Source organism: Streptomyces sp. NPDC014801 (assembly GCF_043082085.1).
Taxonomy (GTDB): domain Bacteria; phylum Actinomycetota; class Actinomycetes; order Streptomycetales; family Streptomycetaceae; genus Streptomyces.
Genome location: NZ_JBIBXG010000016.1, coordinates 1 through 56798, shown reverse-complemented (window position 1 = coordinate 56798; position 56798 = coordinate 1). Strand labels below are relative to the sequence as shown.

The 56798-nt window shown below is 70.4% G+C and carries 51 protein-coding genes and 1 pseudogene (1 of these 52 running past the window's edge); 34 read left to right on the top strand and 18 right to left on the bottom strand.

Annotated elements, in window-relative coordinates; translation table 11 throughout:
• Positions 1–389 carry the 3' portion of a TetR/AcrR family transcriptional regulator gene (locus tag ACF1AL_RS33920; RefSeq protein ID WP_391777885.1) on the top strand. The gene continues 211 nt to the left of window position 1, outside the view, so 389 of the gene's 600 nt are visible here — the last part of the coding sequence; its start codon lies off the left edge, out of view; the stop codon is at positions 387–389.
• An 824-nt stretch (positions 390–1213) separates the two neighbouring features.
• Here ACF1AL_RS33920 and ACF1AL_RS33915 read toward each other — a convergent pair.
• A complete protein-coding gene (locus ACF1AL_RS33915) occupies positions 1214–1450 on the bottom strand; it encodes a hypothetical protein (RefSeq protein ID WP_391777886.1) in 237 nt (78 codons plus the stop codon).
• 213 nt (positions 1451–1663) lie between these two features.
• On the opposite strand from ACF1AL_RS33915, the gene ACF1AL_RS33910 reads away from it, so the two are divergent.
• Positions 1664–2707 carry a M4 family metallopeptidase gene (locus tag ACF1AL_RS33910; RefSeq protein ID WP_391777887.1) on the top strand — a complete coding sequence of 348 codons (1044 nt, stop codon included), beginning with the start codon at positions 1664–1666 and terminating at the stop codon, positions 2705–2707.
• 208 nt (positions 2708–2915) lie between these two features.
• On the opposite strand, the gene ACF1AL_RS33905 is transcribed toward ACF1AL_RS33910, so the two are convergent.
• A complete protein-coding gene (locus tag ACF1AL_RS33905; RefSeq protein WP_391777888.1) occupies positions 2916–3401 on the bottom strand; it encodes a hypothetical protein in 486 nt (161 codons plus the stop codon).
• 241 nt (positions 3402–3642) lie between these two features.
• Here ACF1AL_RS33905 and ACF1AL_RS33900 point away from each other — a divergent pair, with 241 nt between their 5' ends.
• On the top strand, positions 3643–5964 hold the full coding sequence (locus ACF1AL_RS33900; protein WP_391777889.1) for an LPXTG cell wall anchor domain-containing protein: 2322 nt from the start codon (positions 3643–3645) through the stop codon (positions 5962–5964).
• 169 nt (positions 5965–6133) lie between these two features.
• Complete coding sequence (locus ACF1AL_RS33895) at positions 6134–6763, top strand: SMI1/KNR4 family protein (protein ID WP_391828540.1); 630 nt, start codon at positions 6134–6136, stop codon at positions 6761–6763.
• A gap of 39 nt (positions 6764–6802) precedes the next feature.
• On the opposite strand, the gene ACF1AL_RS33890 is transcribed toward ACF1AL_RS33895, so the two are convergent.
• Positions 6803–7393 carry an SMI1/KNR4 family protein gene (locus tag ACF1AL_RS33890; protein ID WP_391777890.1) on the bottom strand — a complete coding sequence of 197 codons (591 nt, stop codon included), beginning with the start codon at positions 7391–7393 and terminating at the stop codon, positions 6803–6805.
• 476 nt (positions 7394–7869) lie between these two features.
• Here ACF1AL_RS33890 and ACF1AL_RS33885 point away from each other — a divergent pair, with 476 nt between their 5' ends.
• The 6 genes from ACF1AL_RS33885 to ACF1AL_RS33860 all read left to right on the top strand — a co-directional run bounded on the left by ACF1AL_RS33885 (position 7870) and on the right by ACF1AL_RS33860 (position 12833).
• Positions 7870–8808, top strand: coding sequence for an ATP-binding cassette domain-containing protein (locus ACF1AL_RS33885; RefSeq protein ID WP_386583870.1), 939 nt, complete (start codon positions 7870–7872; stop codon positions 8806–8808).
• Complete coding sequence (locus ACF1AL_RS33880; protein WP_391777891.1) at positions 8805–9656, top strand: ABC transporter permease; 852 nt, start codon at positions 8805–8807, stop codon at positions 9654–9656. The genes ACF1AL_RS33885 and ACF1AL_RS33880 overlap by 4 nt, the downstream gene beginning before the upstream one ends.
• A gap of 59 nt (positions 9657–9715) precedes the next feature.
• Complete coding sequence (locus tag ACF1AL_RS33875; protein WP_391777892.1) at positions 9716–10984, top strand: sensor histidine kinase; 1269 nt, start codon at positions 9716–9718, stop codon at positions 10982–10984.
• Complete coding sequence (locus ACF1AL_RS33870) at positions 10981–11649, top strand: response regulator (protein WP_384210222.1); 669 nt, start codon at positions 10981–10983, stop codon at positions 11647–11649. The genes ACF1AL_RS33875 and ACF1AL_RS33870 overlap by 4 nt, the downstream gene beginning before the upstream one ends.
• Before the next feature lie 161 nt (positions 11650–11810).
• Entirely contained in the window at positions 11811–12278 is a 468-nt protein-coding gene (locus tag ACF1AL_RS33865; RefSeq protein ID WP_391777893.1) for an alpha/beta hydrolase, read from the top strand.
• A gap of 384 nt (positions 12279–12662) precedes the next feature.
• A complete protein-coding gene (locus ACF1AL_RS33860) occupies positions 12663–12833 on the top strand; it encodes a hydrophobic protein (protein ID WP_366841395.1) in 171 nt (56 codons plus the stop codon).
• A 351-nt stretch (positions 12834–13184) separates the two neighbouring features.
• On the opposite strand, the gene ACF1AL_RS33855 is transcribed toward ACF1AL_RS33860, so the two are convergent.
• From ACF1AL_RS33855 to ACF1AL_RS33845, 3 genes and pseudogenes are all read right to left on the bottom strand, one after another.
• Entirely contained in the window at positions 13185–13613 is a 429-nt protein-coding gene (locus ACF1AL_RS33855) for a DUF427 domain-containing protein (RefSeq protein ID WP_391777946.1), read from the bottom strand.
• Positions 13614–13697: 84 nt separating this feature from the next.
• Positions 13698–13982, bottom strand: a pseudogene (locus ACF1AL_RS33850) (UBP-type zinc finger domain-containing protein); the annotation flags it as partial.
• A 202-nt stretch (positions 13983–14184) separates the two neighbouring features.
• The gene (locus ACF1AL_RS33845; protein ID WP_391777894.1) at positions 14185–15390 is read right to left on the bottom strand and encodes a cysteine desulfurase-like protein; all 1206 of its coding nucleotides are present in this window, start codon (positions 15388–15390) and stop codon (positions 14185–14187) included.
• Between the two features lie 417 nt (positions 15391–15807).
• Here ACF1AL_RS33845 and ACF1AL_RS33840 point away from each other — a divergent pair, with 417 nt between their 5' ends.
• Positions 15808–16011, top strand: a complete 204-nt coding sequence (locus tag ACF1AL_RS33840) for a cold-shock protein (protein WP_030601877.1) — start codon at positions 15808–15810, stop codon at positions 16009–16011.
• 319 nt (positions 16012–16330) lie between these two features.
• Here ACF1AL_RS33840 and ACF1AL_RS33835 read toward each other — a convergent pair whose 3' ends face one another.
• The 4 genes from ACF1AL_RS33835 to ACF1AL_RS33820 form a co-directional block, all read right to left on the bottom strand.
• Complete coding sequence (locus tag ACF1AL_RS33835; RefSeq protein ID WP_391777895.1) at positions 16331–16936, bottom strand: GAF and ANTAR domain-containing protein; 606 nt, start codon at positions 16934–16936, stop codon at positions 16331–16333.
• Between the two features lie 416 nt (positions 16937–17352).
• Positions 17353–17793: a VOC family protein gene (locus ACF1AL_RS33830; protein WP_391777896.1), complete on the bottom strand. Its 441-nt coding sequence runs from the start codon at positions 17791–17793 to the stop codon at positions 17353–17355.
• Positions 17794–17915: 122 nt separating this feature from the next.
• A complete protein-coding gene (locus ACF1AL_RS33825) occupies positions 17916–18200 on the bottom strand; it encodes a hypothetical protein (RefSeq protein WP_391777897.1) in 285 nt (94 codons plus the stop codon).
• On the bottom strand, positions 18187–19128 hold the full coding sequence (locus ACF1AL_RS33820; RefSeq protein WP_391777898.1) for a hypothetical protein: 942 nt from the start codon (positions 19126–19128) through the stop codon (positions 18187–18189). The genes ACF1AL_RS33825 and ACF1AL_RS33820 overlap by 14 nt, the downstream gene beginning before the upstream one ends.
• Positions 19129–19500: 372 nt before the next feature.
• Here ACF1AL_RS33820 and mscL point away from each other — a divergent pair, with 372 nt between their 5' ends.
• Together mscL and ACF1AL_RS33810 are read left to right on the top strand one after the other, a co-directional pair.
• A complete protein-coding gene (gene mscL / locus ACF1AL_RS33815; protein ID WP_366841403.1) occupies positions 19501–19944 on the top strand; it encodes a large conductance mechanosensitive channel protein MscL in 444 nt (147 codons plus the stop codon).
• Positions 19945–20129: 185 nt separating this feature from the next.
• A complete protein-coding gene (locus ACF1AL_RS33810) occupies positions 20130–21071 on the top strand; it encodes a tetratricopeptide repeat protein (RefSeq protein ID WP_391777899.1) in 942 nt (313 codons plus the stop codon).
• Between the two features lie 37 nt (positions 21072–21108).
• On the opposite strand, the gene ACF1AL_RS33805 is transcribed toward ACF1AL_RS33810, so the two are convergent.
• The gene (locus ACF1AL_RS33805) at positions 21109–22509 is read right to left on the bottom strand and encodes a helix-turn-helix domain-containing protein (RefSeq protein ID WP_391777900.1); all 1401 of its coding nucleotides are present in this window, start codon (positions 22507–22509) and stop codon (positions 21109–21111) included.
• 272 nt (positions 22510–22781) lie between these two features.
• On the opposite strand from ACF1AL_RS33805, the gene ACF1AL_RS33800 reads away from it, so the two are divergent.
• From ACF1AL_RS33800 to ACF1AL_RS33790, 3 genes are all read left to right on the top strand, one after another.
• A complete protein-coding gene (locus tag ACF1AL_RS33800; RefSeq protein ID WP_391777901.1) occupies positions 22782–23393 on the top strand; it encodes a hypothetical protein in 612 nt (203 codons plus the stop codon).
• Positions 23394–23572: 179 nt separating this feature from the next.
• Positions 23573–24022: a hypothetical protein gene (locus ACF1AL_RS33795; protein WP_391777902.1), complete on the top strand. Its 450-nt coding sequence runs from the start codon at positions 23573–23575 to the stop codon at positions 24020–24022.
• Positions 24023–24132: 110 nt separating this feature from the next.
• Positions 24133–24735 carry an HD domain-containing protein gene (locus ACF1AL_RS33790; RefSeq protein WP_391777903.1) on the top strand — a complete coding sequence of 201 codons (603 nt, stop codon included), beginning with the start codon at positions 24133–24135 and terminating at the stop codon, positions 24733–24735.
• A 78-nt stretch (positions 24736–24813) separates the two neighbouring features.
• Here ACF1AL_RS33790 and ACF1AL_RS33785 read toward each other — a convergent pair whose 3' ends face one another.
• Both ACF1AL_RS33785 and ACF1AL_RS33780 read right to left on the bottom strand, forming a co-directional pair.
• Entirely contained in the window at positions 24814–25458 is a 645-nt protein-coding gene (locus tag ACF1AL_RS33785; RefSeq protein ID WP_391777904.1) for a hypothetical protein, read from the bottom strand.
• Between the two features lie 98 nt (positions 25459–25556).
• A complete protein-coding gene (locus ACF1AL_RS33780; protein ID WP_391706977.1) occupies positions 25557–25961 on the bottom strand; it encodes a hypothetical protein in 405 nt (134 codons plus the stop codon).
• A gap of 266 nt (positions 25962–26227) precedes the next feature.
• Here ACF1AL_RS33780 and ACF1AL_RS33775 point away from each other — a divergent pair, with 266 nt between their 5' ends.
• The 7 genes from ACF1AL_RS33775 to ACF1AL_RS33745 all read left to right on the top strand — a co-directional run bounded on the left by ACF1AL_RS33775 (position 26228) and on the right by ACF1AL_RS33745 (position 33980).
• Positions 26228–27514, top strand: coding sequence for a flavin-containing monooxygenase (locus ACF1AL_RS33775; protein ID WP_391777905.1), 1287 nt, complete (start codon positions 26228–26230; stop codon positions 27512–27514).
• Positions 27515–27527: 13 nt separating this feature from the next.
• Positions 27528–27998 carry a RidA family protein gene (locus tag ACF1AL_RS33770; RefSeq protein ID WP_386912622.1) on the top strand — a complete coding sequence of 157 codons (471 nt, stop codon included), beginning with the start codon at positions 27528–27530 and terminating at the stop codon, positions 27996–27998.
• Positions 27995–28669 (top strand): DUF1028 domain-containing protein, encoded by a 675-nt coding sequence (locus tag ACF1AL_RS33765; RefSeq protein WP_391777906.1) that lies wholly within the window; start codon positions 27995–27997, stop codon positions 28667–28669. The genes ACF1AL_RS33770 and ACF1AL_RS33765 overlap by 4 nt, the downstream gene beginning before the upstream one ends.
• The gene (locus tag ACF1AL_RS33760) at positions 28669–29814 is read left to right on the top strand and encodes a M20 family metallopeptidase (RefSeq protein ID WP_391777907.1); all 1146 of its coding nucleotides are present in this window, start codon (positions 28669–28671) and stop codon (positions 29812–29814) included. Before ACF1AL_RS33765 ends, ACF1AL_RS33760 begins: the two co-directional genes overlap by 1 nt.
• A 340-nt stretch (positions 29815–30154) precedes the next feature.
• Positions 30155–31597: an aspartate ammonia-lyase gene (locus tag ACF1AL_RS33755; protein WP_391706990.1), complete on the top strand. Its 1443-nt coding sequence runs from the start codon at positions 30155–30157 to the stop codon at positions 31595–31597.
• Positions 31598–31642: 45 nt separating this feature from the next.
• Positions 31643–33013 (top strand): MFS transporter, encoded by a 1371-nt coding sequence (locus ACF1AL_RS33750; RefSeq protein WP_391706993.1) that lies wholly within the window; start codon positions 31643–31645, stop codon positions 33011–33013.
• Positions 33014–33053: 40 nt separating this feature from the next.
• Complete coding sequence (locus ACF1AL_RS33745) at positions 33054–33980, top strand: LysR family transcriptional regulator (RefSeq protein ID WP_391777908.1); 927 nt, start codon at positions 33054–33056, stop codon at positions 33978–33980.
• Between the two features lie 48 nt (positions 33981–34028).
• Here ACF1AL_RS33745 and ACF1AL_RS33740 read toward each other — a convergent pair whose 3' ends face one another.
• Positions 34029–34646: a TetR/AcrR family transcriptional regulator gene (locus ACF1AL_RS33740; protein ID WP_384210298.1), complete on the bottom strand. Its 618-nt coding sequence runs from the start codon at positions 34644–34646 to the stop codon at positions 34029–34031.
• Positions 34647–34884: 238 nt separating this feature from the next.
• On the opposite strand from ACF1AL_RS33740, the gene ACF1AL_RS33735 reads away from it, so the two are divergent.
• From ACF1AL_RS33735 to ACF1AL_RS33725, 3 genes are all read left to right on the top strand, one after another.
• Positions 34885–36357 carry an aldehyde dehydrogenase gene (locus tag ACF1AL_RS33735; protein ID WP_391777909.1) on the top strand — a complete coding sequence of 491 codons (1473 nt, stop codon included), beginning with the start codon at positions 34885–34887 and terminating at the stop codon, positions 36355–36357.
• A gap of 52 nt (positions 36358–36409) precedes the next feature.
• On the top strand, positions 36410–37777 hold the full coding sequence (locus ACF1AL_RS33730; protein ID WP_391777910.1) for an aspartate aminotransferase family protein: 1368 nt from the start codon (positions 36410–36412) through the stop codon (positions 37775–37777).
• A gap of 133 nt (positions 37778–37910) precedes the next feature.
• Entirely contained in the window at positions 37911–39425 is a 1515-nt protein-coding gene (locus ACF1AL_RS33725) for an APC family permease (RefSeq protein ID WP_391777911.1), read from the top strand.
• Between the two features lie 375 nt (positions 39426–39800).
• Here the strand turns inward: ACF1AL_RS33725 and ACF1AL_RS33720 are convergent, their stop codons facing one another.
• The gene (locus ACF1AL_RS33720) at positions 39801–40898 is read right to left on the bottom strand and encodes a LacI family DNA-binding transcriptional regulator (RefSeq protein WP_384214564.1); all 1098 of its coding nucleotides are present in this window, start codon (positions 40896–40898) and stop codon (positions 39801–39803) included.
• Positions 40899–41131: 233 nt separating this feature from the next.
• Between ACF1AL_RS33720 and ACF1AL_RS33715 the strand changes: the two genes are divergently transcribed.
• From ACF1AL_RS33715 to ACF1AL_RS33690, 6 genes are all read left to right on the top strand, one after another.
• A complete protein-coding gene (locus tag ACF1AL_RS33715) occupies positions 41132–42313 on the top strand; it encodes an ABC transporter ATP-binding protein (protein WP_391707011.1) in 1182 nt (393 codons plus the stop codon).
• A 20-nt stretch (positions 42314–42333) separates the two neighbouring features.
• Positions 42334–43605, top strand: a complete 1272-nt coding sequence (locus ACF1AL_RS33710; protein ID WP_391777912.1) for a spermidine/putrescine ABC transporter substrate-binding protein — start codon at positions 42334–42336, stop codon at positions 43603–43605.
• Between the two features lie 44 nt (positions 43606–43649).
• Complete coding sequence (locus tag ACF1AL_RS33705; protein ID WP_366841426.1) at positions 43650–44477, top strand: ABC transporter permease; 828 nt, start codon at positions 43650–43652, stop codon at positions 44475–44477.
• Positions 44474–45319 (top strand): ABC transporter permease, encoded by an 846-nt coding sequence (locus tag ACF1AL_RS33700; RefSeq protein ID WP_391777913.1) that lies wholly within the window; start codon positions 44474–44476, stop codon positions 45317–45319. Before ACF1AL_RS33705 ends, ACF1AL_RS33700 begins: the two co-directional genes overlap by 4 nt.
• Before the next feature lie 86 nt (positions 45320–45405).
• Positions 45406–46407 carry an SIS domain-containing protein gene (locus ACF1AL_RS33695; protein ID WP_391777914.1) on the top strand — a complete coding sequence of 334 codons (1002 nt, stop codon included), beginning with the start codon at positions 45406–45408 and terminating at the stop codon, positions 46405–46407.
• A gap of 116 nt (positions 46408–46523) precedes the next feature.
• A complete protein-coding gene (locus ACF1AL_RS33690; protein ID WP_391780763.1) occupies positions 46524–47474 on the top strand; it encodes a PfkB family carbohydrate kinase in 951 nt (316 codons plus the stop codon).
• Between the two features lie 127 nt (positions 47475–47601).
• Here the strand turns inward: ACF1AL_RS33690 and ACF1AL_RS33685 are convergent, their stop codons facing one another.
• The 3 genes from ACF1AL_RS33685 to ACF1AL_RS33675 form a co-directional block, all read right to left on the bottom strand.
• Complete coding sequence (locus ACF1AL_RS33685; protein WP_366841430.1) at positions 47602–48108, bottom strand: hypothetical protein; 507 nt, start codon at positions 48106–48108, stop codon at positions 47602–47604.
• Positions 48109–48117: 9 nt separating this feature from the next.
• Positions 48118–54291, bottom strand: a complete 6174-nt coding sequence (locus tag ACF1AL_RS33680; RefSeq protein WP_391780890.1) for a DNRLRE domain-containing protein — start codon at positions 54289–54291, stop codon at positions 48118–48120.
• Between the two features lie 583 nt (positions 54292–54874).
• Entirely contained in the window at positions 54875–55039 is a 165-nt protein-coding gene (locus ACF1AL_RS33675) for a hypothetical protein (RefSeq protein ID WP_391780764.1), read from the bottom strand.
• 151 nt (positions 55040–55190) lie between these two features.
• Between ACF1AL_RS33675 and ACF1AL_RS33670 the strand changes: the two genes are divergently transcribed.
• Positions 55191–56306 carry a hypothetical protein gene (locus ACF1AL_RS33670; RefSeq protein ID WP_391780765.1) on the top strand — a complete coding sequence of 372 codons (1116 nt, stop codon included), beginning with the start codon at positions 55191–55193 and terminating at the stop codon, positions 56304–56306.
• Between the two features lie 274 nt (positions 56307–56580).
• The coding region (locus tag ACF1AL_RS33665; protein ID WP_391828538.1) for an alcohol dehydrogenase catalytic domain-containing protein at positions 56581–56798 on the top strand (218 nt) is incomplete at its 3' end.

Genomic DNA, 56798 nt, shown 5'->3' with positions numbered 1-56798 from the left:
TCAGGGCGCAGCTGTCGGCCGCCCAGGAGGGCGCTCTCAACCCGGGCGACAAGTTGCGCGCGGTGGGCCGCGCCATCGCCGAGGGCATTCGCACGGAGGGATTCCGCGGCTGCGCCTTCCTCAACGCCGCGGCGGAGTATCCCGATCCGGCACACCCGATCCACCAGGTCGTTCTCGCGCACCGGCAGTGGTTCCTCGACACCGTCACGAACCTGCTGGCACAGGTCGGAGACGCGCCGGCCGAGGCGGCGGGACGGCATTTCGTCATGCTCCGGGACGGAGCGATGGCCGCAGGATGCCTCTCCGATCCCCGACTGATCACCGAGACGTTCCTGGAAGGCGTCGAGGGAATCTTGCAGGCGCGTTCCGCAGCACCTGCGACGGGCTGAGTCAGGCTGCGGGAGGCGCGCACGGACTGCCTCACCTCGCTACAGACCGAGCGGAGGACCCCACCAGCTGGCCTTCCCGTCGTTCCGCCGCCTGGAGCCGGGCTACCGCGCGGGCCAGGGGACGCGCTTCTGCCGGCCGGTCGGGCGGACATCGACAAGCTCGAAGCCATCCTCGTGGCGCACGAGATGTTGGACCTGGCCCAGGCCGGAGTCGCGGACGAACCCGACCCACCCTTGCGTCGTCGCGTGTCGAAGAAGCCACCCGACGATGTCCATCGTCACCCGAAGTCGTCCTCGTGGACGCACGTCCGGACGGTCAGGGCCCACGGTTCGCTGCCGTCCAGGTTCGTCCTGTCCGTCGCACGAACCAACAGGGAGACATCTGCGCCGTCGAACGCGTGGCTCGCGGATCCACCGTCGAACGCCTGCCAGGAGCCGCCGCATGACTGCCAGTCAGTCGACTTCAGCTCTGCCGGCATGTCCGCTTGCCCCAGAAGCTACTTCACTTCAACAAGCACCGGCTCGGGCAGGTCCGCCGGCAGGTCCACGGCCAGGAACAGGTCGTAGTAGTCACTCACATCAGCACCCTAGGGCCTGTCTGATGGGTCAGATGGCCCGCCCGTCGACCGGTCGTACTGACCGGTTCGGGGCGAGGTGATCTTTCTGATGAAGAGTGGTTTCGACTCGACCGGCGTCTGCTCCGGCCGAGCATCACCTTGATTTCGGCAGTCGGCAGCCGGCCGCCAGCCGCTGTGCGTCTACGGCGAGCTGACCGGCGCTCGCCCCTTGACCAATGGCGTGACCAGCCGGAACAGCGGCGTCCATCACCGGATGACCGTAATTTCCGGCAGTGGCAGCCGCCATTCACCCAGCTCGGCAACGAGTACCTGGCGGGCCAGCCGCCGAGCCCGGTGCCACCCCTCATCGACAGACAGCGCGTCCTTCGCCCATCGATCAGCACTCTCCGCACCGCTCATCTCAGTAAGAACCGCATCGATCTGGCGCAGGTCAAGCAGAACACCGCAACTGAGCTGTCCTTCGTCCACCAGCGTTTCAGCCATGCCAAAGGCGTAAGAGAGAAGTCCAGGGCTATCTCATCCGTCACTACGCCGTTCGTCGCACGCCATTACCTGCCTTACGTCGCGCGATTCGGGTCTCCAGGCATCGCACTGGTTTTGGTCGTGGACCTGTTCAAGAGCCGGGCGGTGCGCGAAGATCGCGCCCACACCGCACCGCCGCACCGCATCCACGCCATCCGTAACGGGAGGATGTACATGGCCTACCGCACACGCCGCGGTCTGCTCGCCGGGGCTACCGCCACCGTGGCCCTGCTCATGACGGCCGCCTCGGCCTCCGCGACGGGGGCCGGCCCCGCGCTCGGCCCGCAGGCCCGCGTCTTCATGGTCAACCCCGTTCAGTCGTCGGGCGACCAGACCCTCACCGACGCCAAGGACGCCGCCGACGCCGTTCCCGCCACCGCCTACGCGACCGTCGCACTGCGCAACCTGGACGGCAGCGGCGGCCTCTCCGGGCGCTGGGCCTCGATCCGCTCCGACACCGGCGCCTCAGCGCGGGTGAGCGATGCCACCTCCTACGACCGGCACGACGACCAGTTCGAGCAGGTCATGGCGTACTTCTGGGTCAACGAGGCGCAGGAGTACCTGCAAGGCCTCGGCTTCGGCAGCGAACTGCCCGGCGCCAACGACCGGGTGCAGCCGGTGCGCATCAACCAGTGGGGTGCCGACAACTCCTTCTTCACCGACAAGAAGGCGGAGATCCGTTTCGGCAAGGGCGGTGTGGACGATGCCGAGGACGCCGAGGTCATCGTGCACGAGTACGGTCACGCCGTGCACAACGCCCAGGTGCCCGGCTTCGGCACCTCCCTGGAGGCCGGCTCCATCGGTGAGGCCTTCGGTGACTATCTCGCTGTCGCCGTCGGCGAGCACGCCGCCGCACGCTACGGCTGGCCGGTGAAGACCGACCTCGCCTGCGTCGCCGACTGGGACTCCGTCATGTACAGCGAGGCTCCTCACTGTCTGCGCCGTATCGACTCGGACAAGACGTATGCGGATCGAGTCGGTGAGGTCCACGCGGACGGCGAGATCTGGTCCCGCGCGCTGTTCGACATCCGTACCGCCCTCGGCGCCCGCGTCGCCGACCGGATCATCGTCAACGCCCAGTTCGGTTTCGCCCCCGACACCAGTTTCGCGGCGGCCGCAAACACGACGGTCGCGACGGCACAGCGGATGTACGGCAAGAGCGCGGCGGACGCCGTCCGCGCCGCGTTCCGGGCCCGGAGCATCCCTGGCGTCGCCTGACACACGACGTCCCGCAGGCGGCAGAACCGATCCACCGCCTGCGGGGCACACGGCCAGGACCGGAGCCTGCCCGCCGCGCCGTCAGGTGCGGAACGGAGATCCCAGCGCGGCACGGCGCCGCTGATGCGGCGTTCGGGTCGTCATGGGCCCGGAGGACGCGAGCAGACCGGATGCCACGCAACGGGCCGGGCCGCTCCCTGTCCTGCGGTCACCGCTCACCCCGGGCCCACTCCGCGAATTCGTCCACCACGTTCCTGAGCCGCCAGTCGGCGTCCTTCGTGAACAGGCCCCGCAGCTCGGCGACAGGGACCGCGGCCGGTCGGTAGTCCTCGTCCTCGTACAGGTCCTCGTGGTCCGGGTCCTCCATCGGATCGCCGGGAACCCCTACGAAAGGGCCCTCCCACACCTCGGGGTCGTCCGGCGCGTCGGGGTTGTGCTTCCACACCGCTCCGGCGCGCACGCACACCTCGCCGAGATACCAGGCGGGGACGGTGACCTCGGGGGTCTGCCGGGCGGCTCGCACCTGTGCCGCCGTACCGAACCGGGCCCTGACCACTGCCTCCAGCCGGTCGACCGACTCCGGTGAGAAGTCCCAGACACCCGGGTGGGCGGCACTCCACGCCGGGAACGCGGCCTCCTGCTGCCGCAGCCACGCGTGAAGCCGGGGGTGATCCGTCCACTGCTGCTCGCTCATGCCGACAGCGTACGGGCCGGGCCGAGGCGCCGGCCAAGCCCCCGCCGAACCGTCCCGAGAGCGCTCTGAAGCGTAACGAAGTTGTGGAGAAAGGAAGTTGAGGTCGACGCGAGTGGGAAACCATTGGGTTTCCTGTGCGTCGGGTGACTAGCGTGTCGGTTCGACGCCGTGAGCACGGGGGCCCTGGCGTCGCACCGCTTCCTCCCCACCGGCTTTGGGCTCCCGGGGAAGACAGATTCGCGTGAAGCATCCGAACAGCAGACGCGGCCGTCGCATATGGTCGCGCGCGGCCGTCGCGCTCGCCACCGTCGGGATCCTCTCCTTCAGCGGCCTGCCGCAGCTACAGGGCACGGCGGACGCAGCCGTCCGGGCACAGCGCTGCGACGAGATGTTCGACCTGACCGGCACCACCCCGACCGACCCGGCCGACCTGCCGTGGGCGGGCGGGGACGCGGTCCGGCCCGAAGCCGACTGGGACAGCTACGGCTACCCGAACCAGCGGATGGCCATGAACGGCCTTACCCTGCCGGACGATCCGGAGCAGCGCGACAAGATCCTGGACAAACTCACCAAGCCCTACAAGTCGTACGCCGAGGGCACCAAGGAGCGCGTCTACGCCACCTACAAGAACTACCTCCAGCGCAACGGAGGCAACGACACCAAGTACGGCGGCTTCCAGAACTGGCTGCAAGAGGCCTACATCGACGTCTACGGCCGCAATCCGCGCGGCAACGCCTTCCACGCCAAGATCGTCAAGGACCTTGGGCTGACCGGGCCGGACTGGATCTGCGAGGAGACGGTCACGGTCACCGACCCGGAGACCAAGCAGTCCTACAAGCGGCGATTCGACGCCTTCAACCGCAGGACTCAGGAAGCCGTCGAGATCAAGTCCGGCGGCAATCACGACGCCAGCCAGGCCCCGAAGGACCGGGCGTTCCTGAAGGACCCCAAGTACAAGGACTTCAAGCTCCGTTACGCCTTCGGTGAGACGCAGTCCGAGGACACCCGGCGGTTCACGGCCGGGCTCAAGCAGCTCGCGGGCTCCGGCCGGGTGAGCACATACGAGCACATCGCCACCCCGACGCCGGAGTACACCCCGGGCAAGTACACCGCTCAGGACACCTCCAGGAGCATCGGCCGCGGTTCCGAGGTCGTACGGGAGTCGCCGGGAACCGCCGAGGAGATGGCGCAGCGCAACGCGCGGATGCGCGCCGGCGACCCGCAGGGCCTGCGCGGGCGCGGGCCGGGCGGCGTGGACTTCTCCACCCTCGAACTGCGCTATGTGGGCAAGCCGGTCAAGGGCCAGGGCCTGAACTACTCGTTCGGCGCGAAGAAGGTCGACGAGTCCGCCGGCCTCGGTTACGGCGGCAAGGAGAAGGCCCAGCTCATCTCGGATGGTTTCTTCACCTGGCTCGCGCTGACGCCGGACCGGTTCTGGGTCAACCTCAATCCGGACCAGCCCGACCGGATCATGGACAAGACGTTCGGCACGACCGACGCCGGACGCGTCCTGCTCCAGGCCGACCTGCAGATGAAGCACGACTTCGCGAGGGACATGGACCCCCGGAGCGGGGTCGGCAAGAAGCTCTTCGACACGCTCGCGGCGGAGAACATCCCCTGCACCCACGGCGTGCGGAACTGGATCGTGCCCAAGCCCGCCGTGGTGCGGGAACAGGACGGCGGTCTGTACATCCTGGACGCTCCGCTGCAGGTCAACTCCGTGCCGCAGGAGGTCAAGACCCCGAGCCCGAACGGCCCGTGCGACCTCACCGAGGCCCAGCACAAACGGGTGCAGCAGCTGATGGACTCGATGATCGTGCCCGACATCGAGAACAAGGTGAACACCGGCGCCGCGTACGCCGACCTGCGCCGCGTCTACACCGCTCGGGTCGCGGCCGAATGGATCCGCCGCCAGGACGCCGCGTCCCCGACGGACTACCACGCGATCATCAACAGCAACAAGGTCACGGACTGGCCGCTGCGCGGCAGCAACCGCTCCTGGACACCCGAGCAGACGTACAAGGAGTACGTGAAGTCCTTCACCGAGGGCGACTACAGCTACCCGTGCGAGAAGGCCGGCCAGCCGGCCACCTGCGTGTCGGGCGGCGTCGACTTCTCCAAGGCGCCGAAGAAGAACATCGACAAGGCCCAGTTCCGTACCCAGCACACCTACCTCCCGCGCACCACGGAGATCTCCGTAAAGGCGGTGACGGACGACGCCGAGAACAAGGGCCTGCTCGCCCTCGGCGGCAACACGGCCGCGCACACCGGGAACGGCGGGGGCAGCCCGACGCCCACGCCGACACCCACGCACAAGCCGACACCGACCCCCAGTGGCGGCTCGTCGACGCATCCGGCCACGCCCACTCCCAGCCCTGGGCACACCTCTCAGGGGGACGGTCACCAGCCGCCGGCGACACCGCCTGGCGACAACGGTGGCGGCGGGGGCGGCCTGGCGAACACCGGCACCCAGGTCGCGGTCGTCGCGGCGACAGCGGCCCTGCTGCTGGCGGCGGGCGCGGGCCTGATCTGGTGGCGCCGCAGGTCCACCGGCACGCACTGATCCGGCTGGACCGAACCGCCTAGGGGGCGGGGCCGGCCACGGTCCCGCCCCCTTCGTCACTCAAGCAGGCCATCGAGCCGGCACCACCCTCTTCCTCGATGTTGTCGATGACCCACTGGTCATGCGCCAGGAGGCTTGTGTCGGCGTGAGCTCGTAGGCTCTCGGCAACGTGATCGAAGGGATTGCCGTGCAAGATCTGACGGGTATGTCAGCGCTGACCAAAGTCCTACCTCCGGACCTCGGGGCGGATGAGGAGATCGACTGGTCTGCGGCCGAGGCTCGGTGGGACATACGGTTCCCGCGGGACTACAGGGCATTCATGGCCATCTACGGCGCCGGCTCCATAGGCTTCGTCGGCTCCTTCGCAGAGATCGGCATCCTCATGCCGTTGCCCAAGGACTACATCCAGTGGGACCCCGGAACCTTCGAGGAGGAGACGGAGAACGCCCGTGCCGCCTGGGAGATGCTGGACGGCCAAGAAGGCCTCGACATCGACCCGGGCCACATTCTCGCCTGGGGTGTCAGCAACGGCCCCGACATCTTGTGCTGGCTGACCACCGACCCTGACCCCGACAACTGGCCCGTTCTGGTCTGCGGCCGACACACCGACGAGCCCTTCACTCTCTTTCCCTGTGGCATGGTCGAATTCCTCCGCAAGCTGCTCCTGGATGAGTACGCACCCCTGAGCATCGACGTCCGCGGCGCCTCGCCGCGTTACGTGCACTGGCTTGAACAACAGAAGCGCTGGAAGGCGGGCTTGGACCGTTACTCCGGCGAACCGCGATCAACCCACCCTTAAGGTCCATCGGTGACCCGGCGCTGACCAGAAGGACAGAGCCTAGCGGCGAACAACAGGCTGTGGTGCACGACGTGGACCCCAATCCGGCGGCAGCAGTGCCCAGGAACCGTGGTCCAACCACTCACGGAATCGGACGGGCCGGGCGCCAGCGGCGTGGTCCAGGGAGAGCGGGACGATGCGATCACAAGTAGCCCGTCCGTCCCACCACACCGTGCCGGCCAGTGAGCCGGTCAGCGCCAACAGGGTGGAGAAGCCGCAGCCGTGCTCCTGGATGACGATGGCACCGGCCGTCTTCAGGCCCTCGAACCTTTCGGCCGCGTCGGCCCAGGCACGCCAGGCTGCCCGGTACGCGGCGTCGTCCTCGAACGCCTCAGCCTGTGGCTCACGTGCCATCAAGTCGTTGTCGTCTTCGGCATAGGAGTCGGGATGAGGAAAAGGAACGGTCAGCAGTTCGCGCTGCCACTCGTCATTGCCGGCCCACCACCAACCACGCCCGGTCCGCTCGAGCCGGAACAGTGCCCCGCCCGCGCTCACCTCGCGCAGATACGCCCGGTATTCCTCAGGGAAGGACACACCGAGTTCACGTTCGGCATCGGCGATCTCGACTTCAGTCAGGGGCGGCTCTGTCATGGGGCGAGCCTAGGCCCTTCTCCTCGACTTCGACGCGCCACGTGAGGTCCAGCCCGAAGCTACCGAGCCGGATCAGTGGTTCGGCCGGCGTCACGTAGTGATTCCCGCGCCAGGCGCGAAACGTGATTCCCTTCATTGCTGCCCCGGCAACAGCCGTATCGTGTGACAAGTGGCCCCCTTCGTTCAGCGCCGAACACCAGGCCATGCCCTGACATGCTCGCATGCGCCACCGGACGGCCCAGATCTTGCTTCGGAGGTTGCTGTGTCGTGCGTGGGATGCACCGTCGGTGATTGACCACCTCGGCCACGCAACCCCGCAACCGCTCCATTCGCCGACCCCGGTCGTAGTACCCCGGTACCACCCGACCGGCCCGGTTCAGGCCCCTGGTACCACCGAAACCCGCAGGTCACGGACTTAGCGTGAGGGAGGAGGCGTCAGGCGTTTCGGGCGCCGAAGTCCGAGAGTGAGGACGCGAATGATCGAGGCACAGCAGCTCACGAAGAGATACGGGGAGAAAACGGCCGTCGACGGTCTGGACTTCACCGTGAAGCCGGGCACGGTGACCGGGTTCCTGGGACCCAACGGCGCGGGCAAGTCCACGACGATGCGCATGATCGTCGGGCTGGACGCGCCGAGCACCGGTTCCGTCACGGTGAACGGCCGGCGCTATGCCCGCCACGAGGCGCCGTTGCAGGAGGTGGGCGCACTGCTCGAGGCAAAGTCGATCCACCCCGGTCGCTCGGCCCACAACCACCTCCGGGCCCTTGCACTGACCCACGGCATCCCGCGCCGCCGGGTCGAGGAAGTCGTCGAACTCGCCGGTCTCGGCAGCGTCGCGAAGAAGCGGGCCGGTGCCTTTTCCCTCGGGATGGGCCAGCGGCTCGGCATCGCGGCCGCCCTGCTCGGCGACCCGCAGACGGTGATGCTCGACGAGCCCGTCAACGGGCTGGACCCCGAGGGCGTCCTGTGGATCCGCAACCTGCTCACCTCCCTGGCCGCCGAGGGGCGCACTGTGTTCGTCTCCTCGCACCTGATGAGCGAGGTCGCGCAGGTCGCGGACCATCTGATCGTCGTCGGCCGGGGCCGGCTGCTGGCCGACACGACGGTGCGTGACCTGGTCCGCGAGGCCGGCGGCGACACCGTACAGGTCGCGACGGACGATCCCGCACGGCTGCGGGACGTGCTGGCCGGGCCGGGCGTGGAGATCACCGGTCGCATCGGTTCGGAGGAGCTGCAGGTGACCGGGCTTTCCGCCCGTGAGATCGGCCTGAAGGCGGCCGAGCACGCCATCCCCCTGTTCGAGCTGACCACCAAGGCGGTGTCGCTGGAGGAGGCGTTCATGGAACTGACCCGGGACGCCGTGGAGTACCACGGCTCGACCACCGGCTTCGAGACCTCCGGGAGCACGGCGTGAGCACCCTTACGGCACCGCACGAAACCCCCGAGACCACCCCGGCCACTTCCACCCGGCCCGCCTACCGGGTGACCGGGCGGCGCGTGCTGTCCTCGGAGTGGGCCAAGCTCTGGTCCCTGCGCTCCACCTGGATCACCCTCGGCCTGGGCCTGCTGTTCCTCGTGGCCTTCGGCGTCATCGCCGCGAGCCACTACAAGTCCACCATCGCCTCCGGCCGGCAGCCGGATCGCGACTTCGCCACCGCGACGGCCGTGAGCCTGTCCCTCTTCGGCACGAACTTCGCCCAGCTCGCCCTCGGTGTGCTCGGCGTGCTGGTCACGGCGGGTGAGTACTCCACCGGCATGATCCGCTCGACCCTGGCCGCCGTACCGCGCCGACTGCCCGTGCTGTGGTCCAAGGCCACGGTGTACGGGCTGGTGGCTCTCGTGACCGGGACTGCCGGCGCCTTTGCCGCCTTCCTCATCGGCAGCCGGATCGTCTCCGGCACACCTGCGGCCATGGGACTCGGCCACTCCGGCGTGGTCCGCAGCCTGCTGGGCGCCGGACTCTACCTCGGCCTGGTCGGCGTCATCGGCACCGCCCTCGGCGCGCTGCTGCGGTCCGTGGCCGGCGGTATCTCCGTCCTCGTCGCGGCGTTGATGCTCGTTCCCGGGCTGGTCTCCCTGCTGCCCACCTCGTGGCAGGGCCACATCGCCCCTTACCTCCCCAGTCACGCGGGTGAGTCGATCTTCGCCCTGACCCATGACTCGACCACCTTGTCACCCGGTGGCGGACTCGCGGTCTTCCTCGGCTGGACGGCACTGGCGCTCGCCGGAGCGGCGTACCGGCTGCTGCGCAGCGACGTCTGAGCGCAACCACCCCGCATCATGGGCTGGTGACGTCCGTGGCGACCGAAGATTTCAGTGGTATGGGACCGCTGGTGGCTCGGCTCGGCCGGGCCGGCCAGCGGCTCCGGCACGCCGACCGAGTCCGCCCGTGGGTGCTGGACACCGCGGTGGTGGTGCTGGTCGGGGTGGTGTTCTGCCTGCCCGATCTGCTGCACGCGGCCGGCGTGATCGGCGGGGACGGCGACGGCCCGCGCCGCTTCCGAGTGGCCTTCACCCAGATTCCCGTGGCGCTGATGCTGGTCCTGCAGGCCGGGCTGGTGCTGCCACTGCTGTGGCGCCGCCGGGCACCCGCCGCGGCGTTCGGCACGGTCACGGCCGTGTTCGCCCTCCAGTGGGCGATCGGCGCCGCCCTTCGCGCGGACGTCGCCCTCTTCATCGCCCTGTACAGCCTGACCCTGCACGGACGGCTGGCGCAGCTGCCGTGGGCCTGCGCGGCGACAGCGGGGGCACTCGGCTTGGTCGCGGCGAGGGTGTCGGCGGTGGTCTCGGTATGGGACGCGCTGTTCTTCCTGCTCAGCACGGCCACCGCGGCCCTCGCGCTCGGCATGGTGATCCGAATCCGCCGCGCTCAGCTGGCCGCGCTGCGCGATCGCGCGGCCCGGCTGGAGATCGAACGCGACCAGCGCGACAGGCTCGCCGTCGCGGCAGAGCGGACGCGGGTGGCAAGGGAGATGCACGACATCGTCGGCCACAACCTGTCCGTCATCATCACTCTTGCCGACGCGGGCGCGTACGCCACCGCCGCCGCCCCGGAACGCGGTAAGGAAGCCCTGCACCTCATCGGTGACACAGGCCGCCAGGCCCTGGGGGAGCTGCGCAGGGTGCTCGGCGTCCTGCGCGAGCCGGACGGCCCGAGCGGCGCACCCGCACTCAGCCCCCAGCCCGCCCTCACGGACATCGGCGCGCTGTGCGAGGCGCTGCGCGCCGCCGGGCTGGAAGTCGTCTACCGTACGGCCGGTGACGTCGACGCCCTCGACAGCGGGGTGCAGCTCACGGTGTACCGCATCGTGCAGGAGGCGCTGACCAACGCCCTCAAGCACGCCGGTGCGGGCACCCGCGTCAATTTGGCGATCCTCGTCGAGGACACACGGCTGACCATCACCGTCCAGGACTCCGGACCGCCCGCCCCGGCGGCCTGCCCCGGCCGGGTGAACGAGGAAGGACACGGCTTGATGGGCATGCGGGAACGAGCCGCACTGTACGGAGGGTACGTCAGCGCAGGGCCGGCAGGTGCCGGTTGGACGGTGCGTGCCACCCTCGAACTCACGTCGGCGGGTGGCGTCCGATGACGACGGTGCTCATCGTGGACGACCAGCCGCTCCAACGGTACGGCTTCCGCATGCTCCTCGAATCCGTGTCCGAGACGGAGGTGGTCGGGGAGGCGGCGCACGGCAGCGAGGCCGTCCGCAAGGCTGCCGAACTGCGCCCTGACGTCGTGCTCATGGACGTCCGTATGCCAGGGATGGACGGTATCGAGGCCACGCGCCGCATCGTCGCCGCCGGCGACCGCTCCCGGGTCCTCGTCCTGACCACCTTCGACATCGACGAGTACGTCTACGCGGCTCTGCGCGCCGGAGCCAGCGGCTTCCTCCTCAAAGATGCCAGGCCCGAGGAACTCCTCGCCGGCATCCGCGCCGTGGCTCTCGGCGACGCGGTGATCGCACCCGCCCTCACCCGCCGCCTGCTGCACGAGTTCGCCCGGCTCGTGCCGCCCGGAGGCGACGGCTCTGCCGAGGATCCACGCCTGAGCGCCCTCACCGACCGCGAACGCGAGATCCTCGTCGCCATCGGCAAGGGCTGGTCCAACGGCGAGATCGCCAGCCATTTCGTCCTGTCGGAGTCCACGGTGAAGACCCACGTCGGCCGCGTCCTGTCCAAGATCGGCGCCCGCGACCGCATCCAAGCGGTGATCTTCGCCTACGACCACGGCCTGGCCCGACCTCATACGGGCTGAGCCCGGCGACGCCGAGGCGGCGTTGCAGGTCGTCCGGTTGGTGTTCGCTGATCAGGGCTTTCAGCGGTCGCTGGTGCTGTGTGATGCGCTGGTGACTGGTCGTCTGGTGAGTGAGTCGGTGAACGCGGTGGGAGTAGCCTCGGTACCTCGAAACGAGGTACTTGCAAGTCGCCCGGGCGCTGGCCCAGGAGGCCGGGTGCGCGGTCGCCAGTGTGGAGTACCGTCGAGTGGGTGCCGGCGGTGGCTGGCCGACGACACTCACCGACACCGCCCGCGCGGTGGACTTGCTGCCATCACTGGCCAATGCCGCGCTGGGTGCTCAGATCGACCTTTCCTGCGTCGCGTACGCCGGTCACTCGGCCGGCGGACATTTGGCGCTCTGGGCGGCGGCACGGCACCGACTGCCGACCGGACCGGGTCCCCCGGCCGAACCGACACTCCTCCCGCCGTTCGAGGAGTCCTCGCGCTCGCCCCGACGGCTGACCTCGCGGCAGCCGATGCTCTCGGCAGCGGTGGCGGCGCGGTCGCCGCCTTCCTCGGCGGCAACGCGGCCGCCGTCCCGGAACGCTACGCCGCCGCAACCGGAGCGACCCTCAACGAGGTACCCGGTGCTGGTCACTTCGACGTGATCGACCCCGACTCGGCCGCGTGGCCGGTCGTGGTCAGCGCCCTGCGCTCGATCATCCGACGGCCCAACCGGCTCGGGAGCGTGACAGTGACGGATGCCTCGATGCTGTCGCCGTGATCACCCGCTCGTGCCAGAGCCGTCTGCCTGCCGAGCGGCGCACCTTCGTCCGTGGGCTGTCCACTTGGAGTGGGCTGTCGTTGGGTTCGGCGCCTCGGCGCATCCAGCCGCGGGACGTTGTCTGTCTGTGGTGCGTGGGCGTCGAGGACGCGGGGAACCTGGAAGAGCGCGCCGCGAGCATATGCCCCGAGCCCTGTGGAAATAACTCATATTTTGTGTGCTTGTAGGGCTGAGGTAAGGGCATTCGTTGGCCAGGAGGTTGATAACTATGGTTCCCCTGCTTCTGGTTCTGCTGCTGGCTCTGATCCTCTTCGGTGCGGGGTTCGCACTGAAGGCTCTGTGGTGGGTCGCGGTGATCGTGCTGATCGTGTGGCTGCTGGGCTTCGTCGTCCGTTCCGCGGACGGCGCCGGCCGCAAGGGCCGCTGGTACCGCTGGTAGAGAAACGCACTGGGCGCGAGGAGCGCGCCACGCGCGAGAGGTGATGAGGGCTCGGCCGGATACGGCCGGGCCCTCACCCGCGTCAAGGCCGCCCCCGAGGGGTCAGTTGGGGGAGAGAACGGGCGTATCGGACGCACCGTGGGGTACGTGAGTCATGCACCGGCCCCGCAGACCCAGCAGTGGAACCCTGCTCCTCCTGTCTGCGGGGCCGCTGCGCAGACGGCCTGGCGCACACACCTGCGACATGACGCCTTGACGGGCCCGTCCGCCGGCTGCCGTGCGGGAAGGCCGGGGGTGAGGCGGGCACAGGTGCAGGTTCTCCGGCATCCCGTGCCCGGAACCGCTCCCTTCTCACCACAACTGGGTGCCCGGCGCGCCTTTGAACGGCCCCCGGACCTCTGCAGTGATCCAGCCGCCGTAGAAGTCGCCCTCCTGAGCGACGACCTCTTCCCCGGCGACCGTGCAGCGATCCATACGGCTCGGGTAGAAGGCGAAGAAGCCGGCGAGGGCTGTGTATGCGGGTTCGGGGCGGGGATAGCTCCAAGCGGCGCGAGGGCGGACGACGTCTCCCGCGACAACGTCCCAGTAGCGGGCCGACCCCTTCCATTCACACCAGGTCCGGCCGCCGCCCGCCGGCAGCAGGAAGGCGGTACGGACGTCCTGGTCAGGGATGTAGAACACGGGGGGATGGCTGGTCTCCAGCACCCGGATCGCTCTGCGGGTCTCGGCCACCACTTGGCCGGCGCACTCGACTCGTACGAGGCGGTCGTCTTCTCTCATGACGGGTGGCCGCGGGTAGTCCCAGACGGATTCGGGCGCCCTCGGCGCGGAAGGCGGCAGGGGCTCGTCCAGCGGATCGAGATACACGTCGTCCTGGTAGCACCAGGCCCATGGGCGGTCGCCTGCCAGAGACCGGGCGACCGGGTGTCCGCTGGAATCGAAGTGGGCCGTGGCGTGAGCGCCGGGGGAGCTGTCGTTGCAGCCCACGTGACCGCAGGTCAGGCACAGCAGCAGGTCGCGCGGTGCACGTCCGCGCACCGCGCATGACGGGCACGTATCGCTCAACGGCGTCGGGTCGGCCGTCCACGTGTGGTTGCAGGGTTTGCCCGACGGCCGACCGCCGTCCGGACGGGGGGTCCACCTCGTCATCATTGCCTGCCTGCGCGTCGGCCGGCGTCCGTATGGGTCACGATCTCTCCCCGGGCGTTCTCGTTCTCCTCGCTTGCTTCCCTGCGGAGCCCCGTGGGGGATGCAGGCAGCCGGGAATCCCGCGGCAGAGGGCGTGGCGTCACCGGCGAACAAGGGGGAGCAGCCGTGTCAGCCTGCGGTCCCGCTGCTGGCTGTGCGCTCCTCACCTCTCCAGGAACTGTGCCAACGCCGCCAGCAGTCTGTCGACGTCCTCGAAGTCGTTGTAAGGGGCGAGTCCGATACGGAGGCCGCCGGTGTCTCCGAGGCCCAGGTGGCGGGAGGCCTCGAGGGCGTAGAAGTGGCTGGAGGGGGCGTGAATGTCGTGGGCGGCGAGGAAGCGGTAGGCGTCGGTGGTGTCATGGTGCTCGAAGGTCAGCAGCAGGGTGGGGGTGCGGTCGGCGGCCCGGGAAAGGAGGCTGAGGTCTGGGAGCGCGGCCAGCCCCTGCTCGAGCCGGGAGCGCAGGGTGTCCTCGTGCGCTGCCAGCGCGGCGAAGGAGGCGGCCAGGCGTTCGCGTCGCGTGCCCGCGGCGCTGGTGTCGAGGCCGGCCAGGAATTCCACGGCAGCACGAGTGCCGGCCAGCAATTCGTAGGGCAGGGTGCCGAGTTCGAAGCGCTCGGGGACCGCATCGCTCGAGGGCAGAAGCTTGTCGGGGCGCAGGGTCTCCAGCAGTGCGGGCGGGGCGGCCAGGACGCCGTGATGGGGTCCGAGGAATTTGTAGGGGGAGCAGACGAAGAAGTCTGCCCCCAGCGCCGACAGGTCGACCAAGGTGTGCGCGGTGTAGTGCACGCCGTCGACGTAGGCGAGAGCTCCGGCGTCGTGGGCCAGTCGGCAGATCTCGGTGACAGGGGGGCGAGTACCGATCAGATTGGACGCGGCGGTGACGGCGACGAGGCGGGTGCGGTCGGACAGGACGGCGCGGACGTCGTCGGCCGTCAACTCCCCGGTGTCGGGGTCGAACCCGGCCCAGCGCACGGTGGCGCCCACCCGCTCCGCGGCCTGCACCCAGGGGCGGATGTTGGCGTCGTGGTCGAGACGGGTGACGACGACCTCGTCGCCGGGCGCCCAGGAGGCGGCGAGGGTGCGCGCGACGTCGTAGGTGAGCTGGGTGGCGCTGCGCCCGAAGACGATCCCCGCCGGGTCCGCGCCCAGCAGGTCGGCCATGGCCTGGCGCGCCCCGACGACGACGGCTTCGGCATTGCGCTCCCCGAGCGAATACTGCCCTCGGTTGGACAGGGGCCGCGCCAGCGCGTCGGCGATCGCGTCGATGACGGGCTGCGGCGTCTGCGTGCCCCCGGGGCCGTCGAAATGGACGGTCCCGGCCGCGAGTGCGGGGAATTGGGAGCGCAGGGAGGCGATGTCGTACGTCAACTTCTCAGCTCCTGGGGTGATCCGGACCAGTGGCACGAGTGAACCTCATGGGGCTGCGCAAGGCGCGTGGCTGGTCGCTGGACAACCTAGCCGAGCGTGCGGACATCAGTCCTTCGCCGCTCAGCCGTATCGGACCGGTCATCGGCGTCACAGCCTGGACCAGGCCGGCTGCGTCGGTCCCGACGACCTTGGCGTCCACCCTGGTCGGGGCTGGTTCACGGTGCTGTCCGGCCCGGCCGCGGACGTCGACCGGATGCGGGTACCGCGACCGGCCCAATCCCGCTTCAACATCGTGGGCGGATGATCGTATGACGGTGCCGTGATCGGGGTAGAGAGTGTGCCGGGGGTCGTCCCTCAGCGGAAGCCCCTGACTCATTCATCCGGCCGGCATCCCCGGCGACATCGAAGGAACGCAGTATGGCCAGCGGTACCGTGAAGTGGTTCAACTCCGAGAAGGGCTTCGGTTTCATCGCCCAGGACGGCGGTGGACCGGACGTCTTTGCTCACTACTCCAACATCTCGGGCACGGGTTACCGTGAGCTGGTCGAGGGGGAGACGGTCACGTTCGACATCACTCAAGGCCAGAAGGGTCCCCAGGCGGAGAACATCGTCCGCGGCTGACGTACGACGTCCTCTGCCGGGCTGTGTGCGCCTGGAGCCTTCAACGCGGGGTGCAACAGCTGTGTAGGCCTCGTGGGCTCGTCATGGCGCGCCGGTCCGCTGCCGCAGGGGAAAGGGTGTCGCTTGGTCGGCACGGTTCAACGGCTCGGGCGGCAGCCGAGCGGTAGGGGAGGGGCCCGGCGGATGCCGGGCCCCTCTTTCTCGGTGAGCGCAGTGTGCGGACGTGGGCCTGTGCATGCGGGCGGCGTCCCTCATCCAGGCAGGGAAGTGTTGCGCGGTCGCCCGCCGTGGTGCATGGCATCCTGCGAGAATCCGCCCATCAAACGGTGCCCGATTCGCAGACACGGCGGGCGACCTCGCGAAGTTTGATGTTGTGTTCCTGGGAGTACCGGCGCAGGACGGCGAAGGCCTGATCCTCGGTGAGGTGGCGAGCGTCCATGAGGATGCCCATGGCCTCGCCGATGATGTGGCGGGTGGCGACGGCCTGTTCCATCTGGGCGTGGGTGCGGGCGGCCGAGAAGGCGACCGCCGCGTGGGAGGCGAGCAGGACGCCCGCCGTCTCACTCGTGGTGGTGAACGCGCCGGGTCGGCGGGAGTAGAGGTTGAGGGCGCCGAGGTCCTCGTCCTCGGTGAAGAGCAGGAAGCCCATCATGCTGCCCAGCCCGAGCTTGTGTGCCTGTGGGGCGTACGCGGGCCAGCGCTGCTGTTCGCTGGTGAGGTCGGAGATGCGGAAGACCCGTTCGCCGTGCGAGCTGTGGGCGGCGTCGAAGCAGGGGCCTTCCCCGAGGATGCCGGCCGCGTCGCAGCCGTCGACCAGCTCGGTGGCCGACGCTGTGATCCGCTCCAGTGTGGCGGCCAACGAATCCTGTGCCAGAAGATCCCGGGCCATCGACGCCATCTGCTGAGCGAACCGACCCCAGTCCATGTGTCCTCCTCGCTTCGCTGCACAGAGCGCACCAGTCCTCCAGCCAGCTTTCCACGCACCTGCCCGGCGAGCGAAGAAGCAGCGCGGGCCATCGGGGGCTGCAGAGGCCGTCACGCGCCCAGCTGGGCCGCCTGACGGATATCCTCGATCGAGCAGTCGCTGCCTTGGAGGCCCCACACCCATCCGGCCCAGTTGGCGCTGCTCTCCGTGCGCCAACTGGCGGACGCGCTCACCGGCCAGCAGACCCAAGCGACCCTTCCTGCTGCACAGCAGGGGGGCACCACGGCGAACGGCGCTGAGGCCACGGCGGCGGCCCCTCTCCGATCACTTCTGAAGAGCCGCGTGCGACATCGCTTCTTGCCCACGGGTCCCGCAGGCTGCCGGGTTGCGAGGTGTACCGGATCCCCGGTCACCCTTCAGCCGAGCTGCTGGGCCAGTCCGACGATGATGCCCTCGGGGCCGCGGATGTAGCAGAGCCGGTAGCTGTCCTCGTACTGCGCCAGCTCGCCGACGAGTTCGGCGCCGTGAGGGCGCAGGCGGGCAATGGTGTCCTCGATGTCGTCGACGGCGAACATGACGCGGTGTGTGCCCAGAACGTTGTGCGGCCTGTTGCGCGGACCGTCGCTGATCGCCGCGGGGCTCAGGTACTTCGCCAGCTCGAGCCGGCTGTGACCGTCCGGGGTCCGGAGCATCGCGATGTCACACTGGACGCCTTTCAGTCCCGTGCACTGGTCGGCGACGAGACCTCCGACCTCCGTCCTGCCCTCCAGCTCCATACCGAGTTCCACGAAGAACGCGATGGCGGCATCCATGTCCTCGACGACGATGCCGACATTGTCCATCCGCTGGATCGCCATGCTGGTCTCTCCCTCTTCCGCGTGCAGCCGCTATCGGCCACTGATACCTCCGGGACGGAGCCATTGCCACGATTTCGACATCCTGTGGGCCACAAATCTCAGCGGCGGCATCACCACTCTGGTCAGCTGATGGTGGAGGGGTCCATGCCGGGCAGGTCGAATTGCCTGTTGAGCGCTCCGGAGCCACGCCAGGCATCTGCCGGTATTGCGCTGCCGGCCGAGGAGGGTCTCCCACCTTCCGACCGGCCGGTACAGACGCTGATGACGAAGCTCGACGTGACCTTGGTCGAACCGGCCCTGGGCACCGAGACCGCGGGGCGACGTCGCCCAATGAACGGGTCGTCAGTCTCGAAGGTGATGCGGCGCAGGAGGTTCTTGCCGAGTGGGGTGCGCTCAGCGAACGCCATGGCGGCGCTTCACCTGCTCCCAGACACCGGTGTCGCACGGCCCGGCGAGCCGCCGGAACGCCGCGTAGGGCAGTTCACGCAGCGGCGCGGGCTCAAGCCAGCTGTCCCGTACGGCGGTCGGGTCCCAGGAGGCCACCGGCATCCGTACATAGTCGGGGCGGCCGCTCTTGTCCGCACTGGTGACCTTGAGCACCTGGGCGTGATGGCGGAAGGTGCGCACCACCAGACACGGCCTGTCCTTCGAGCCGGTGCCGTCGTCGAAAGGAAGCTCGGCGAACCAGACGTCGCCCGGCGCGGGAGGACGCCCGCGGAACATGCCGGGATCCGGTGGCACCGACTCCGGACCCTGGCGCGGCGTGGACGCCAGCCCACTTGGCTGACGTACGGATCCAAAACCCGCGCCCCCTCGTGGCGGGCGCACCGAACCCCATCCCGTGCCCCTGCGCGGCGGCGCCGCAACGGGGCGTGGCAGGGCGCGGATCCAGGTGCCGACGCGCAATCCCGTGACCAGCAGGGACACGCCAGCACCGGTCAGTGCGCAGGAAATGAGGTCGGCGCCGGTCGCCGCCGCGAGGAGCCCACCGCCCAGGCACTCCGCCACCACCAGGCATGCCTGGATGCGCACCGAGCTGCCCTTTCCCGCTCGCACCGGCATGGGCCCCGTGGACCCCGGCCTGACCGGTTCGGCGGGTTGCGGAGTACGAGCGCGGGCGCGGGTGTAGGCGATGAGCAGGGCGATCAGCAGGACGCCGACCAGGTCCAGCACATCGGAGAACCCGTAGCCGCCGTCGTCCTGGTAGCCCTTGTCGTAGCCAAGGACGAACAGGCCCATCGCGGTCAGGCTGGTGAGGGGAAGCCACGCTGCGAGCAGGGCGACAGCCAGGACGGCGTACGCCGCGCCGCCGAGTCGCGCGATGGTCTCCCGCACAGACACCTCCCCCGTCCGGCGCCGACAGTACTGCCCTGACCTGCCGCCCGGGAAACCCGAAAGCCGTGACGGGTGGGAACTGGGCGGTGCGCCCCTGGGGGCGGCGGGGCGCTGCACTGGTCGGCGCATCCGCAGCGGCTTCTTGGCGGGCCGCCAGCGCGACACTCAGGCGCGAGAAGGGAGCGAGCGGGACCGTACGGCCACTGGCCCGAGCGGGGTGGGACAGACGACACCGATGCAGAGGACGGCCTCGACGAGCCGGCGGCCGCCGTGGTGCCGCCGCTCAGCAGGCATGGGTGAGACGTGGCAGGGCACCGGGGGGAGGAGCCGGGGTGCAGCCCATCGACGTCATAGGCCTAGAAGGGGTAAAAGGTGAAGGGCTTCCGCAGCTTCATCCTGCGCGGGAATGTGGTCGACCTGGCGGTCGGCATCGTCATCGGAGCGGCGTTCACCGCCGTCGTCAACGGCTTCGTCAGCGCCTTCTTGACCCCGCTCGTCGGACTGGCCACCGGCGCCACCGGGGACATGGCCCGCAAGACTTTCACGGTAGGCGCCACCAAGTTCCCCTACGGAGCCTTCCTCAACGCGGCGATCAGCTTCCTCCTCATCGCCAGCGCCCTGTACTTCCTCGTCGTACTGCCCATCAACAAGCTGCACGAGCGCCTCGCCCCCCACCACGACGTCCAAGCCCCCAAGCGGGACTGCCCCGAGTGCCTCAGCCCCGTCCCGGCCCAGGCCCGACGCTGCGCCTCCTGCACCGTCCCCCTGCCCGCGGTACCCGCCCAGAGCGGGGAGACGACCCAACGGGCCGGGTGACCGGCCCTCTCATCGATCGGCGACGGCCGGACAACCTCGGTGCTCAACGCTTGGCCAGGTTGCCCCTGCAGCCGCAGCGCGCCGGCGTTCGGCAACCCCGCCCTCTGGGCCGCGGGCCTCCAGGAGACGGGCCGGGTGTCCGGGCACTCCCGGAGCGCATCGCCACCGCGGCCGAGGAGGCGGCCATGCGGTTCCTCGCCCAATCCCCGGTGATGGACGCGCAGGTGAAGAGCGGCGGCCCGGGCACGGATGCCTCTTGGGTGAGCAGCTCGCGCAGCATGCGTATGCTGCCGATCATGAGATTCTTCCGGCAGCGCGGCAGCAGCGACGCTGAACGCATGACGGGAACCCCCGTGGGGGAAGCCAAAGCCCTGTACGAAGCCGGGCGTTATGCCGAGGCGGAGGCCGAAGCCCGTGCCGTGGCCCGATCGCGGTCACGCGACGACGAGTACGCGGCCGTGGCGCTGAACATCGCCGCGCTCGCGACGGGCGCCCAGGGGCGCCACGACGAAGCACTAGCCACCTACGACGAGGCGCTGTCTGCTTTCAGCAGGGTATTCGGAGCCGATCACTGGCTGACCCTGAAGCTGCGCTCGGACCGCGCTCAGCAGATGGTCGCGCTCGGTCAGCATGCCGAGTGCGAGGCGGAGTGTGCGGCCGTCGCCGAAGCCGCGGACCGCGGTACCGGTCCGGAGATGTCACTCCTGGCAGCAGCCGCCCGCAATGGGCTGATCTTCGCCCTCAATGCGCAGGGGCGCCACCAAGAGGCGGAGGCAGTCGCCCGCGACGCCCTGGCCGCCCATCGTGCTCGTGACCGGGCGTCCCTGGTTCTGCGACTCGGTCTGGCGCGCAGTCTCAACGGCCAGGCCCGCCACGAAGACGCCCTCAAAGAGGCGGAGGGCGCCAAGAAGCTCTACCGTGCTCTGCCCGAGTACCAGCGCCATCCGGATACGGGAGCCGTGGAACTGGCCGCTGCCACTGCCCTGTTCGGTTTGGGTCGCGTGGCGGATGCCCGTCGCCAAGCGGCAGCCGCTCACGATGGATGCCTGGCCTCCTTCGGCCCGGACCACCGCCGCACCGTCGAAGCCCGAACGCTGCTCGAGGACATCGACGGCACGCGTCACTGAGCGCTGTTCCCGGGGTCGCGGAGTCGAGGCGAGGTCCCTAGCCGGTGTAGGGGACCCAGGCACGAGTGCCCGTGTCGGTCGTGCCGTACCAGTAGCGGGGCATGTGGCCGATGCCGGTCGTGCGGAACGGGCGACCGTGGTCATCGATGCGGATCGTGCCGGTCCGGCCCTGACAGGACCAGTCGAGCTCCAGGTACCAACGGGTGTCGTGGGCCAGCGTCGTCGCGTCGACCAGCAGGACTTCCGGGTCTTCGGCGGACACACGGTAGGGGAAGTGCACGGCCGGCAGGCGGTGTGCACTGTCGGCCCCGTCCTTCGGGCGCGCGACGGGACGGTCGGCGTCGAGATTGACGGTGAAGCGGCGTGGTGTGAGCTCGCCACCGCAGCCCTGGTCCATGGCATACGCGTTCCCGGCCGCCGGAGTGCCCCGGCTGACGACGCGGACGCGCAACGCCTCCAGAACCACCGCCGTGGAGGACCGTCCCTGCACGGAGATCTGCACCATCGTCTGCCGCCCGTGCACCGCGCCCAACGACCCCGCCCACGCCCCGGCGTCCTGCTGCACCGGCGGCGGGGGCACCTGTGCGGGCGGCTTGTCGACGACGTAGTCGTGGCCGCAGCCCATGTCCCAGACCTGGGAGTCGGCGCTGTAGACCAGCGGCGGGCCGGCGGCCGGCTCTGCGGACGAGGTGGGATGCCTGCTGCCGGTGGCAGACGCGTCGGGCGATTCCGGCACGGGGCTCGGCGTACCCGAGTGGTGCGAAGCACCGGGGGAGGGGGTGGGAGTGGCCGGGGGGTTCGCCGAGTCGTGGGGTACAGGCGTGCCGGGGGCTGTCGCTCGCGGGAGCACGGAGCGGGAGGCGTCCGCCGGGGACGAGCGGTCGTGCGACAGGGCGGACAGGCTGCCCACCGTGGCGAGGAGCGCGCAGGAGACGGCGGCGGATACCAGGAGGCGGCGCCGCCGGTACCAGGGGCGGGGGGTGGGGGAGGGGACGGGGTCGTTCGGTGCGAGTGCGGGTGCGGGTGCGGCTGCAGGTACTGGTTCCGGTTCCCGTTCTGGAGCTGGAGTGTGGACCGGTGCCGGTGCCGGTGCCGGTGCGGACGCTGTCTGGGCCTGCCCGCAAGGGGCCGTATTTCTGCGCTGCCGGGCCGCGACCGCCGACAGCCACAGCCGGTGCACTTCGAGCCGCTCCTGCGGGGTCGCCTCGCAAAAGGCCGCGAGCCGTTCCAGCGGCGCGAAGTCCTGCGGTACGGCCTCGCCGGCGCAGTAGCGGTGCAGCGTGGAGGTGTTCATGTTGACGCGGCGGGCCAGGGAGCCGTAACTGCGGCCCGTGCGGTCCTTGAGCCGGCGCAGCAGGGCCGTGAACTCCTCGATTTCGTCCCGAGCTGACACCGTTCCCCCGTCGTCCACCCGCGATCCCGTATCCCAGGCACTCATATACCTGCACGTCAACCGGGCTGGGATGGTTCCACCGCCGGCAAGGGGCCGTCGTCCGTTGCGCAGGCCCCGCCTCACGGCCGATGCTCTTGCTGTCGCACCGAGCTGCACCAAGCCGCATCAAGCCGCACCGCACCGAGCCGCACAGTGTGCCATCGAACCGCGCCGGGGAGACCGACCGGCCGTCGGGCGAGGTCCGACACGTTTGCACCGCACCCACGAGATTCACCGCACCCAAGAGATTCACCGCACCCACCCACGGGGGAACACTCATGCCCGAACGCACCCGAGCAGGCACGCTCCTGGCCCTCGCCGTCACCGGCCTGGCCGTGGCGCTCGCCGCGCCGGCCACCGCCGCTGCCAAGGCGCCCGGCTTCCTCGCGGCCACGGACCTCCCGCCGCACCCGTCCTCGTCCTGGACCGCCGGCAAGGTCACCGGCGGTGTGCCGCAGGAGACCGGCGCGGACGAGTGTCTGCGGGCCGTGCCGGGACACGAGGCCGCCTGGCACCGTGACTTCCGCACCGACCTCGACACCGACGCCCGGCAGATCACCCTCGTCTTGCCCGACACCCGGACGGCCGAGCAGCTGGCCTCCCAGCTGAACGCGGACCTCGCGACGTGCGCGGACCGGATCGCACAGCAGCAGCCGGACACCCGGGTCACCGGCAAGGACTATGGAACGCTGCCCGTGGAGGAGGGCGCCCATGTCTACGGCGTCCACACCGAGACGTCCTGGGGCGCGAGCGACGTCCGCCTGCTGTCGGTGGGCCGGGACGGCCGCACCGTCACGGTAGTCAACTGGGCTCAGCTCGGCGGTTTCGACGGAGCCCCGGTGGAGGCCTTCAAGAAGACGACCACCACGGCCGTGAACAAACTCCACTGACGGAGGCCGTACGGGGCTGCCCTCCCGCCACGGGGGTCGGGAGGGCAGCCCGAACACCGACCATCACGGCACGCCCCGACCAGCCGGCCATGTCTGCCACCAGGCAACTCGACCACCCGGCCAGCCGATCACCCGATCACCCGCTCACAGAAGAAAACGGGGAACACATCGTGAACAGCATGACCCGCACCGCCCTCACCGCCGGAGGCCTTGCGGTCGCCCTCGGCATCGGCGCCACCGTCCAGGCCTCGGCTGGGGCTCCGCGCAGCGTCAGCGGCAAGCCGTCGGACAACATCACCCGGATCGCCGACTTCTACGGCGCCTACATCGACGCCGTGACCGACGAGAACAGCGGGGGTCTGGGCCAGGCGCTGCGCAGTCAGTACCTCACCCCGGCCTTCCAGAAGGAACTGAACGCCTGGGAGGCCAAGAACCACGCCAACGGAGTCCTGCGCGCGCAGAACGTGCCGCTGGCCTGGAAGGTCACCGACCGCGGCACCGCCGACCACACGGAGGCCGTGATCACCCTCACCTGGTCCAAGTCGAGCACGACCACGCTGATCGTCGACATGACCCGCTCCAGCCACAAGATCTTCCACATCGGGGACAAGGGCATCGGCGGAAAGTGACGGCCGGGCAGACCCGGTCACACGGGTCTGCCACCCGTCCACCGACCCGGAGATGACGACGGATGACGTGCAGCAAGCGCGGACCGAACAGCCCTTGCTAGGCTCCCCAGGTGTCTTTGCCCAGCGTTGAAGAGATCCGCGCCCTGCACGAGAAGTACGCGCCGACAGCTGAGGTGCTCGACCTCGTCCGCACCCATTGCGAGATCGTGTGGAGTGTCGCCGAGCACCTCGCAGAGCGTGCGACGTTGCAGGCGGACCTGGATCTGGAACTGGTGAGGGCCGGCTGCCGCCTGCACGACATCGGCGTCTACGCCCTCTGCACGGCCGACGGACACGTCGACCTGGAGAACTACATCCGTCACGGCGTCCTCGGATACGAAATCCTCAGCAACGAGGGCTACCCCGAACGCCTCTGCCGGATCTGCTCGTGCCACACCGGCGTCGGGATCACCAAGCACGACGTCCTCGCGCAAGGCCTTCCGCTCCCGCCGTGCGATTTCGTCGCGGAGACCGCGGAGGAACGGCTGGTGATGTACGCCGACAAGTTCCACAGCAAGACCTCACCTCCGAAATTCCTCTCGGCGCCCGCCTACGCGCGGTACATCGGACGCTTCGGCGACGAGAAGGTCGGCGCGTTCAACGCTTTGCGTGAGGAGTTCGGTGAACCGGACGTGGCCGCGCTGGCAACGCACTACGGCCACGCGCTGGAGTAACAGCCGTCAGCAGAGCCGCCGTTCGAGCGGCGGGCCGTGTGCGCAGTGACCGAGCCTCGGGAGTGCGGCCCCCGCTTCCTACGCACCGTCTGCTCCCTCCTGCCCGGCGCTCCGTCGCCGCAGGTCTCGGTGAAGAAAACATGCCGTGACCGCGAGCACCGTCCCGCAGATGCTGGGAACGAGCAACCAGGGAAGGCCGGCCCAGACGGTGACCAGCCCGACGACGCCGCAACCGGCCATCGTGCCGATGACGAGTGCCTTGCCGTAGGGATGCCAGACGAAGAGCCCCGGGTCGCGAGGTCTGACCAGACGCACCCCGCCGAACGTGAGCGCCAGTCCCGCAGTCAAGGCCGCGAAGGTGCCGGCGGCGGCCACCATCTGGGGTTCGTCCCGAGGCGCGTCGGCCGAAACCTGGCGGTCGTCGCCACGGGCGATCTCCACGACGACATCACGCCAGACGGTACCGGTGATCCGGTCTCCCTTGCGGAGTTCGCTCAGCACCGGACCCGGGTCGCCGAACGGCACGACGACCCTCGACCAGGGTCGCGGCCCGAGCAGGGTCGCCCGCATGTGCTTCTTCGTCGTACTGGTCGCCTCCACGGTGAACGGGATCTGCCGCAAGCAGTCCTGCGACCGCCGCATCACCGTGCCTTCGGGGCACACCCGGGCCGCCTTGAACTCTGCGTACAGCGCACGATCGCCGGGCAGCCAGGCGGTGAACACCCCGGCGGAGCACAGCGCGGAGAGCAGCCCCACAAGGATCAGCGCGGCTCCGGTCAGTCGGTTCCGACCCACCCTCGAAGAAGCCAGGCTTCTCACCCTCAACGAGTCGCGGTCTGCTGCTGATGGAGCTTGTCCAAGACGCGTTCCCGGAGGAGCTCGTACTCCTCGCGGAGTCTGCGCCACTCGGTCACCGGCGGGCGCGGGATCACGATGCCTTCCGTGACGACCTCCTCCGGCCGGAACTGCTCGCGGGTGAGGTCGACTTCGATGCCGTCGCCCAGGCGGTTCCACCAGTGGTAGTCCACGCGCTCCCCGGCGACGTGGACCTCTCCGCGGATCAACTCGCCTCCCAGCAGGTCGTTGAGCACCATGGCGGTCACTCCGCACTGGTCCCGGGCCGGATTGTCCTCGGTCCAGCTCGACCGGAACTCGGGTGTGCACGTATCGGCACTCCAGCTGCTGCGGACGGCTCGCTCGATGTCGGTGAGACGCAACGGTGTCATGCCGGTGATCCTGCCAGCCGGCACTGACAACGGGCGCGGAGCCGCCCGACCACCAGGACGAACACCGTCTGCCGCCTGCAGTGCAGCCGCTGGACCGTCGAACGCACCACGTCCTGGCTCGCCGACGCGTTCTGCTGCATCTCCAAATCCGATTGCCTTCCACTGAAACATCTGTTGGACAGCTTTCCGGGACCCCCGGAGGATGGCTTGCGCGGTAGCACGGTCCACGCGACGCCAAAGGGGCTGCCGCCTGAGTGGAGGCTGGAATGCCGAGTGAAGAAACCGAAGTAGTCGTCGTCGGGGCGGGTCAGGCCGGCGTGGCGATGAGCGAGCACCTGGGCTTGCAGGGCATCCCACACGTGGTCCTGGAACGGCACCGGGTCGCCGAGCGATGGCGGTCGGAGCGGTGGGACTCCCTGGTGACGAACGGACCCGCGTGGCACGACCGGTTCCCGGGGCTGGAGTTCTCCGATGTCGATCCCGACGGCTTCCCCTCGAAGGAACAGGTCGCGGACTACCTCGCCGCGTACGCCGAGAAGATCGGCGCTCCCGTCCGGTGCGGCGTCGAGGTGACCTCGGTACGCAGGCGGGCAGGGAGGCCCGGCTTCCGGGTCGAGACGTCGGAGGGTGCCATCGACACGCGGTTCGTCGTGGCGGCGACCGGCCCGTTCCAGCGGCCGGTGGTTCCGCCGATCGTCCCGGACGGCGCCGTTCCCGTACAGATCCACTCCAGCGGGTACCGCAACCCGGCGCAACTGCCCGAGGGCGCGGTCCTCGTGGTGGGGGCCGGTTCCTCCGGAGTCCAGATCGCAGACGAGCTGCGCCGCTCCGGTCGCCGGGTCCTCCTCTCCGTCGGCCCGCACGACCGTCCCCCGCGTTCCTACCGCGGACGTGACTTCTGCTGGTGGCTCGGGGTCCTCGGGATCTGGGACGCGGAGACACCTCCGGAGGGGGCCGAACACGTCACCATCGCGGTCAGCGGCGCCCGCGGCGGACACACCGTGGACTTCCGTGCCCTGGCCGCCACAGGCATCGAGCTCGTCGGCATGACCGCGTCCTACGACGACGGCGTCCTGCGCTTCGCGCCGGATCTCGCGACGAACATCGCGCTGGGAGACGAGAAGTACCTCGCCTTCCTCAAGGCGGCCGACGCGTACGTCGAGCGCAACGGACTCGACCTGCCCGAGGAGCCGCAGGCCCACGTCCTTGGGCCGGACCCGCAGTGGGCGAGCAGTCCTCTCCTGGAGCTCGACCTGGCCGCGGCCGGTGTCACCTCGATCGTCTGGGCGACGGGCTTCGCGACCGACTACGGCTGGCTCCAGGTGGACGCCTTCGACGACAGGGGCCGGCCCAGGCACCGGCGGGGGGTGTCCTGCGAGCCCGGTGTCTACTTCCTGGGCCTGCCCTGGCTGTCCCGCCGCGGGTCGAGCTTCATCTGGGGCGTGTGGCACGACGCCCGGTACATCGCCGACCACATCACGACCCAGCGCGGCTACCTCGCGTACGGCACGCCCGAGGGGTCCGGCACCGCGCCGGCGACCGCGAAGAACTGAGGAGGAGCAGAAGATGACGTCCACGAGCGAGGGCCGCCGGGCGAAGGCCCCGATCGTCGCCGGGGGCCACACCCGGATCCGTCCGTTCAACACCCGCGACACCTATCCCGAGCAGAACCTCGACAACGACCTGTGCCAGGCCGTCGTCGCCGGCAACACGGTGTACGTCCGGGGCCAGATCGGCCAGGACCTCGACACCAGCGAGTCCGTGGGCATCGGCGATGTCGAGGCGCAGGCCGAGCGGGCCATGGCCAACATCAAGATGCTGCTCGAAGAAGCGGGCAGCCGGATGGAACACCTGGTCAAGCTGACCATCTACCTGATCGACCCGCGCTACCGCGAGGCGGTGTACCGCACCGTGGGCCGCTGGACGAAAGGAGTGCACCCCATCTCCACGGGCCTGGTCGTCTCCGCCCTCGCCCGCCCGGAATGGCTGTGCGAGATCGACGCGATCGCCGTGATCCCCGAGGAGGACCGGGTGTGACCCTCTCCCTGGTCGTACGCGACGGCGAACGGTTCGGCATCGTGGTCAGCTCGTCCTCCCCGGCGGTCGCGGCCCGGGTCGTCCATCTGCGGCCCGGGGTCGGCGCGGCGGCATCGCAGAACGTCACCGACCCCACGCTCGGCACCAGCCTGCTGGACGCCCTGGCGGACCACGGTGACGCGCAGCGTGCGCTGAACGACGTCACCGGCGCGGCGCGCAACGAGAAGACCATCGACTACCGGCAGTTGACCGTGCTCGGCCGCTCGGGCCCCGGGTTCGCCTACAGCGGTGCCCGGACCCTGGGCACGCACGCCTCGGCCACGGCGGACGGCGCGGTGGCGGCCGGCAACATGCTGTCCGGCGAGCACATCCCCGGCGTTCTCCTCGACGCCTATGCCGCGGCGACCGGCGAGCTGGAGGAGCGTCTGCTCGCCGCCCTGCGGGCGGCTGTCGCGGCCGGAGGTGAGGAGGGACCGCTGTACTCCGCGGGCCTGGCCGTCGTCGCGGACGTGGACTGGCGGGTGACCGACCTGCGGGTGGACTGGGCCGAGAATCCCGTGGACCGCCTCGGTGAACTCCTCGACGTCTGGCTGCCGCAGCGCGACGACTATGTGCGGCGTGGGCTCGACCCCGCCTCCGCTCCCTCCTACGGCGTCCCGGGCGACCTGTGATGACGGTACTCAAGGAGGCGGCCCGCAGGGCGGTCGACCGTCACGCCGAGGCACTGATCGGTCTGTCGGAGCGATTGCACGCCGACCCGGAGACCGCCTGGGAGGAACACCGGGCCGCCGCGGCCGTACCGGAACTGCTCGACCGCGCCGGATTCGACGTCACCGCCTCCTACCTGGGCCTGGACACGGCGTTCCTCGCCCGGTTCGGCAGCGGGCCGGTGCGGATCGCGCTGTGCGCCGAGTACGACGCGCTGCCGGGCCTGGGCCACGCGTGCGGGCACAACCTCATCGCGGCGTCCGCGGTGGGGGCGGCGCTCGGCCTGGCCGCCGTCGCCGACGACGTAGGGGTGAGCGTCGAGGTGTACGGCACCCCGGCCGAGGAGGGCGGCGGCGGCAAGATCGAGATGCTCCGCCGGGGCGCTTTCGCCGGGGTGGACCTGGCGATGATGGTGCACCCGGCGCCGGTCGACGTCGCCGAAGCCCGCCCGTTCGCGGTCAGCCACTCCAAGATCTCCTACACCGGGAAGTCCGCGCACGCCGCGGCCTACCCGGAGGCCGGGGTCAACGCGGCCGATGCCTTCACCGTCGCCCAGGTCGCGATCGGCCTGCTGCGCCAGCAGCTGCCGGCCTCGGCCCGGGTGCACGGCGTGGTGACCCATGCCGGTGACGCCCCGAACGCCATCCCGGAGCGCGCGACGGGCCGGTGGTACGTGCGGGCGGAGACACTCGCCGAACTGGCCGAGCTGGAGCCGCGGGTCATGCGGGCCTTCGAGGCCGGTGCCCTCGCGACCGGCTGCGAGCTGAGCATCGAGCCGGAGAGCGAGCCGTACGCGGAGTTCCGCACGGACGAGACCACCCTCGGTCACTACCGTGCCAACGCCCTCGCGCTGGGGCGGGAGTTCGCGCCGCCCGGCCAGGCCGCGCGGATGAACCGCGCCTCCACCGACATGGGCAACGTCTCCCAGGTGGTGCCGGCCATCCACCCCTACATCGGCATCGGATCCCTGCCCGCCACCAACCACCAGCACGAGTTCGCCGCGTACTGCGTGGGCGGGACGGCCCGGCGGGCGCTCCTCGACGGGGCGATCGCGCTGGCCTGGACCGGCGTGGACCGCGCCGCCGGGACCGGGGGAGCGGCGGCATGAGGGGGACGGTCGCCACCGTGCCCGAGCGGAACGGCCAGGCGGTTCGTACGGTTCGCGCGGACGCCCCGTCCGGTGCCGGCGCGTACGGCACTCGTGCGGCCGTCCCCCACGCTGCCGTCGGCCCGGCGGGAGTCGCGTCGGGCGTATGCGGACATCGCAGTGACCCCGGTGCGCGCCCCGTCCCGGCCTGGTGCGCCACTTCGGCCCGCGCACCGCACCGGGCGGGCGCGCACCCGGCTGTGGTCCTCACTCCACCCGGGGTGTGCCCACCGCGCACTCCGGCCCGTTCCGGCGTGCCCCAGCCCCACCCCTTTGCCCCCCGACGACCCGGAGAACACCGATGGCCCTGACGTCCGGCCCCCAGCGCCACGCCTCGGCGGACATCCCGTACCGCACGGAGCACGACATGCTCGGCGACGTCGACGTGCCGGCGGACGCCTACTACGGTGCGCACACCGCCCGGGCGGTCGCCAACTTCCCGCTCACCGGGGAGACGCTCGCCGCGCGGCCGCACCTGATCGGCGCCCTGGCGGCGGTGAAGGCCGCCGCGGCCCGCGCCAACTCCGAGGTCGGCGCCCTGGACGGCACACGCGCCTCGGCGATCGCGCACGCCTGCTCCGAGATCCGCGAGGGCGCCCTGCGCGAGGAGTTCGTCGTCGACCTCGTCCAGGGCGGCGCGGGCACGTCGACCAACATGAACGCCAACGAGGTGATCGCCAATCGCGCCCTGGAACTGCTCGGACACCGCCGGGCGGAGTATGCGTTTGTGCACCCCCTCGACCACGTCAACCTGGGGCAGAGCACCAACGACGTGTATCCGACCGCGGTGAAGCTGGCGCTGGACGCGCACCTCGCCGCACTGCTCACCGCCCTGGCCGGGCTGCGCGAGGCGTTCGCCGCCAAGGCCGCCGAGTTCGCCGACGTGCTGAAGATGGGCCGCACCCAGCTGCAGGACGCCGTACCCATGACGCTGGGCCAGGAGTTCGGGGCGTTCGCCGCCACCCTCGCCGAGGACGAGCAGCGGCTCGCCGAGGCCGGGCTGCTGCTGCACGAGCTGAACCTCGGCGGCACGGCGATCGGCACCGGACTCAACGCCCGTCCGGGCTACCGGGAGCGCGCCATCGAGCACCTGCGCCGCCTGACCGGCATCCCGACCCTCGTGTCCTCACCCGACCTCATCGAGGCCACCCAGGACGTCGGCGTCTTCGTCCAGATGTCGGGCGTCCTCAAGCGCGTCGCCGTGAAACTGTCCAAGATCTGCAACGACCTGCGGCTGCTGTCGTCGGGACCGCAGGCCGGCCTCGGCGAGATCAACCTCCCCGCGCGGCAGGCCGGATCGTCCATCATGCCCGGCAAGGTCAACCCGGTCATCCCCGAGGCGGTCAACCAGATCGCGTTCGAGGTCATCGGCAACGACGTGACCGTCACCCTCGCCGCCGAGGGCGGCCAGCTCCAGCTCAACGCCTTCGAACCGGTCATATACCGGAGCTTGAGCGCCGGCCTCGACCACCTCACCGCGGGGATCACCGTACTCACCGAGCACTGCGTGCGCGGCATCACCGCCAACCGCACCCGGCTCGCGGCGACCGTCGCGGCCTCCACCGGACTGGTCACCGCGCTCGGCCCGGCACTCGGCTACGAGACCGCCTGCGCGATCGCACTGGAGGCACACCACACCGGCAGGCCCGCCCTCGACCTCGTACGCGAGCGCGCGCTGCTGACCGAGGCGGAACTGCGCGAACTCACCAGCCCCGCCTCCCTGACCGGCCTGCCCAAGGCCTGACGGTCACGGCAGCGGCTTCTCCACCCATCCCCCAAGGAGGCGCACATGCGCACCCGTAACAGCGCCGCACCGGCGCCCGACGTCGAGGCGGCCACCGACGTGGCCGCACTGCGCAGGAGCGTGGCCGCCGGAGCCGTCGGCGTGTTCGTGCACTGGTTCGACTGGGCTGCCTACGCCTATCTCGCCGGCACCGTCGCGACCGTGTTCTTCCCGGCCCGTGACAGCACGACCGGACTGCTCGCCGTGTTCGGCGTGTTCGCCGTGTCCTTCGGCATCCGGCCGATCGGCGCCCTGGTGTTCGGACCGCTCGGCGACCGGATCGGCCGCAAGCGCACCCTGTCCCTGGTGATCTTCCTGATGTCCGGCGCGACCCTGACGATCGGCCTGCTCCCCGGCTACGCCTCGATCGGGACCGCCGCCCCGGTGCTGCTGGTCGTGCTGCGCCTGATCCAGGGCTTCGCCGCGGGCGGCGAGTTCGGCAGCGCGGCCAGCTTCCTCGCCGAGAGCGCGCCCCGGCGCCGTCGTGCCTTCGGCGTCAGCTGGCTGGAGGTCGGCTCCCTGCTGGGGTTCCTCGCCGGCTCGTTCGTCTTCCTGCTGCTGTCCGCGGGGCTCGACGAGCAGCAGTTGACCGCATGGGGCTGGCGCATCCCCTTCCTCGTCGCCGCTCCGCTGGGTGTCATCGGCTTCGTCATCCGCTCCAAGATCGAGGACACCCCGGAGTACCGGGCCCTGCAGGCCGGCGACGCCGTCCCGCGCAGCCCCGCCCGCGAGCTTCTGCGCTCCCACCGCAGGCAGCTGCTCCAGGCCGCGGGCCTGATGGCGGCCATGCACGTGCCCTTCTACGCGGTGCTGACCTACCTCGTCACCTATGAGACCGACCACCTGGGGCATTCCGCCGGCAGCGCCGCCCTGCTGTCCACGGTGATCTCGCTGCTGGGGCTGGTGCTCGTGCCGGTGTTCGGCGCGCTGTCGGACCGGGTGGGCCGCAAGCCGGTGTTCGTCGGGGCGACGGCCACCTTGCTGGTCGTCGCCACCCCGGCCTTCCTGCTGATGCGGACCGGTCTCACCGGGACCTGGATCGCCGGTCTGCTGCTCGGCGTCGTCCTGGCGGCGATCCTCGGCACGTACGCGGTGTGGTCGGCGGAGACCTTCCCCACCCGCACCCGGCAGAGCGGCCTGTCCATCGCGTACAACCTCACCGCCGCCCTGTTCGCCGGCACCGTGCCCTACCTGATGACCGTGCTCATCTCCGCGACCGGCAGCACCCTGGTGCCCGGTCCGTACCTGATGGTGTTCGCCGCGGCCGGCCTCGTCGCGGCCCTGTCGCTGCGGGAGACCGCAGGCTGCGCCCTGCTGCACCCTGAGGACGTCGCCGAAGGCGCGGCCCGCAGAGCACCGGTCGACAGCGCCGCATAAGGTCGGCACCGACACCGATCACCAGCGGCAAGGGGCACGGATGACGGCACCGGTGGGTTACACGCTCGTTCAGCTCCGCTACTTCCTCGTGGCGGCCGAACGCGGTTCGATGACGGAGGCGGCGGCTGAGCTGCACATCGCGCAGTCCGCCGTGTCCGCGGCCGTCTACAACCTGGAGCGGGACCTGCGTGTGCAGCTGTTCATCCGCCGTCGAGGCCGGGGTCTGACCCTCACCCCCGCCGGCGAGCGGCTCCGGCAGCAGGCGCGGGATCTGCTGGCCCGCGCCCGCGAGGTCGAGCGGGAGGCCCGGGGAGAAGGCGAGACCCTCTCCGGGCCGGTGGCCGTCGGCTGCTTCGTGACCCTGGCCCCTTTGTACTTGCCGTCCCTGTTCAGCGAGTGCACCCGCCGTCATCCCGGCATCCAGATCGAGGTGCTGGAGGACGAGGCGGACCAGCTCGTCCACGCCTTGACCTCGGGGCGCATCGACTTCGCCCTCACCTACGGCCTGGGCCTGGCCGCCGAGCCGGAGCTGCGCAGCGAGACGATCGCCCTGGCCCCGGCCTACGTCATCGTCCCCGCCGACCACGCGCTGGCCGGCCAGGGCAGCGTGGAGCTGGCCGAGTTGTCCGCCGAGCCGCTCGTCCTTCTCGACCTGCCCCACAGCCGCGACTACTTCCGCTCACTGGTCGCCGCCACCGGCACCGCCCCCGACGTCCGCTACCGCACCCGGAGTTACGAGACCGTGCGCTCCCTGGTGGCCCGCGGGCTCGGCTACTCCGTACTCAACCAGCGGCCCGCGACCAGCCAGACCTACGGCGGGGGAGAGGTCGCGGAACTCGAACTCCGCGACGGCGGCCCCGCCCTGGAAGTCAAGATCGCCACTCTGGGCGGCGTGACCCAGACCGCCCGGGCACGGGCGGTGATGGACCTGCTGCGGGAGATCGCCCCCCGGTCCACCGAGGCCTGAGCCGAGGCAACCGGCCACGCGCAGGCTCCGATCAGGAGTCGGCCGGTCCTACAGATCGGCGCAGCCCGTCACCACTCGCGCATGGGCCAGGATCAGCTCACGGGCCCGCTCCTGGTCCAGCGCCGCGTTGTGGCTGACGATGTGCAGGCCGTAGCCGTCCTCCAAGGCCACCAGGCCGTGTGCCAGATCGTGCGCGGACGCGGCGAGGGAGAACACCCCGGTCGCGGCACCCACCTCCAGGGCGGTCGTGTAGAGCGCGACCTCCCGGGCGAACAGGGAGGTCATCAGCTCGGCGTGGCCCCGGCTGCGGCCGGCGCGCCGGTGCAGCTCGTACAGCAGCCCGTGGACCGGATCGTCCGTCATGCTCGGCAGGCCACTGTGCAGCAGTGCCCGCAGCCGTGCCGCGGGCCCCTCGGCGGACGCCTCGTCGTAGGCCCGCTGGCGCGAGGCCAGGTAGCTCTCGACCGCGCCCCGGTGCACCTCCAGCACGAGGTCGTCGAGCTCGGGGTAGTAGTACAGGACCGAGCCCTGCGACACGCCTGCCGCGTCGGCGATGTCCTTGATCCGAAGGCCCTCCAGCCCGCGCTCGGCGATGGCCCGCCCCGCGGCGGAGACCAGGGCCTGCCTGCGTGCGGTCTGGTTGCGTGGTCTACCGGCTTTCCCCATGGTGACCCATTCTCTGTCACTCGAATCAGCTTTCGCAAGAAGTTCCTGCCGGGAGCATTGACGGCCGGTCCGCTCATTGTTTGAATCTCGTTGCAAAGAAATCGGCGCAGACGCACTGCCGAGCACCTGCCTCGTGTCCCGCCCCTTCCGGCGGCACGCCCCAAGACGGCCCGGACCACTCCTGATCCCGCACGGGCACCGGTCCGCCCACGTCCCACGACGCGATCGAAGGCCACCCATGCAGACGTACGACCACTGGCGGCAGCGCGCCGCCGACCTGACACCCCGCACGCGCCTGTTCATCGACGGAGCGTGGAGCGACTCCGACGGCGACCAATGGATCCCGACCGTGAATCCGGCGACCGGCAAGACCACCGCCCACGTGGTGGCCGGCTCGGCCACCGACGTCGACCGGGCCGTCCGCGCGGCCCGCACCGCCTTCGAGGACGGCCGCTGGTCGCGCACCGCACCCGCCGAGCGCAGGCGAGTCCTGCTCGCCCTCGCCCGGCTCATCGAGGACAACGGCGAGGAACTCGCCCTGTGCGACACCCTCGACATGGGCAAGCCCATCACCGAGTCCCACGGCACCGACGTACCCGGAGCGGCCGGCGTGTTCACCTGGTACGCGGAGGCCGTCGACAAGCTCTACGACGAGGTCGCCCCGGCCCCGCCGGGCAGCCTCGCCCTCGTGCGTCGCGCCCCGCTGGGCGTCGTGGGCGCGGTGGTGCCCTGGAACTTCCCCCTCGACATCGCGAGTTGGAAGCTGGCGCCCGCCCTGGCCGCCGGCAACAGCGTCGTGCTGAAGCCGGCCGAGCAGTCCCCGCTGTCCGCCCTGCTGCTGGCCGAGCTCGCCGCGGAGGCGGGCCTGCCCGACGGCGTGCTCAACGTCGTTCCCGGCCCGGGGGAGACCACGGGCCGGGCGCTCGGCCTGCACCCGGACGTGGACACCCTGGTCTTCACCGGTTCCACCGCCGTGGCCAAGCGGTTCCTCGCCTACTCCGCCGAGTCCAACATGAAGCAGGTGTGGCCGGAGGCCGGCGGCAAGAGCCCCAACCTGGTCTTCGCGGACGCCGACCTGGAAGCCGCCGCGGAACGCGCCGCCTGGGGCTTCGTCTACAACGCGGGGCAGGTGTGCTCCGCCACCACCCGCCTGCTGGTCGAGGCCTCGATCGAGGAGGAGTTCACCGCCGCGGTCGCCGCACACGCCCGCACCTGGCTGCCGGGCGACCCGCTCGACCCCGCCACCCGTCTCGGGCCACTCGTGGACGAAAGCCAGGTGGAGCGGATCCTCGGTGCTCTGGCCTCATCGGGCGGCACCTTGGTGTGCGGCGGCACCCGGCCCGACCGCGACGGCGCCTACCTCGACCCGACCGTGGTCACCGGCCTCGCACCCGACGCCCCGCTCGTGCGGGAGGAACTGTTCGGCCCCGTGCTGACGGTGCTGCCCTTCCGCGACGAGGCCGAGGCGGTCCGCCTCGCCAACGACTCCGCCTACGGGCTCGCCGCCTCCGTGTGGACCCGCGACCTCGGCCGGGCCCACCGCGTCGCCGACGCCCTGCAGGCGGGCACCGTGTCGGTCAACACCGTCGACGCGCTCAGCCCGTACACCCCCTTCGGCGGGTTCAAGCAGTCCGGCCACGGCCGCGACCTCTCGCTGCACTCCTTCGACAAGTACACCGGCCTGAAGACGACGTGGATCGCCCACTCCTGACCAGGCCGGCCACACCGCCCCACCACCGTCACCGACAAAGGACGCAACGCTCATGACTCTGGACGCCGCAGACCTCACCCGCCTGGACCGGGCGCACATCATCCACCCCTACCTGCCGGGCAGCGCCTCCGAGCGCGTCGTCATGACCTCCGGCTCCGGCTGCCGCCTCACCGACACCGAGGGCCGCAGCTACCTCGACGCCACCGGCGGCCTCTGGCTCGCCCAGATCGGCCACGGCCGCACGGAACTCGCCGACGTGGCGCACGAGCAGATGAAGAAGCTCGAGTACTTCACCAGCTTCTGGGAGTTCTCCAACGAGCGTGCCATCGAACTCGCCGCTCGTCTCGCTTCCCTCGCCCCTGAGGGACTGAACCACGTCTACTTCACCTCGGGCGGCTCCGAGGGCAACGAGGCGGCCATCAAGATGGCCCGCTACTACCACCACCGGCGCGGCGAGAGCAGCCGCACCTGGATCCTGGCGCGCAGCAAGGCCTACCACGGCATCGGCTACGGCGGCGGCTCGGCCACCGGATTCCCCGTCTACCACGAGGGCTTCGCCCCGATGATGCCGCACGTCTCCCACCTCACGCCCCCGTGGCCGTACCGCAGCGAGCTCTACGGTGACCAGCGGCTGAGCCCCGAGCAGGTCACCGACTTCCTCATCGGCGAACTGGAGGAGCGGATCGCCGAGATCGGCCCGGAGAACATCGCCGCGATGATCGGTGAGCCCATCATGGGCGTCGGCGGCATGCTCGTCCCGCCGGCCGACTACTGGCCCCGCGTGCGCGAGGTCCTCGACCGCCACGGCATCCTGCTGATCTTCGACGAGGTCGTCACCGCCTACGGCCGCATCGGCGAGTGGTTCGCCGCCCAGTACTTCGGCGTCACCCCCGACATCATCGTCACCGCCAAGGGCATCACCTCCGGCTACGTCCCGCTCGGCGCGCTCCTGGTCGGCGACCATGTCGCCGAGGTCCTGCTGCGCGACCACGGATTCCCCATGGGCTACACCTACAACGGTCACCCCGTCGCCACCGCGGTCGCGACCGCCAACCTGGACATCATCGAGAAGGAGGGCCTCCTCGCCCGCGCGACGAGCGTCGGCGCCTTCCTCCACGACGAACTTCGGGAACAGCTGGGCGAGTTGCCCATCGTCGGCGAGATCCGCTCCGTCGGAATGATGCTCGCCGTCGAACTCGTCGCCGACCGCGCCACCCGCCGGCCTCTGCCTCTGCACCCCGACCGGATGCCGCACGACGTCATCCGCCGCGAGACCGGCGTGATCGTACGCGACTCCGCGCAAAGCCTGGTGCTCTCTCCGCCGCTCGTCATGACCGAGACCGAGGCCAAGGAAGCGGCGTCCGCGCTGCGCAGCGTCCTGGAACGCACCGAGCCCACCGGTGACATCGGCGTCGTGTGACGCCGCGCCTCCCGGAAGGCCCGGTCCCAGGCCGGGCCTTTCCGCCCCGCACCATCCGACACGGACCCCACACCGTAGCGGCGCCCTGCGGGCGCCACCTCGCAGTTACTCCTCTCCCTCCTAGGAACTGCCCGTGTCCTCCGACCTCTCGACGACCAACCCACGCGCCTCCCGGCCCGAGACCGGTGCCCTGCAGCGCAGTCTCAAGCGCTTCGACATCACCGCCCTCGCCATCGCCGCGGTGATCTCCTTCGACACCGTCGGGCAGATCGCCACCGGCGGCGGCGAGGCCGCCACCTGGACGGCGGCCATTGCCCTGTTCTTCCTCATCCCCTACGCCCTGCTGTTCGCTGAGACCGGCGCCGCGTTCCCCCAGGAAGGCGGCCCGTACGTGTGGGTCAAGCTCGCGCTGGGCCGCCCGGCGGCCGCGCTCACCACCCTCATGTACTGGGTCACCAACCCGATCTGGCTGGGCGGCTCCCTGGTCTTCCTCGCCGCGGAGACCTGGGACGGCTTCGTCTTCCACCTGGGCTCGGGCACGCCGGCCGACTACACCTTCAAGCTGCTGTTCGTCTGGATCGCCATCCTCACGGCCATCGTCTCCCTGCGCCGTGGCAAATGGATCACCACGGCCGGCGCGGCGATGAAGGTCTTCGCCCTCGCCGTGTTCACCCTCACCGCGGTCCTCTACGGGATACGGCACGGCTTCCACGGCCTGACCGGCACCAGCTTCACCCCGACGACGGCCGGCTTCCTCGCCCTCGTACCGATCCTGCTCTTCGCCTACGTCGGCTTCGAAGCACCCAACGCGGCCGGAGAGGAGATGCACGACCCACAACGCGACGTGCCCGCCGCCCTCGGCCGCTCCGCCGCGGTCGCCGCCTGCTGCTACCTTCTGCCGGTCCTCGCCCTCCTCGCCGTCGTACCCGCCCACCAGGTCACCGGCATCGGCGGCTTCATGGAAGGCGCCCGCCTCGTCTTCGGCGTCTACGGCGGCGCGGCCGGCCCCCTGCTGACGATCACCGCCGTGATGTTCGTCCTCGCCCTGCTCACCCAGGGCAGTGCCTGGATGATCGTCAGCGACCGCATGCAGGCCATGGCTGCCGCCGACGGAGGCTTTTTCACCCGCGCCCTCGGCACCTTCCACCCACGGCTCGGTACGCCCGTGCGCACCAACCTGCTCTCCGGCGCCGTGGCCACGGTGTTCATGCTCGCCGCCATGCGCTTCGCGAACGGCGACGCGGCCGACGTGTTCGCCGTGGTGCTCACCGTCGCGGTCACGACTCTGCTGCTGTCCTATCTGGTCGTCATCCCCGCGCTCGTGCTGCTCCGGATCGGGCGCCCGGACGTCCCACGGCCCTACCGCGTCCCCTTCGGCACCCGCGGCTTCCTGTGCTGCGCGGCCCTGGTCTACGCGTGGATCCTCATCGGGTCGTGGTCAGCGCTCTTCCCCGGCGTCCTCGAGCAGCTCTTCGGCATCCACTACGTCTTCCAAGACGTCTGGGGTGTCTCCCGCGCCGCGTTCGAGACCTTCACCCTCGGCACCGTCGCCGTCCTGCTGATCGTCGGCGCAGCCGGCGTGGCCGTGGCCCGCCGCGAGCGCAGCGAACCGGCGGCCGAATCGACGAAGAGCGCGCCGCCGGCCTGAGCCGGCGCACGCACAACGCGACCGCCCGCTGTCAGGTGTCCTGACGGCGGGCGGCCGCGATGTCGTCGGCACTACAGGCGCCAGTACGTGTAGCAGCACCCGTAAGGGCCGCAGTCGGTGCGTCCTGCGCGGACCGAGGCCGTCCATCGCCCTGTGACCTCGGGCGCCGCCGCTCCGGGCGCCAGACCATGGGCTGCGGGCGGGTGAACGGAAGCGCCGATGCGCCCTCTGCCGTACAGTCCCCGGGCCGCTCACCGAAGCGGCCTGCGTCGGTCAGCTCCCGGAGGGGGGCGTGGCCGGCTCCCACTGCCCGGCCGCGTCGCGCCCGGCGCGGCGGCACGGAGCCGGTCGTGCAGGGCCGCGCCCGCGGGCCCGTCACGCCCCCGGGAACCGCAGCGGCCGGACCCGCTCGGGCACGGGGCCGGTGGACTCGCGAGAGACGTAGGTGGCGCGCAGGGTGTGTCTGCGGGGGCGGGCCGTGGAGCCGTTGATACGACGTACCAGGATGTCCGCCGCCAGCCCGCCCAGCTCCTGCACCGGCTGGCTGACCACGCTCAGTCTCGGCCGGACGAGGGTGGCCCACTCGGCGTCGTCGAAACCGATGACCGAGACGTCGCCGGGAATGCGGGCGTCGAGGTCGAGCAGGGCGTCCAGGGCGCCGAGGGTGGCCACGTTGTCGGTGGTGAACAGCGCGGTGGGCCGGTCGGGGGAGCTCATCAGCTCCAGTACGGCCGACCGGGCCCAGGTCCGGTCGTACCCGGTGTGCCGAATCAGCTCCGCGCCGCGCGGGATGCCCGCCGCGCGCAGCGCCTGCCGGTAGCCGGTGAGCCGCTCGGTCGTGGTCCAGATGTCCGCGCCGGGCGCGAGCTGCGTGGCGTTCTCGTCGGGGGAGGCCGAGGTGACCACGGCGATGCGGGTGTGCCCCGCCTCGGTGAACCGGGAGACCGCGGCCTTGGCGGCGCCGCGGTTGTCCACGACGACCGTGTCCAGCGCGGCGCCGCTGAGGGCACGGTCCAGCAGGACCACGGGGATGCCCGCGGCGACGGCCTTGTCGAGGTGGTCGTGGTCGGCCGCGGCAGGAGCCACGACCAGACCGTCCACCCGCCGCTCGATGAACATCTGCACCGCGGACTTCTCGGTGTCGCCCTTCTCGTCGCTGTTGGCGAGGACGACCTGGAGGCCGGCCTTGGCCGCGACGTCCGTGACGCCGCGCACCGCACGGGCGAAGTAGGCGTTCTCCACGTCCGCGACGACCACGCCCAGGGTGTGGGTGCGTCCGCTGATCATGCTCCGGGCCACCGCGTTGGTGCTGTAACCCAGTTCCGCGGCGGCGGCCAGCACCCGCTCCCGGGTGGCCGCGCTGGACGAGCCGTACCCGCCCAGGACGCGGGCGGCGGTGGCCTGTCCCACGCCGGCGTGCCGGGCGACGTCGGGGATGGTGACGCGACGCGGCGGCCGTGGGGTGTTGCTCATGGGTGGTCTCTCGTGAGTGACGGCTCGGCGGAGGCCGGGGAACCGGCCGATGAAAATTCGAGGCCATTCAACCATTGACGGGCGATGCCTGTCCGTGGGTAAGGTCGGTGCTCGTTGGTAACGTTATCAATCCGCGCCGACGCCACCCTGTCCCGCCCTTCCCGGCCTGCCGCGCCGGCCCCCCGGCCCGCGGCCGCCCCGATCCCACGCCCCGAACACCGGAGGTACCACGGATGGCAACCGACACCCTCTCGCCGCCGACGTCCGCTGGCCCTGCCATCAGCCTCGTCGATGTGGTCAAGGACTTCGGCGGCGCCGGCGCCCGGGACGCGGCGGTCGTCCGCGGCGTCAGCCTCGACATCGGCGAGGGCGAGTTCTTCTCACTCCTCGGCCCCTCCGGCTGCGGCAAGACCACCACCCTGCGGATGATCGCCGGCTTCGAGGAGCCGACGTCGGGGCAGATCCTGCTGCACGGCCGCGACATGGTCGGGGTGCCCGCCAACAGGCGTGACATCAACATGGTGTTCCAGTCGTACGCCCTCTTCCCGCACCTGAGCGTCGCCGACAACGTGGCGTTCGGACTGCGCCGCAAGCGCGTGCCCAAGGAGGAACTCCGCGACCGGGTCGAGAAGATCCTGCGCACCGTCGAACTCTCCGACAAGGCCGACCGCCGCCCCCGTCAGCTCTCCGGCGGTCAGCAGCAGCGCGTCGCCCTGGCCCGCGCCCTCGTCAACCGTCCTCGCGCGCTGCTCCTGGACGAACCCCTCGGCGCCCTGGACCTCAAGCTCCGCCAGACCATGCAGCTGGAACTCAAGCGCATCCAGCGCGAGGTCGGCATCACCTTCATCTACGTCACGCACGACCAGGCCGAGGCGCTGACCATGTCCGACCGGATCGCGGTGATGAACCAGGGCCTGGTCGAACAGGTGGGCCCGCCGCAGCAGGTGTACGAGCGGCCCGCCACGGCGTTCGTCGCCGGGTTCATCGGCACCTCCAACCTGATCGGCGGCCGGCTGACCTCCGTGGCGGCCGGGACCGGAGTGCTCGACCTCGGCGACGGCCAGCGCGTCACGGTCCCGCTGCGCGGTTCCCTCGCCGCCGGCGACGCCGTCGAACTCACCGTGCGGCCGGAGAAGATCACACTGACCACCGAGCCGGCCGACACCGCCAGCCGGGTCCGCGGCACCGTCCGGGAGGTGGTCTACCTCGGCACCTCCACCAGCTACACGGTGGACACCGGCGCCGGCGCGGAGATGACGGTCTTCCAGCCCAACGACGGCACCGCCTGCGCGTCCCCTTCCCGCGGCGACACGGTCTGGCTGTCCTGGGCCACCGACCACTCCTACCTGCTCACCACCGCCCCCGCCCCTGCGGCGACCGCCGCCGCGGACCCGGTTTCCCTCACCTCGCGCTGACGACAGGCGGACCGACCACCATGCCCGAGCACTCCACCCCCTTCGCACCCCAGCGGCGCGCACTGGCCCCGCGGGGCATGACGCGGCGCAGCCTGCTGCGCGCCGCTGCCGGCGCCGCCGCGCTGGCCCCCCTCGCCGCCTGCAGCGTCCCCGGCGCCCGGGTGCACGTCCCCACCGGCAAAGCGGAGATCGCCGCCGCCGTCACCGACTTCTGGACCGGCAAGAAGCGGGCCGGGAAGCTGGACTTCGTCAACTACACGCAGTACATCGACGTCGACCCGGCCGACCAGAGCAAGCACCCCACCCTCGACGCCTTCACCCGCGAGAGCGGCATCCAGGTCGCGTACAACGAGCTGATCGACGACAGCGCCTCCTGGTTCGGCAAGATCCAGCCGGAGTTCGCGTCCGGCCAGGGCATCGGCTACGACCTGATGGTCGTCGGCGGCGACAGCTACCTCGGCAAGTACATCGAACTCGGCTACCTGGCCCCGCTCGACCACAGCCGCCTGCCCAACTTCGCACGGTACGGCGGAGCCGCGTTCAAGAACACGTCGTTCGACCACGGCAACGTCTACACCGTCCCCTGGCAGTCCGGCATGACCGGCATCGGCTACGACCCGGCCCGGGTCGGCCGGAAGATCACCAGTTGGCAGGACCTGCTCGACCCCAAGCTGCGCGGCAGAGTCGGCATGTGGAACGACGCCGTGCAGATGGGCAACATCGCGCTGCTGGCCGTCGGGGTGGACCCGGAGACGTCCACCCATGCCGACTGGCGCAAGGCGGCGGCCTGGCTGCGCAAGCAGCGCGACGCCGGCATGGTCCGCTCCTACTCCACCGCGACCTACCAGTCCTCCCTCCAGCGCGGCGACCTCGCGGCCTCGCTCGTGTACTCGGGCGACGTCTTCCAGGCCAACCAGAGCGGCTCGCGACTGGAGTTCGTCATCCCGGACGAGGGCGGTCTGCTGTGGACCGACAACCTCTGCATCCCGTCGACAGCCACCCACCCCGTCGACGCCCTGACCTACATGGACTACGTCTACCGGCCCGAGGTCGCCGCGAAGATCAGCGAGACCGTGCAGTTCGTCTGCCCCGTGCCCGCCGCGCAACGGGTCGTCGCACGCGACGCGGACGCCGCCACCGGCAAGCGGCGCACCGTGCTGGACGCCATGAGCACCAGCCCCCTGGTCTTCCCGACCGAGGCCGACCAGTCGAAGCTGCGCCGTCTGCGGGTGCTCGACGAAGAGGAGGAGAAGCAGTGGAACGCGCTGTTCGAACCGATCTACCAGGCCTGACCCGGCGCCGCCGTCGCCCCGGGGAGGCACTCGGCCCCTATCTGATGATCCTTCCGGGCTGGCTGTGGCTGGCGGCCTTCTTCGTCACCCCCGTGATCGTGATGGTGTCGCTGTCGCTGCAGACCGGCAACTTCATCGACGGCTTCCGCCAGACGTTCCACTTCAGCACCTACGCCGACGTGGTCCGCACCTACCACGTGCAACTGGTCCGGTCCCTGGTCTACGGCGCCGCGGCGACCCTCGCCTGCGCCGTCGTCGGCTACCCGGTGGCCTACTGGATCGCCTTCCGGGCCGGCCGGCACAAGTCGGTGTTCCTCTTCCTGCTCCTGCTGCCGTTCTTCGTGTCCTTCGTCATCCGCACCCAGTCCTGGAACGTGGTGCTCGCCGACCACGGCGTCCTGCTCGGACCGCTGAAGGACATCGGCCTGCTCCCGGCCGGCTTCCACCTGCTGGCCACGCCCTACGCGGTGATCGGCGGCCTGACCTACAACTTCCTGCCGTTCATGGTGCTGCCCGTGTACGTGGCCCTGGAAAGGGTCGATCCCAAGGTGATCGAGGCCTCCACCGACCTGTACGCCTCCCGGGCGCAGACCTTCCTGCGCGTGGTGCTGCCGCTGTCCCTGCCCGGCGTCTTCGCCGGCGTGCTGCTGACGTTCGTACCGGCCTGCGCCGACTACGTGAACGCCGGCATCCTCGGCGGCCCCTCGACGACGATGATCGGCAACATCATCCAGACCGAGTACTTCACCAACCTCGACTACCCCGGCGCCTCCGCCCTGTCCTTCGTCCTCATGGGCGCGCTGCTGCTGGCCGTGTTCACCTACGCCCGGGCCCTGGGCACCGACGAGGTCCTGGAGGCGGCCGCGCGATGACCACCACCACCGCCGCCCCCGTGGCCCCCGCGCCCGCCGCACCGCGCACCCGGCCCACCCTGCGCCCGCGGCGCCGCCCCGCGCTGACCCTGTACACCGCTCTGGTGCTGGCCTGGCTGCTGCTGCCGATCGCGGTCATGATCCTCTTCGGGTTCAACGACACCGGCAGCAAGGTGAACTTCACCTGGCAGGGCTTCACCCTGAACTGGTACCGGCACCTGTTCGCCATCCCCAACCTGACCTCCGCCCTGGTCAACAGCCTCACCATCGCCCTGGTCGTCGCCGTCGTCGCCACCCTCCTGGGCACCCCGATCGGGCTGGCGCTCGGCCGGTACCGCTTCCGCGGCCGCAGCTCGGTGGACCTGCTGATGTTCGCCGCCATCGCGGCTCCCGAAATCGCCCTCGGCGCCGCGCTGCTGTCGCTGTTCATCGTGCTGGGCGTGCCTCGCGGTTACTGGACGATCGTCATCGCGCACGTGGCCTTCTGCATCCCCTATGTCGCCATCACCGTACGGGCGCGCATGGCGGGGCACGACCCGACGCTCGAGGAGGCCGCCCGCGACCTGGGAGCCGGCCCGTGGACAGCGTTCCGGCTGGTCACCCTGCCGATGCTGCTGCCCGGCGTGGCATCCGGCGCCCTGCTCTGCTTCGCCCTGTCCGTCGACGACTACGTCATCACCAGCTTCAACGCCGGCCGTACGGTCACGTTCCCGCTGTGGGTGTACAGCGCCAGCCGTACCGGCGTGCCCCCGCAGGTCAACGTCATGGGAACGCTGATCTTCGTCGGCGGTCTGATCATCGCCGGAGCGAACGTGCTGTTCTCCCGGCGTCGCGCGGCCTGACCCGCTCCGGTCCCCGCGCCCCCCGAAACACCGGCTCACCGGCACCCGCCGGCCGGTGCGGAACAATCCTCGAGGAAGTCATCACCGTGCTCAAGTTCAACGAAGCCGAGTTCGTCTCCCAGACGGAAAGCCTGCTGGCGCTCCGCCCCCAGATCGAGAAGCTCGTCGACCGTCTGGCCGACGAGGGCTACGACAACGTCCTCCTCGTGGGCGCCGGCGGCACGTACGCGCAGATGTGGCCCTACGAGCACCTCGCCCGGCGCACCTCGGTGCTGCCCGTCCGGGCGGCCGTCGCCGCCGAACTCGTCGTCTCCGGCGACGCCCGCCTCGGCGAGCGCACCATCGCCGTCTTCACCTCCGTCTCCGGCACCACCGACGACAGCCTCCGCGCCATCGACTACTGCAAGTCCCGGGGCGCCCACACGATCGGCTTCACCGGTTACCCCGACTCTCCCGTCGCCCAGAGCGTCGACAACGCGCTGATCTCCGAGCCCAAGGCCTGGCCGTTCGACGTCCAGTTGCTGCTGTTCATGGGCCGACTGCTGTCCCGCCGGGGCGAGTTCGAGGGCTACGAGCGCCTCGCCGACGAACTCGGCGTCCTGCCCCGCGTCCTGGTCGACGTCGCCCGGCAGGCCGAGCCGGTGGCGTCCGACTTCGCCGAGGCCCACAAGGACACCGACTACCACTTCCTCATCGGCGGCGGGAACCTGTGGGGATTCACCTACCTGTACTCCATGTGCATCCTCGAGGAGATGCAGTGGCTGCGCACGACGCGTGTGCACAGCGCGGAGTTCTTCCACGGCTCGCTGGAGCTGCTGGAGGAGAACACCAGCGTCATCGTCTTCCAGGGTGAGGACGAGACCCGGGCGCTGACCGACCGGGCCGAAGCCTTCGCCAAGCGGGTCTCCAAGGACGTCACCGTCTTCGACACCCGCGACTATCCCCTGGAGGGCATCAGCCCCGAGTTCCGCGGACTGCTCGCCCCGCTGGTGCTCGACACGGTGATGGACCGGGTCAGCAAGCACCTCGAGCGGGTCCGCGACCACTCGCTCGACCTGCGCCGCTACTACCGCGTCATGGACTACTGAACCCTCCGGCCGGTTCCCCCTCGTCCATCCGCCCCGCGCGCCGGTGCCCCGGCACCGGCGCGCCCACGGCGGGCGCCGTGTCCGCGCGCACCGCGCCCGCACCTCGGGAGACCCTGATGAACGTCCTCGGTTTCGGTGACAACACGATCGACCGCTTCGTGGACCGCGGCACCGACTACCCCGGCGGCAACTGCGTCAACGTCGCCGTCTACGCCCGCCGGCTCGGCCTGGACGCCGCCTATCTGGGGGTGTTCGGTGACGACGACCTCGGCAGCAGACTCCGCGCGGCCGTGGCGACGCAGGGCGTCACCGCGGACCACAGCGTCGTGCGCCACGGCGCGACCTCGGTCTCCACCTTGCGCGTCCGGGACGGCGACCGGGTCTTCCTCGATTACCGGCCCGGTGGTGAAGCCGTCCACGCCCCTCTCCACCTCACCCCCGACCTGCTGGCGTACGCGGCCTCCTTCAGCCTGGTGCACTCCAGCGTCTACTCCGGCACCGAGGCCGAACTCCCCCTGCTCGCGACGGCCGGCCCACTGCTCAGTTTCGACTTCTCCGACGAGGAGGAGTTCCGCACACCCGCTTATCTCGACCGCGTCTGCCCGCACGTGGACCTCGCGCTGCTGTCGTGCTCACACCTGGACGAGGCCGCCACCCGGGCCCTGCTCGCCGAGGCCGTGGACCGGGGGGCCGGTATGGCGCTGGCCACCCGTGGCCTGCACGGGGCGATCGCGTACGACGGCCGGACCACGGCCGCCGCGCCGGCCCGCGCCGCGGACCCCGACTCCGTCTCCGACACGATGGGCTGCGGAGACGCCTTTCTCGCCGGGTTCGCCGTGTCACTGCTGCGCGACGGATGGTCCCGGCAGGTGCCACCGGCCCCGGCGGCCCTGCGGGACGCCCTGCGCCAGGGAGCGGAGGCGGCGTACCACCAGTGCTTCGTGGAAGCCGCCTTCGGTTGCGGCTGGCCGACGCCGGCGACGCGGGCTGGACACGCAGCCGGGCCCGCCGCGCAGACCGAGCCCGGCTCCACCGCCGTCGCCCGCGACGACCACGCGAACGCATGATGCGGGCGCAATGCAGGTGCCCGGTGTCCGCCTCTTCGGGCAGGGCACCGGGCACCTTTTCATTCAGCCGCGACCTACCGCGCGGCCTCGCTCTTCAGTCGGCCGTGCTTGTGGCTCGGCCGCTTCCTCACTTACTCCTTCGTGGTGCCGGCTGGGGCTTGCAGGTCCACTCCTCGTCGATCAGTTCGATCACGGACTGGTCGTACCGGGAGGGGTTCCAGCCGTCGTCGAGGAACAGCGCGGTCACGACGTCGACCGGGTTGTCCAGGACGTCGGGCGAGCAGGGGTCCGCCGACGCGCCGCGGCGCGTCAGAAGGTTCTGCGCGGCCTTCATGTCCCGTACGCCGATGCGATAGGTCGCCTCCACGGTGACCACAGCGGGCTGCTTTCCCTTCGGGGTTTTCTCGGGGGCGGATTCGTCCTTCTCCGTCCGGACCGCGAACGGGTTTCCCCAGCGGGTTTCCGTGAAGCAGGCGTCCGCGTATCTCTGCACCGCCTGCGTCAGCCCGTTGACCGCCGACATGACGGCCACCGAGTCGTCCGGGTCGCTGTGCAGTTGGAGTGCGTGCGCCCGCACCGCGTCCGCGAGGGCGTCGGCGAGGGAGAGCAGGTCGTCCGCCGTCTCTTCAGCCATGGCTGCGGTCTACCATCCGTAGTGCTCCGTGTGGGAGATCTCGCCCCACTTGTTGTAGTAGTCGACGTGCACGTGGTTGCCCTTGCGGCACGGTCCCCTGAACCGGCACCGTCCACCGCGCCTGGCGTCCTCGCGCGCCCTCGACTCGGCTTCCTTGCGGGACTTGTAGCGCTTACCGCCGTTCGACTTGTTCTTCTTCGCCTTGAAGAAGTGCCAGTGCCAGTGCCAGTGCCAGCTCACGTGCCAGCTGACGTGGACCGGGTGCTTGTAGAGCCAGTATGCCCCGCCGACCGCGGCGGCACCGAGCAGGTAGGCGCCGTATCCCTCGGCCACGCAACCGTCCCAGAAGCAGCGGCCGTCGAGGTCGGTGGCGTTGACCGGGTCCTGCGCGACGTAGTCGTAGGCGTTCGCCGAGCCGCCGGGGACGGGGTCTACGGACAGGAAGCGTCCGGTGGCGGAGTTGTAGAGGCGGACCCCCATGAGCGTGAGCCCGGTCGGGGTCTCGCTGGAGCGCTGCTCGGCGCCGAGCCATCCGTAGCGGGTGGCGGGCTGGTCGGCGCGCGGGTTGCCGTACTCGTCGTAGTCGAGGACGGTCGGCGCTACGGAGGTGTCGGCCGGCAGCATCAGGGCCGTGTCGCCGTGCAGGTTCGCCAGCTCCAGAACCGTGTCGCCGCTGTCGGTGGTGGTGGCGACGAGGTTGCCGTCGAGTCCGTCGACGTTGCGGGTCACGGCTCCGCTGGAGGTGTCCTCCACCACCCAGCGCGGGTCGTCGGAATCGGAGTCGTAGTGGTTGAGCTTGGACGAGGTCTGGGTCCAGCTGCCGGAGGCGTTGCTCTCGGTGGTGAAGCCGCGCGGGCGCAGGGCGGAGTCCAGGGTCCAGGTCTGGCGCTGGGTGCCGGCGGTCTGCTGCTGGACGAGGTCGTTGGCGTAGTAGCCGATCGTCGATCCGGGCAGGGCGGTGGTGCGGCCGAAGGCGTCGTAGGTGTAGCCGCTGTTCACCAGCCGGTCGGCGGTGTCGTAGGTGTACGACGTGGTGGTGGCGCCGGTGGTGGTGCAGTCCGCGCCGACGGCGGCGGCGGAGGTGGCCAGCGTCTTGCGGTTGGTGTTCTTGTCGAAGGTGTAGGCGCGGGTCGTGCACACCGCGTCGGGCGTGGTGTCCTGCACCTGGGTCAGGCGTCCGGCCTTGTCGTAGGCGTAGGTCTGGGACGAGGTGACGCCGGGGGTGCCGGTGTGGGTGGCCCACTGGCCCTGGACGGTGGTGCTGACGCTGTCGGACAGCAGCACGGTGCCGTCGCTGTCGCGGGTGTAGGTGCGGCTGGTGGACGTGCCGTTCGGGTCCTGCTCCTCGGTCATGGTGTAGCCGCCGGGAAGGCCCTCGGTGGCGAGGTCGCCGTCGGCGTCGTAGCGGGCGGTGAAGGTGCCGGCGACCGAGTCGGTCATCGACGTGGCCAGGCCGCGCGGGTCGACGGTGGTGTCGTAGGTGTAGGTGGTGGTCGACGGCACGCTGTCGGTGACCTTGAGGGGCCGGTCCAGCGCGTCGTACTGGGTGCTGGTCGTCCCGCCGTCGGCGTCGGTGTAGGAGATCAGGCGGCCGAGCTGGTCGTACGCCTTGGTGAGGGTGCCGCCGGTGGTGGAGGTCTGCTTGACGGCCTGGCCGGTGGCGCTGTCGTAGCTGGTGGTCACGGCCGGGACGGTGGCGCCCAGGCCGCCGGAGACGGTGACCGTGGTCGGCCGGCCGGCGCCGTCGTAGGCGGTGGTGGTGGTGCGGGTCGAGCCGCCGGAGGTCTCGGTGACGGTGGTGGGGTTGCCCCAGCGGTCGTACTGGGTGGTCTTGGTGGGCAGTGTGGCCGGGTTGGAGCCGCCGCCGGTGATGGCCGCGGCCGGTCCGGTCTGGCAGACCGCGTCGGCCCACTCGGGACGGCCGCCGCAGGTGCCGGTGCCGTCCGCGGTGTAGTAGGTGGTCACCGTCGTGCCGGCGTCCGTCCCGCTGGAGGCGGGCTGGTTGGTCGAGGTGACCCGGCCCTGGTCGTCGTAGCCGGTGGTGGTGGTGAGGGCCAGGCCGCCGGGATCCTTCGTGACGGAGGTGGGCAGGCCCTTGGCCCAGTCGTAGGCGGTCGCCACGACCCGTGCGTCGGCCGTGAGGTCGGGCCACGAGCGCGGCTGGGCGCCGACGGTCTCCTTGGTGACCTGGTTCCGGACCGTGGCGGTGCCGTCGGTGGGACGGCCGGCGTCATACTCCCTCACGGTGTGCCGGCGGCCCATGATCTGGCTGCCGGCCGTGGCGAGGGTCGTGGTGCCACTGGTGAGGTCGGCGGCGAGCGCGATCCGGTGCAGCGGCCCGTAGGTGTCGGTCTCACGCTGGCCGTCGGCGCTGTAGACCGAGGTGGTCGACAGCAGCTGGGCGCGCTCGGCGGAAGCCAGGGCGTTGATGCCCAGGTCGGTCAGCTGGTTCTGCTGCGCCTGGGTGGTGCCGAGGGCCAGTTCGCGGTTGGCCGCGGTCAGTGAACGGACCGTGTTGCCGAACTGGTCGTACTCGGTCACCGAGATGTGGTGGCCGGGGGAGGCGGTGTCGACCTCGCGGCCGGAGGCGTCCAGGTAGTGGAGGCCTGCCCGGGAGTAGTCACCGGCGGTCAGGGCGGTGCCGTCGCTGGAGGCGGGCACCTGGTCGGCGGGGAAGACGGCGGTGGCGTCGGTGGGCAGGTCGCTCTGCCCCCAGCCGGCCACCGTGGCGGCGCCGAGGTCCTCCGGGGCCGCGGCGCCGCTCAGCGGTACGCCGTAGACGACGGTGGTGGTGGCGGTGCCGTTGGTCTGGCTCGCGCTGCCCGGGGCGAGCGTGGCGCGGGACGCCTTCAGCAGCATGCCGTCGCCGGCCGCCGGGTTGGAGCCGGCCTGCCCGTAGGTGAAGGTCCACGGCAGCTGTCCGGGCGGGGTCAGCGTGGTGACCCGGCCGGCGCTGTCGTAGGCGTAGGTGGTCTTCAGGGCCGGGCTGATGCGCGGGTCCCACTGCTCCCGCAGCCGGCCGGCGTCGTCGTAGGCGTACTGGGCGACGGCGACGGCGGTGGCCGTGGAGGCGCCGGGGGCGGTGGACCACAGCCTGATCTGCGAGACCTGGCCGGCCACGTCCCCGAAGGAGGTGGTGGTGGCCGTGGTGGTCGTCGGGTAGACGAACTCCAGGACCCGGCAGCCCTTGGTGGACGGGTCGGTGTCGCAGGCGGCCAGGGTGGTGGCGGTGGTCGCGGCGATGATCCGCTTCGGGCGGGCCAGCGTCTTGCCGCCGACGGTGACGGCCTCGGAGACCACCTTGGTGGTGGAGTTGGCCAGACCGCCGGCCAGCGAGCTGCTCACCGTCCACGTCGTCGCCGCGGAGTTCACCTTGGAGAAGGTGGTCACGGTGCCGTCGGTGTCGGACAGGGTGAAGTCGCCCGAGGTGAAGGACCCGGTGAGGGTGAGGTCCTCCGAGCCCGGCTCGGGCACCCAGCCGGTCTTCGCCGCGTTCGCGGTGAAGGTGATCGTGTCACCGTCCGCGGTGGCCACGTCCAGCGAGGTGGCCGAGGTCTTCACGATCTGCGTGTAGTCGGAGTCGAGCGCCTCGGCGACCGTGCCGGACAGCCACTCCTTGCCGAAGATCGGCGCCTGGCCCTCCTGGCCGGCCCCGGCCTGCGGACTGCGGGAGGAGGCGGTGCGGGACACCGACATGCCGAAGAAGGAGGCGTCGGTGCCGGAGAGCGTGTAGTCGCCGGTGAGGAGGTTCACCGAGCCGGGGCCGACGGACTGCGTGGCGGCGCCGTCGGCGGAGCGGTCGACGACCACGCCGATCGGGTCGGAGGAGGTGGCGGCGCTGTTCGGGCCGGTGAAGTCGGCGCGGACCTGCACGGCACCGTCGGGGTTGACCGTGCTGGTGGCGTTCCACGTCAGCTTCGGGCTCTTGCCGCCGGTCAGGGCCAGGGGCCACGAGGCGAGCGCTTGGCCGCCGTTGGTGACGTCACCGGCCGGGATCGGCGCCCAGGTGTCGGCGTCGCCGCGCCGCCAGGAGAAGGTGACGTGGTCGTACTTCGAGCCGTCGGCCTCGGCGGCCAGCGGAACGCGGGCGGCCGTGCGGGTGCCGTCGTCGGGGGACGTGACACCGCCCGGACCGACGTGGAAGGTGTAGGAGACGGCCTCGGACTTGTTGTCCGCCTTGTCGGTGGCCCGCACCTGAAGGGTGTTGGTGCCGGCCTTCGCCGGGGTCACGGAGAAGGTGACCGGGGTGGTGCCGGAGGTCGGGACCTTGGTCCAGGTGGAGCCGTCCAGCGACCACTCGATGCCGTTCTGGTCACCGGCGGGCGGCGTGACGGTGAACTTGCCGGGCTGGCCGGCGCCCTTCACCCACTGGTCGCTCGGATAGTCGGTGGAGCTCACCGAGGCGGGTGCCGAAGGCGCGGAGGTGTCGACGGTGAAGGGGGTCCAGTCGGACCAGCCGAGGTTGTAGCTGGTCCCGTCGTAGGGGGTGGTGCGGAACTTGTACGTCTTGCCGTTGGCCAGCAGACCCGACGGCACGGTCACCGACGCGGGCTGCCCGGCCGGGACGAACGCCGACGACAGGTTCGAACCCACCTGCGTACCGGTGGCGTTGTCCGCGATCTGGAAGAAACCCTGCACCTTGTCGTTGTTCGGGTCCGCGAAAGTGTCCCGCAGGGTGGGCGTGGTGGTGTTCGTGTACCAGGTGCCCGTGGAGTCCTTGAAGAAGGGCGGGCCGGCCTGCCGGTCCGTGCCCGTACGCGGCCGGTAGTTGTAGGTGACCACCAGCTTGGGCGGGTTGGAGGCGGCGTTGGCGGAGTTCACCCGCTTCCAGGCCGCGCTCGTGGTCTCGTCCGAGGCGCGCAGGCCCATGTTCGAGGTGGCGTTCTTGGCCGACGCCCAGGTCTGCGCCAGGTTGGTGACGTCGGCGGTGATCCAGCCGTCCGGCTGCGTGGAGCAGCCCGGGTTGCCGGTCGTGGCTGTGGAGGTGGCGAACTTCTGGTTCCAGGCCGGCTGGGAGGTCCAGCGGGAGGCCGTGGACGGTTTGCCGGTGTCCCACACCTCCCACGGGTAGGCCTTGCAGTCGGTGTTGCCCGAGTGGAAGTTCCACAGCGACAGCGTCGCCTTCGACACCAGCGCGTCGGAGAACGGCGCGGTATTCCAGGTGATGAAGGAGCGGGCGGTGCGAGGGGTGCCGTCGGCGTTCTTCGTGCCCGGGTTGCCCAGGTCCAGCTCGGTGTCGGCCGACCAGTCGACCGTCTCACCCTGCTGCACATACGTGTCGAAGACGTTGCTCAGCGCCGTCGTGGAGGGGTCCACCGTGACGGGGTACGCCGTCCCCGCGTCGGCGAGGAAGCCGGCGTCCGGGGTGAAGACGAGGTCGATGTCCGCACCGTGCTGAACGACTTTCAGCGCGACCTTCGCCCGGTGGGTGTGCTCGCCGGAGACCGGGTCCACCCGGGCGTCCCACATCACGGGAGCGGGCATCACCGCGCGTCGCTTGCCGGTCCTGGCGTCGGAGAACACCACGCTGCCGTCGGCCTGCTGCTTGGCCTTGAGGCCTTTGGCCTTCAACGGCATGGTGTAGGCGTAGCCGCCGGCGGCGGGGCGCTGCTTGATGGTGACGTACTGCTCGAAGCCCGTCCGGGTGGCTTCCACCACCACGTCCGCGCCGGGCACGGCGTCCCGGTAGGTGGCTCTGGGGCCGTCCAGGACAGGGGCGGGCAGGCCGCCCTTCCACTGCAGTTCGACCTGCTCCTGTCCTTGGCCGAGGGTGACCAGGGTGCGCGCCGCGGCGGTGCCGGCCGCCTTCAGCGACGCGGGCCGGGAGCCGCCCTTCCCGCCGAGGACCAGGCCGCGGGGGTGGGCGGCGGGTGCGATCGTGCCGTCGGTGCGGGCCGCGAGGTCCAGATCCACGTCGACCCACTTGCCGCCGCGCCGGAACCGCACCGGTCCTGCCGCGACCTCGGTGGTCAGTGACCCGTTGGGGTTGACCCACGTCGTGAACGTCTCGGTACGCTCCGACAGGGCCTCGACCCGCTTGCCCGACAGCCGGGCCGCCACCCGCGCCGACGGCACGTCGGCCGCCTGGGTCGCCCCGCGCCTGGCCGTCGTGACGGCCGAGGACGCGAAGTGGGCGGGTGTGGCGAAGGCCGTCTCGCTGCCTTCGAGGACGGCGACGGACAGGGCAAAGGCCAGCGAACCGGCCAGTGGCGCCGCCACTTTTCGGAAAAGCCCCCGCCGCCGGCCCGGCGACGGGGGAAGGTGCTGACGCACGCTCAACCTCCTGTGAAGATCCTTTGATGGACCGGTGGGTGAGCATAAGTTGTGAGCACGACAAGACGGGCCGTCAAAAAGAGTAATTCGGCGACCAATTGGTGCGTTACTCCGCCCCGCTGTGCCACACCTTGATCAGAAGTTTGCTTGTCGTTGGAGACTTCTCACCTGTTCCTTGAAGTCTTCTCCGAGCCCACGCCGACTCTGCGGCACCGGACGAACCGGGACCGGTGGCGGCACTTGACGACGGCGCGGGGCAGGGCCTCACCGGTGGATGGCCCTGAGAATTCCCTTTCACCAGCACCTTCACCGAAAAGTAGGAGACGTTGTCTTCCTTCGGATTCAGTTGGATGTGCCGCTTCCAGTGGTCCGTGTACTTGGCCGCAGGAAATTGGGAATCGCTGTCGGAGAAGATCAGCCCTCTCGTCGTGTCTTCTGCGATCACAGCATCGAACCCGTCTCGGACAGCCCCGTTCCATGGGCTGAACCCGCGTCAGCAGGGTTTCCCGGCCACCCCGGCCGGCGTGGCCCGGGCGAGGGTCGTGGTGCGGCCGACGTTCTGGAAGCCGCCTTGATCGTCGACCGGCCGGGCGGCAGCGTCCGGGGTGGAAGCGGAGCCGGTGACCGCGCCGACGATCGCCTCAGCCCTCCAGCGCACTTACTGGTGAAGATTCAGCATCTCAAGGCTGCGCAATTCATGTATGAAACAGGGCATGGACGTCCGTCGTCGCATGGGCAGCGGCGTTATATCGCGGACATTCTGGGCACTGGTGAGCGCCGGGGGGGGAGCCGACGAGGAGGGTCCGGTCATGCGGGAGACGTCGCAGGGCGTTACGGTCGTGGCTCTCCTGGCGGATCCGGACGCGCCCACGGAAATCGCGCAGCACCTGGCTCGGATACTTCCCGCTCGGCTCACCGACGAGTCGGGCCGGGGGCGACGGTTCGACGTGGAGGTGGTCAGCGAGCCCTTCACCGCAGGAACCGAGGACCTGTCCACGTTGATGCGCAGGATCATGGACCGCAGGCGTGCGGAGAACTGGGACATCGTCGTCGCCCTCACCGACCTTCCGCTGCACTCACACGGGCACAAGCTCGTGGTGGATATGAGTCATGAGGACGGCTTGGCGCTGCTGTCCCTTCCTCCGCTGGGGGGCCTGCGCCTTCGGACAAGGGCCGGGCAGGCGGTGGAGGAGACCGTGCTCAGCTTGGCGAGTCAGCGCGCCACCGGGACTGAAGAGCCTCGCCGGCCTCAGCTGCTGGGACGCTTCGCCAGCCGCTTCGCGCCGATTCACCGGGGCCCGATCGGTGAGGAGGAGGCCGCCGATCTGCGGTACGTCGTCAGCGGGCCGCGCGGTTACCTGAGGGTGCTCGGAGGTATGGTCCGCGCCAACGAGCCGTGGCGCTTGGTGCCGGGTCTGTCGAAAGCCCTGGCGGCCGCACTCGCCACGGGAGTCATCGCCAGCGTGAACTCCACCCTCTGGAGCCTGGCCGTGGCCCTGACTACGCCACGCCTGGTGATCGCCATGGTCGGGTCCGTCGCGCTCATGATCGGCTGGTTGATCGTGGACGCGCACCTGTGGCATCGATCGACAGACACCTCGCCGGAGGAGAGGAAGAGGACGAGCCTCTACAACGCGTCGACGGTCATGACTGTGGGTATCGGGGTGCTCGTCTGCTACGGGGGCTTGATCGTCATCAACTTGGTGTGGGCCCTGTTCATCCTCAACGACAGCGTCTTCGCCTCCACGACACGGACCCCGCTGCACGCCACCGCATACTGGAAGCTGTCCTGGTTCGTCGCTTCGATCGCCACGGTCGGCGGGGCGCTGGGATCGGGCTTCGAGAGCGACGAGGCGATCCGGGCAGCCGCCTTCTCCAAGCGCGAACAGGAACGTCGCGACAGGCTCCACGACGACCATGGGTGACCGGCCCTCGACCTGAACCGATAGCGGTGCACATCGATCGGTGCGTGGTTGTTTCGCGTCGGGGCCGACGGACACCCGCACGGCACGCCGCCGGAGTCTGAAGCCCGCCGAGCAGGCCGGCGGCCGGATTACCGTTCCACCTGATCCGGGTGAACGGCCCGCAGAGGCGTGCCAGAGCCACTGACGCCGTCGCAACACGTCCGAGAGTCAGGCTCTCTGCGCCGTCTCATCATCGCTGTGCCGCGGTCATGCCGTGACACCGAGAGAAGCCATCATGAAAGCAGCGGTATACGAAGGACCGCGAACGGTCACAGTGAAGGATGTACCGGACGCGAAGATCGAGCATCCCTGCGACATCATCGTCAAGATCACCTCCACCAACATCTGTGGTTCGGATCTGCACATGTACGAGGGCCGCACCTCCTTCGAGTCCGGCCGCACCCTGGGACACGAGAACATGGGCCAGGTGGTCGAGGTCGGCTCGGCCGTCCG

Coding starts and splice junctions, on each gene's coding strand:
- ACF1AL_RS33915 (WP_391777886.1), bottom strand. CDS start 1,450: ATGGCTGAAACGCTGGTGGACGAAGGACAGCTCAGTTGCGGTGTTCTG.
- ACF1AL_RS33910 (WP_391777887.1), top strand. CDS start 1,664: ATGGCCTACCGCACACGCCGCGGTCTGCTCGCCGGGGCTACCGCCACC.
- ACF1AL_RS33905 (WP_391777888.1), bottom strand. CDS start 3,401: ATGAGCGAGCAGCAGTGGACGGATCACCCCCGGCTTCACGCGTGGCTG.
- ACF1AL_RS33890 (WP_391777890.1), bottom strand. CDS start 7,393: ATGACAGAGCCGCCCCTGACTGAAGTCGAGATCGCCGATGCCGAACGT.
- ACF1AL_RS33885 (WP_386583870.1), top strand. CDS start 7,870: ATGATCGAGGCACAGCAGCTCACGAAGAGATACGGGGAGAAAACGGCC.
- ACF1AL_RS33875 (WP_391777892.1), top strand. CDS start 9,716: ATGGGACCGCTGGTGGCTCGGCTCGGCCGGGCCGGCCAGCGGCTCCGG.
- ACF1AL_RS33870 (WP_384210222.1), top strand. CDS start 10,981: ATGACGACGGTGCTCATCGTGGACGACCAGCCGCTCCAACGGTACGGC.
- ACF1AL_RS33860 (WP_366841395.1), top strand. CDS start 12,663: ATGGTTCCCCTGCTTCTGGTTCTGCTGCTGGCTCTGATCCTCTTCGGT.
- ACF1AL_RS33855 (WP_391777946.1), bottom strand. CDS start 13,613: ATGAGAGAAGACGACCGCCTCGTACGAGTCGAGTGCGCCGGCCAAGTG.
- ACF1AL_RS33840 (WP_030601877.1), top strand. CDS start 15,808: ATGGCCAGCGGTACCGTGAAGTGGTTCAACTCCGAGAAGGGCTTCGGT.
- ACF1AL_RS33835 (WP_391777895.1), bottom strand. CDS start 16,936: ATGGACTGGGGTCGGTTCGCTCAGCAGATGGCGTCGATGGCCCGGGAT.
- ACF1AL_RS33830 (WP_391777896.1), bottom strand. CDS start 17,793: ATGGCGATCCAGCGGATGGACAATGTCGGCATCGTCGTCGAGGACATG.
- ACF1AL_RS33825 (WP_391777897.1), bottom strand. CDS start 18,200: ATGGCGTTCGCTGAGCGCACCCCACTCGGCAAGAACCTCCTGCGCCGC.
- ACF1AL_RS33810 (WP_391777899.1), top strand. CDS start 20,130: ATGCGGTTCCTCGCCCAATCCCCGGTGATGGACGCGCAGGTGAAGAGC.
- ACF1AL_RS33805 (WP_391777900.1), bottom strand. CDS start 22,509: ATGAGTGCCTGGGATACGGGATCGCGGGTGGACGACGGGGGAACGGTG.
- ACF1AL_RS33800 (WP_391777901.1), top strand. CDS start 22,782: ATGCCCGAACGCACCCGAGCAGGCACGCTCCTGGCCCTCGCCGTCACC.
- ACF1AL_RS33795 (WP_391777902.1), top strand. CDS start 23,573: ATGACCCGCACCGCCCTCACCGCCGGAGGCCTTGCGGTCGCCCTCGGC.
- ACF1AL_RS33780 (WP_391706977.1), bottom strand. CDS start 25,961: ATGACACCGTTGCGTCTCACCGACATCGAGCGAGCCGTCCGCAGCAGC.
- ACF1AL_RS33775 (WP_391777905.1), top strand. CDS start 26,228: ATGCCGAGTGAAGAAACCGAAGTAGTCGTCGTCGGGGCGGGTCAGGCC.
- ACF1AL_RS33770 (WP_386912622.1), top strand. CDS start 27,528: ATGACGTCCACGAGCGAGGGCCGCCGGGCGAAGGCCCCGATCGTCGCC.
- ACF1AL_RS33760 (WP_391777907.1), top strand. CDS start 28,669: ATGACGGTACTCAAGGAGGCGGCCCGCAGGGCGGTCGACCGTCACGCC.
- ACF1AL_RS33755 (WP_391706990.1), top strand. CDS start 30,155: ATGGCCCTGACGTCCGGCCCCCAGCGCCACGCCTCGGCGGACATCCCG.
- ACF1AL_RS33750 (WP_391706993.1), top strand. CDS start 31,643: ATGCGCACCCGTAACAGCGCCGCACCGGCGCCCGACGTCGAGGCGGCC.
- ACF1AL_RS33745 (WP_391777908.1), top strand. CDS start 33,054: ATGACGGCACCGGTGGGTTACACGCTCGTTCAGCTCCGCTACTTCCTC.
- ACF1AL_RS33740 (WP_384210298.1), bottom strand. CDS start 34,646: ATGGGGAAAGCCGGTAGACCACGCAACCAGACCGCACGCAGGCAGGCC.
- ACF1AL_RS33735 (WP_391777909.1), top strand. CDS start 34,885: ATGCAGACGTACGACCACTGGCGGCAGCGCGCCGCCGACCTGACACCC.
- ACF1AL_RS33730 (WP_391777910.1), top strand. CDS start 36,410: ATGACTCTGGACGCCGCAGACCTCACCCGCCTGGACCGGGCGCACATC.
- ACF1AL_RS33720 (WP_384214564.1), bottom strand. CDS start 40,898: ATGAGCAACACCCCACGGCCGCCGCGTCGCGTCACCATCCCCGACGTC.
- ACF1AL_RS33715 (WP_391707011.1), top strand. CDS start 41,132: ATGGCAACCGACACCCTCTCGCCGCCGACGTCCGCTGGCCCTGCCATC.
- ACF1AL_RS33710 (WP_391777912.1), top strand. CDS start 42,334: ATGCCCGAGCACTCCACCCCCTTCGCACCCCAGCGGCGCGCACTGGCC.
- ACF1AL_RS33705 (WP_366841426.1), top strand. CDS start 43,650: ATGATCCTTCCGGGCTGGCTGTGGCTGGCGGCCTTCTTCGTCACCCCC.
- ACF1AL_RS33700 (WP_391777913.1), top strand. CDS start 44,474: ATGACCACCACCACCGCCGCCCCCGTGGCCCCCGCGCCCGCCGCACCG.
- ACF1AL_RS33690 (WP_391780763.1), top strand. CDS start 46,524: ATGAACGTCCTCGGTTTCGGTGACAACACGATCGACCGCTTCGTGGAC.
- ACF1AL_RS33685 (WP_366841430.1), bottom strand. CDS start 48,108: ATGGCTGAAGAGACGGCGGACGACCTGCTCTCCCTCGCCGACGCCCTC.
- ACF1AL_RS33670 (WP_391780765.1), top strand. CDS start 55,191: ATGCGGGAGACGTCGCAGGGCGTTACGGTCGTGGCTCTCCTGGCGGAT.